Origin of the sequence: Pseudarthrobacter sp. NIBRBAC000502771 (genome assembly GCF_006517215.1) — a bacterium.
In the GTDB taxonomy this organism is placed as follows: Bacteria; Actinomycetota; Actinomycetes; order Actinomycetales; family Micrococcaceae; genus Arthrobacter; species Arthrobacter niigatensis.
Genome location: NZ_CP041187.1, coordinates 563551 through 618228, shown reverse-complemented (window position 1 = coordinate 618228; position 54678 = coordinate 563551). Strand labels below are relative to the sequence as shown.

General features: G+C 67.2%; 57 protein-coding genes and 1 pseudogene (2 of these 58 cut by a window edge). 36 read left to right on the top strand and 22 right to left on the bottom strand.

Annotated elements, in window-relative coordinates; all coding sequences use genetic code 11:
- A pseudogene (locus tag NIBR502771_RS02970) lies at positions 1–227 on the bottom strand (HNH endonuclease); it reaches 1316 nt to the left of the window's first position.
- 190 nt (positions 228–417) lie between these two features.
- Complete coding sequence (locus NIBR502771_RS02965; protein WP_371706649.1) at positions 418–1695, bottom strand: DUF445 domain-containing protein; 1278 nt, start codon at positions 1693–1695, stop codon at positions 418–420.
- A 133-nt stretch (positions 1696–1828) separates the two neighbouring features.
- Here NIBR502771_RS02965 and NIBR502771_RS02960 point away from each other — a divergent pair, with 133 nt between their 5' ends.
- From NIBR502771_RS02960 to NIBR502771_RS20910, 7 genes are all read left to right on the top strand, one after another.
- A complete protein-coding gene (locus NIBR502771_RS02960; RefSeq protein ID WP_141158401.1) occupies positions 1829–2728 on the top strand; it encodes a glycerophosphodiester phosphodiesterase family protein in 900 nt (299 codons plus the stop codon).
- A gap of 22 nt (positions 2729–2750) precedes the next feature.
- On the top strand, positions 2751–4127 hold the full coding sequence (locus NIBR502771_RS02955) for a CoA transferase (RefSeq protein ID WP_210411314.1): 1377 nt from the start codon (positions 2751–2753) through the stop codon (positions 4125–4127).
- 161 nt (positions 4128–4288) lie between these two features.
- Entirely contained in the window at positions 4289–4723 is a 435-nt protein-coding gene (locus NIBR502771_RS02950; RefSeq protein WP_141161387.1) for a hypothetical protein, read from the top strand.
- On the top strand, positions 4720–5520 hold the full coding sequence (locus NIBR502771_RS02945) for an AzlC family ABC transporter permease (protein WP_141158399.1): 801 nt from the start codon (positions 4720–4722) through the stop codon (positions 5518–5520). Before NIBR502771_RS02950 ends, NIBR502771_RS02945 begins: the two co-directional genes overlap by 4 nt.
- Positions 5517–5828 carry an AzlD domain-containing protein gene (locus NIBR502771_RS02940; protein WP_141158398.1) on the top strand — a complete coding sequence of 104 codons (312 nt, stop codon included), beginning with the start codon at positions 5517–5519 and terminating at the stop codon, positions 5826–5828. The genes NIBR502771_RS02945 and NIBR502771_RS02940 overlap by 4 nt, the downstream gene beginning before the upstream one ends.
- A 236-nt stretch (positions 5829–6064) precedes the next feature.
- Positions 6065–6202 (top strand): hypothetical protein, encoded by a 138-nt coding sequence (locus tag NIBR502771_RS20915; RefSeq protein WP_246839793.1) that lies wholly within the window; start codon positions 6065–6067, stop codon positions 6200–6202.
- An 83-nt stretch (positions 6203–6285) separates the two neighbouring features.
- Positions 6286–6753, top strand: coding sequence for a hypothetical protein (locus tag NIBR502771_RS20910; protein ID WP_246839792.1), 468 nt, complete (start codon positions 6286–6288; stop codon positions 6751–6753).
- 31 nt (positions 6754–6784) lie between these two features.
- Here NIBR502771_RS20910 and NIBR502771_RS02925 read toward each other — a convergent pair whose 3' ends face one another.
- The gene (locus NIBR502771_RS02925; protein ID WP_141158396.1) at positions 6785–7009 is read right to left on the bottom strand and encodes a hypothetical protein; all 225 of its coding nucleotides are present in this window, start codon (positions 7007–7009) and stop codon (positions 6785–6787) included.
- Positions 7010–7254: 245 nt separating this feature from the next.
- Positions 7255–7902, bottom strand: coding sequence for a TetR/AcrR family transcriptional regulator (locus tag NIBR502771_RS02920; RefSeq protein ID WP_141158395.1), 648 nt, complete (start codon positions 7900–7902; stop codon positions 7255–7257).
- Positions 7903–8026: 124 nt separating this feature from the next.
- Here NIBR502771_RS02920 and NIBR502771_RS02915 point away from each other — a divergent pair, with 124 nt between their 5' ends.
- Genes NIBR502771_RS02915 through NIBR502771_RS02895 form a run of 5 tightly spaced genes read left to right on the top strand, consistent with a single transcriptional unit; the run spans position 8027 to position 12400 of the window.
- Entirely contained in the window at positions 8027–8350 is a 324-nt protein-coding gene (locus NIBR502771_RS02915) for a thiamine-binding protein (protein WP_141158394.1), read from the top strand.
- Between the two features lie 60 nt (positions 8351–8410).
- Positions 8411–9103, top strand: coding sequence for an O-methyltransferase (locus tag NIBR502771_RS02910; protein ID WP_141158393.1), 693 nt, complete (start codon positions 8411–8413; stop codon positions 9101–9103).
- Positions 9104–9153: 50 nt separating this feature from the next.
- Positions 9154–10242 (top strand): acyl-CoA dehydrogenase family protein, encoded by a 1089-nt coding sequence (locus NIBR502771_RS02905; RefSeq protein ID WP_371416480.1) that lies wholly within the window; start codon positions 9154–9156, stop codon positions 10240–10242.
- Positions 10236–11612, top strand: a complete 1377-nt coding sequence (locus tag NIBR502771_RS02900; RefSeq protein WP_141158392.1) for a bifunctional PIG-L family deacetylase/class I SAM-dependent methyltransferase — start codon at positions 10236–10238, stop codon at positions 11610–11612. Before NIBR502771_RS02905 ends, NIBR502771_RS02900 begins: the two co-directional genes overlap by 7 nt.
- Positions 11609–12400 (top strand): glycosyltransferase family 2 protein, encoded by a 792-nt coding sequence (locus tag NIBR502771_RS02895; RefSeq protein ID WP_246839791.1) that lies wholly within the window; start codon positions 11609–11611, stop codon positions 12398–12400. Before NIBR502771_RS02900 ends, NIBR502771_RS02895 begins: the two co-directional genes overlap by 4 nt.
- Positions 12401–12434: 34 nt before the next feature.
- Here the strand turns inward: NIBR502771_RS02895 and NIBR502771_RS02890 are convergent, their stop codons facing one another.
- The 5 genes from NIBR502771_RS02890 to NIBR502771_RS02870 all read right to left on the bottom strand — a co-directional run bounded on the left by NIBR502771_RS02890 (position 12435) and on the right by NIBR502771_RS02870 (position 16467).
- Positions 12435–12692: a hypothetical protein gene (locus NIBR502771_RS02890; protein WP_141158391.1), complete on the bottom strand. Its 258-nt coding sequence runs from the start codon at positions 12690–12692 to the stop codon at positions 12435–12437.
- 384 nt (positions 12693–13076) lie between these two features.
- A complete protein-coding gene (locus tag NIBR502771_RS02885; protein WP_141158390.1) occupies positions 13077–14306 on the bottom strand; it encodes a YihY/virulence factor BrkB family protein in 1230 nt (409 codons plus the stop codon).
- A 102-nt stretch (positions 14307–14408) separates the two neighbouring features.
- A complete protein-coding gene (locus NIBR502771_RS02880; protein WP_141158389.1) occupies positions 14409–15071 on the bottom strand; it encodes a DUF3618 domain-containing protein in 663 nt (220 codons plus the stop codon).
- Entirely contained in the window at positions 15068–15499 is a 432-nt protein-coding gene (locus tag NIBR502771_RS02875; protein WP_141158388.1) for a phage holin family protein, read from the bottom strand. Before NIBR502771_RS02875 ends, NIBR502771_RS02880 begins: the two co-directional genes overlap by 4 nt.
- Entirely contained in the window at positions 15499–16467 is a 969-nt protein-coding gene (locus NIBR502771_RS02870) for a hypothetical protein (RefSeq protein WP_141158387.1), read from the bottom strand. The genes NIBR502771_RS02875 and NIBR502771_RS02870 overlap by 1 nt, the downstream gene beginning before the upstream one ends.
- Positions 16468–16651: 184 nt before the next feature.
- On the opposite strand from NIBR502771_RS02870, the gene ccmD reads away from it, so the two are divergent.
- Positions 16652–17512: a heme exporter protein CcmD gene (ccmD, locus tag NIBR502771_RS02865; protein ID WP_141158386.1), complete on the top strand. Its 861-nt coding sequence runs from the start codon at positions 16652–16654 to the stop codon at positions 17510–17512.
- A gap of 12 nt (positions 17513–17524) precedes the next feature.
- Here the strand turns inward: ccmD and NIBR502771_RS02860 are convergent, their stop codons facing one another.
- Positions 17525–18574 carry an NAD-dependent epimerase/dehydratase family protein gene (locus tag NIBR502771_RS02860; RefSeq protein ID WP_141158385.1) on the bottom strand — a complete coding sequence of 350 codons (1050 nt, stop codon included), beginning with the start codon at positions 18572–18574 and terminating at the stop codon, positions 17525–17527.
- A gap of 148 nt (positions 18575–18722) precedes the next feature.
- On the opposite strand from NIBR502771_RS02860, the gene NIBR502771_RS02855 reads away from it, so the two are divergent.
- From NIBR502771_RS02855 to rfaE2, 10 genes are all read left to right on the top strand, one after another.
- The gene (locus NIBR502771_RS02855) at positions 18723–19679 is read left to right on the top strand and encodes a sigma-70 family RNA polymerase sigma factor (protein WP_141158384.1); all 957 of its coding nucleotides are present in this window, start codon (positions 18723–18725) and stop codon (positions 19677–19679) included.
- A gap of 223 nt (positions 19680–19902) precedes the next feature.
- The gene (locus tag NIBR502771_RS02850; protein ID WP_141158383.1) at positions 19903–20439 is read left to right on the top strand and encodes an HAD-IIIA family hydrolase; all 537 of its coding nucleotides are present in this window, start codon (positions 19903–19905) and stop codon (positions 20437–20439) included.
- Positions 20439–21527 (top strand): glycosyltransferase family 9 protein, encoded by a 1089-nt coding sequence (locus NIBR502771_RS02845; protein WP_141158382.1) that lies wholly within the window; start codon positions 20439–20441, stop codon positions 21525–21527. The genes NIBR502771_RS02850 and NIBR502771_RS02845 overlap by 1 nt, the downstream gene beginning before the upstream one ends.
- Complete coding sequence (locus NIBR502771_RS02840) at positions 21524–22558, top strand: glycosyltransferase (RefSeq protein WP_141158381.1); 1035 nt, start codon at positions 21524–21526, stop codon at positions 22556–22558. The genes NIBR502771_RS02845 and NIBR502771_RS02840 overlap by 4 nt, the downstream gene beginning before the upstream one ends.
- Positions 22555–23820 (top strand): glycosyltransferase, encoded by a 1266-nt coding sequence (locus NIBR502771_RS02835; protein ID WP_141158380.1) that lies wholly within the window; start codon positions 22555–22557, stop codon positions 23818–23820. The genes NIBR502771_RS02840 and NIBR502771_RS02835 overlap by 4 nt, the downstream gene beginning before the upstream one ends.
- Entirely contained in the window at positions 23817–24527 is a 711-nt protein-coding gene (locus NIBR502771_RS02830; RefSeq protein ID WP_141158379.1) for an SIS domain-containing protein, read from the top strand. Before NIBR502771_RS02835 ends, NIBR502771_RS02830 begins: the two co-directional genes overlap by 4 nt.
- Complete coding sequence (locus NIBR502771_RS02825) at positions 24524–25915, top strand: PfkB family carbohydrate kinase (protein ID WP_141158378.1); 1392 nt, start codon at positions 24524–24526, stop codon at positions 25913–25915. Before NIBR502771_RS02830 ends, NIBR502771_RS02825 begins: the two co-directional genes overlap by 4 nt.
- A gap of 44 nt (positions 25916–25959) precedes the next feature.
- Positions 25960–26676: an SDR family oxidoreductase gene (locus tag NIBR502771_RS02820; protein WP_141158377.1), complete on the top strand. Its 717-nt coding sequence runs from the start codon at positions 25960–25962 to the stop codon at positions 26674–26676.
- Positions 26677–26761: 85 nt separating this feature from the next.
- A complete protein-coding gene (locus NIBR502771_RS02815; RefSeq protein WP_141158376.1) occupies positions 26762–28201 on the top strand; it encodes an aldehyde dehydrogenase in 1440 nt (479 codons plus the stop codon).
- Complete coding sequence (gene rfaE2, locus NIBR502771_RS02810; protein ID WP_141158375.1) at positions 28198–29727, top strand: D-glycero-beta-D-manno-heptose 1-phosphate adenylyltransferase; 1530 nt, start codon at positions 28198–28200, stop codon at positions 29725–29727. Before NIBR502771_RS02815 ends, rfaE2 begins: the two co-directional genes overlap by 4 nt.
- 111 nt (positions 29728–29838) lie before the next feature.
- Here rfaE2 and NIBR502771_RS02805 read toward each other — a convergent pair whose 3' ends face one another.
- Positions 29839–30252, bottom strand: a complete 414-nt coding sequence (locus NIBR502771_RS02805) for a VOC family protein (protein WP_141158374.1) — start codon at positions 30250–30252, stop codon at positions 29839–29841.
- A gap of 151 nt (positions 30253–30403) precedes the next feature.
- On the opposite strand from NIBR502771_RS02805, the gene NIBR502771_RS02800 reads away from it, so the two are divergent.
- The gene (locus NIBR502771_RS02800; RefSeq protein WP_141158373.1) at positions 30404–31303 is read left to right on the top strand and encodes a spermidine synthase; all 900 of its coding nucleotides are present in this window, start codon (positions 30404–30406) and stop codon (positions 31301–31303) included.
- Between the two features lie 55 nt (positions 31304–31358).
- Here NIBR502771_RS02800 and NIBR502771_RS02795 read toward each other — a convergent pair whose 3' ends face one another.
- Positions 31359–32252 (bottom strand): LysR family transcriptional regulator, encoded by an 894-nt coding sequence (locus tag NIBR502771_RS02795; protein ID WP_141158372.1) that lies wholly within the window; start codon positions 32250–32252, stop codon positions 31359–31361.
- Positions 32253–32379: 127 nt separating this feature from the next.
- Here NIBR502771_RS02795 and NIBR502771_RS02790 point away from each other — a divergent pair, with 127 nt between their 5' ends.
- Together NIBR502771_RS02790 and NIBR502771_RS02785 are read left to right on the top strand one after the other, a co-directional pair.
- Entirely contained in the window at positions 32380–33759 is a 1380-nt protein-coding gene (locus NIBR502771_RS02790) for an MFS transporter (RefSeq protein WP_141158371.1), read from the top strand.
- A gap of 75 nt (positions 33760–33834) precedes the next feature.
- Positions 33835–34584: a 3-hydroxybutyrate dehydrogenase gene (locus NIBR502771_RS02785; RefSeq protein WP_141158370.1), complete on the top strand. Its 750-nt coding sequence runs from the start codon at positions 33835–33837 to the stop codon at positions 34582–34584.
- A gap of 4 nt (positions 34585–34588) precedes the next feature.
- Here the strand turns inward: NIBR502771_RS02785 and NIBR502771_RS02780 are convergent, their stop codons facing one another.
- Both NIBR502771_RS02780 and NIBR502771_RS02775 read right to left on the bottom strand, forming a co-directional pair.
- Positions 34589–34852 (bottom strand): hypothetical protein, encoded by a 264-nt coding sequence (locus tag NIBR502771_RS02780; protein ID WP_141158369.1) that lies wholly within the window; start codon positions 34850–34852, stop codon positions 34589–34591.
- A gap of 167 nt (positions 34853–35019) precedes the next feature.
- Positions 35020–35394: a helix-turn-helix domain-containing protein gene (locus NIBR502771_RS02775; protein WP_141158368.1), complete on the bottom strand. Its 375-nt coding sequence runs from the start codon at positions 35392–35394 to the stop codon at positions 35020–35022.
- Between the two features lie 119 nt (positions 35395–35513).
- Here NIBR502771_RS02775 and NIBR502771_RS02770 point away from each other — a divergent pair, with 119 nt between their 5' ends.
- Positions 35514–36377, top strand: coding sequence for an SDR family oxidoreductase (locus NIBR502771_RS02770; RefSeq protein ID WP_141158367.1), 864 nt, complete (start codon positions 35514–35516; stop codon positions 36375–36377).
- 112 nt (positions 36378–36489) lie between these two features.
- Here NIBR502771_RS02770 and NIBR502771_RS02765 read toward each other — a convergent pair whose 3' ends face one another.
- The 3 genes from NIBR502771_RS02765 to NIBR502771_RS02755 form a co-directional block, all read right to left on the bottom strand.
- Positions 36490–37569 (bottom strand): ABC transporter substrate-binding protein, encoded by a 1080-nt coding sequence (locus NIBR502771_RS02765; RefSeq protein ID WP_141158366.1) that lies wholly within the window; start codon positions 37567–37569, stop codon positions 36490–36492.
- Positions 37570–37642: 73 nt separating this feature from the next.
- Positions 37643–38509, bottom strand: a complete 867-nt coding sequence (locus tag NIBR502771_RS02760; RefSeq protein ID WP_210411313.1) for an ABC transporter permease — start codon at positions 38507–38509, stop codon at positions 37643–37645.
- Positions 38510–38652: 143 nt separating this feature from the next.
- Positions 38653–39345 carry an ABC transporter ATP-binding protein gene (locus NIBR502771_RS02755; RefSeq protein ID WP_210411311.1) on the bottom strand — a complete coding sequence of 231 codons (693 nt, stop codon included), beginning with the start codon at positions 39343–39345 and terminating at the stop codon, positions 38653–38655.
- Positions 39346–39576: 231 nt separating this feature from the next.
- Between NIBR502771_RS02755 and NIBR502771_RS02750 the strand changes: the two genes are divergently transcribed.
- The 3 genes from NIBR502771_RS02750 to NIBR502771_RS02740 all read left to right on the top strand — a co-directional run bounded on the left by NIBR502771_RS02750 (position 39577) and on the right by NIBR502771_RS02740 (position 42749).
- Positions 39577–40350 carry an IclR family transcriptional regulator gene (locus tag NIBR502771_RS02750; protein WP_141158365.1) on the top strand — a complete coding sequence of 258 codons (774 nt, stop codon included), beginning with the start codon at positions 39577–39579 and terminating at the stop codon, positions 40348–40350.
- 141 nt (positions 40351–40491) lie between these two features.
- Complete coding sequence (locus tag NIBR502771_RS02745; protein WP_246839790.1) at positions 40492–41820, top strand: CaiB/BaiF CoA-transferase family protein; 1329 nt, start codon at positions 40492–40494, stop codon at positions 41818–41820.
- On the top strand, positions 41820–42749 hold the full coding sequence (locus NIBR502771_RS02740) for a hydroxymethylglutaryl-CoA lyase (RefSeq protein ID WP_141158364.1): 930 nt from the start codon (positions 41820–41822) through the stop codon (positions 42747–42749). The genes NIBR502771_RS02745 and NIBR502771_RS02740 overlap by 1 nt, the downstream gene beginning before the upstream one ends.
- Positions 42750–42808: 59 nt before the next feature.
- Here NIBR502771_RS02740 and NIBR502771_RS02735 read toward each other — a convergent pair whose 3' ends face one another.
- Positions 42809–44314, bottom strand: a complete 1506-nt coding sequence (locus tag NIBR502771_RS02735) for an amino acid permease (RefSeq protein ID WP_210411309.1) — start codon at positions 44312–44314, stop codon at positions 42809–42811.
- A gap of 314 nt (positions 44315–44628) precedes the next feature.
- Between NIBR502771_RS02735 and NIBR502771_RS02730 the strand changes: the two genes are divergently transcribed.
- Positions 44629–46245, top strand: coding sequence for an HNH endonuclease signature motif containing protein (locus NIBR502771_RS02730; RefSeq protein WP_246839789.1), 1617 nt, complete (start codon positions 44629–44631; stop codon positions 46243–46245).
- Between the two features lie 14 nt (positions 46246–46259).
- On the opposite strand, the gene NIBR502771_RS02725 is transcribed toward NIBR502771_RS02730, so the two are convergent.
- Positions 46260–47237, bottom strand: coding sequence for an IS481 family transposase (locus tag NIBR502771_RS02725; protein ID WP_141158363.1), 978 nt, complete (start codon positions 47235–47237; stop codon positions 46260–46262).
- Positions 47238–47513: 276 nt separating this feature from the next.
- Between NIBR502771_RS02725 and NIBR502771_RS02720 the strand changes: the two genes are divergently transcribed.
- From NIBR502771_RS02720 to NIBR502771_RS02705, 4 genes are all read left to right on the top strand, one after another.
- On the top strand, positions 47514–48341 hold the full coding sequence (locus tag NIBR502771_RS02720) for an IclR family transcriptional regulator (protein ID WP_141158362.1): 828 nt from the start codon (positions 47514–47516) through the stop codon (positions 48339–48341).
- Between the two features lie 151 nt (positions 48342–48492).
- Positions 48493–50190, top strand: coding sequence for a urocanate hydratase (locus NIBR502771_RS02715; protein WP_141158361.1), 1698 nt, complete (start codon positions 48493–48495; stop codon positions 50188–50190).
- A gap of 2 nt (positions 50191–50192) precedes the next feature.
- Positions 50193–51785 carry a histidine ammonia-lyase gene (hutH, locus tag NIBR502771_RS02710; protein ID WP_141158360.1) on the top strand — a complete coding sequence of 531 codons (1593 nt, stop codon included), beginning with the start codon at positions 50193–50195 and terminating at the stop codon, positions 51783–51785.
- A 162-nt stretch (positions 51786–51947) separates the two neighbouring features.
- On the top strand, positions 51948–52193 hold the full coding sequence (locus NIBR502771_RS02705) for a hypothetical protein (protein WP_141158359.1): 246 nt from the start codon (positions 51948–51950) through the stop codon (positions 52191–52193).
- 78 nt (positions 52194–52271) lie between these two features.
- Here NIBR502771_RS02705 and NIBR502771_RS02700 read toward each other — a convergent pair whose 3' ends face one another.
- Positions 52272–52529, bottom strand: a complete 258-nt coding sequence (locus NIBR502771_RS02700; RefSeq protein WP_141158358.1) for a hypothetical protein — start codon at positions 52527–52529, stop codon at positions 52272–52274.
- A 204-nt stretch (positions 52530–52733) separates the two neighbouring features.
- On the opposite strand from NIBR502771_RS02700, the gene NIBR502771_RS02695 reads away from it, so the two are divergent.
- Positions 52734–53615, top strand: a complete 882-nt coding sequence (locus NIBR502771_RS02695; RefSeq protein WP_141158357.1) for a fumarylacetoacetate hydrolase family protein — start codon at positions 52734–52736, stop codon at positions 53613–53615.
- Here NIBR502771_RS02695 and NIBR502771_RS02690 read toward each other — a convergent pair.
- Both NIBR502771_RS02690 and NIBR502771_RS02685 read right to left on the bottom strand, forming a co-directional pair.
- Positions 53612–54004, bottom strand: coding sequence for a universal stress protein (locus NIBR502771_RS02690; RefSeq protein WP_141158356.1), 393 nt, complete (start codon positions 54002–54004; stop codon positions 53612–53614). The genes NIBR502771_RS02695 and NIBR502771_RS02690 overlap by 4 nt on opposite strands.
- A 51-nt stretch (positions 54005–54055) precedes the next feature.
- On the bottom strand, positions 54056–54678 hold the 3' end of the coding sequence (locus NIBR502771_RS02685) for a tripartite tricarboxylate transporter permease (RefSeq protein WP_141158355.1). 916 nt of this gene lie beyond the right edge of the window; only the last 623 of its 1539 coding nucleotides appear in the window; its start codon lies beyond the right edge, outside the window; it ends in the stop codon at positions 54056–54058.

Here is a 54678-nt window from a genome sequence, read left to right as displayed (position 1 = left end):
GCACGGGCAGCCCGCCGCGACTTTACCGCGGCCAGCTGCGCTTCGAGCCGGGCCATCACCTCCAAGCCTTCAAGACACAGCTCATACCGCCGCTGCAGCACATCAACCTCAACACGAACAGCGGCACCGGCAGCCAGGGACGCGTCCTCCCGCTCCAGCGCATCCAGGGCAGTAACAGAGGCACGAACACCCTCCAACACCACCCCAACACCACCGCTGAATTCCATATGGACATCATCCAACGACCCACTGACATTGAAACGAAGCCTTTGGCCGCCAAAGCCACCTTGCGCCAACGGTGCCCCACCCTAAAAACCGGGCGCCGTCGTCGTACGCATTCCCGCTGCGCAGGCTCCTCCCCGCACCCCGAATATGCGGCGCGAAAAGGAATCTGCGCAGCGAAAGATCCCGAAGGGGCTACCCAAAAATCAGTTGCGCCACCGTGAAGATCGCCAGCCCGGCCAGGGACCCCACCACGGTGCCGTTAATCCGGATGAACTGCAGGTCCTTGCCTACCTGGAGCTCGATCTTCTGCGAGGTCTCCTCGGCATCCCACCGCGCCACGGTGTCCGTAATAACGCCGGCGATGTCCGAACGGTAGGTGCGCACCAAGTACCCGGCGGCGTCACCGATCCATGCGTTGACCTTCCCGGCAAGTTCGGGATCGTCCACGAGCCGTGACCCAAAGTCGCGCACTGCGGCCTTGAACTTGATGGTGAGTTCGCTGTCCGGATCATCCACGGCACCCAGCAGAGCGTTCTTGACCGTGCCCCAGGTCCGGGAAGCGAGCTCGCGCACCTCGGGATCACCCAACACCTGCGCCTTGATGTCCTCCGCGCGGGCAATCATCGCCGGATCGTGCTGCAGGTCCTGGGCGAGGTCGTTCAGGTATTTGTCGATCGACTGGCGCACCTGGTGGCGGGGATCGGCCTGTACCGCGCGCACGAACTTGAGGATCTCGAGGTAGACCTTGTCGCCCACCAGGCCGTCCACGAACTGCGGAACCCAGGTGGGGGAGCGGTCGGACACCAGGCGGGTGACGGTCTCGTGGTTGTCATCCACCCAGTCCGCGGCGCGGTCCACCAGCAGGTCCACCAGCGTGTGGTGGTGCCCGTCGTGGAAGACCCGCTCCGCCAGCCTGCCCACCGGCGGCCCCCACGGCGGAGCGAGGAGATGCTTGCGGACCATGCCCTCAATGACGGCCTGGACGTCGTCGTCATTCAAAACCTTGAACGCGCCACGGATCACCGCGGCACCTTCCTTGGCCACCCGGTCGGCGCCACCGGGCGCTGCCAGCCAAACACCTGCCCGGCGGGCAATGTTGACGCTGGCCAGCTTGTCCTGGACCACCTGCTCGGAGAGGAAGTTGGTCTCCACGAACTCGCCCAGGGAGGCGCCGATCTGGTCCTTGCGGCGAGGAATGATGGCGGTGTGCGGAATCTTGATGCCCATGGGGTACTTGAACAGGGCCGTCACAGCGAACCAGTCGGCCAGTGCGCCCACCATGCCGCCCTCAGCCGCCGCGCGCACGTACTGCAGCCACGGATACTCCTTCTGCAGGGCGAACGCGAAGACAAAGATCACGGCCATGGCGATCAGCAGGCTCAGCGCCAGCAGCTTCATCTTCCGCAGCGCTGCCGCCTTTTCGGCGTCACCGGCGCCAAGCTGGCGGCTTACGACGGCGCCTGCCGCCATAGTGCCCGGCCGCGGCTCCCGCGCTGGTTCGGCGGGTGCTTCCTGCGTGGTTGGCCCAGTAGTTGCCTCAGAGTTCACCTGCATGTGCCAAGCCTAGCCCTGAAGGCGGGGGCCAGTCGGCTACCGTGTGTCCATGACAATTGACGAGTCAGTGCCGCAGCGGCCGCTGGTCTTTGCCCACCGCGGTTCCAGCGGCACGTATGCCGAACACACCCGCGCCGCCTACCTCCAGGCCCTGGCCGACGGCGCGGACGGAGTGGAGTGCGACGTCCACCTGACGCGCGACCAGCACGTGGTCCTGCTCCATGACGCCAACCTGGACCGCACGTCGGACGGCACGGGTCCGGTGGCCGAGCGGACGCTGGAGGAGTTGCGCCAGCTGGACTTCTCGTCCTGGAAAGGCGTCCGGATCCCCGAAACGTTCGGGGCACGCTCCGAACAGCTCCTGACCCTTCCGGAACTGCTGGACATCCTTCGCGGCGCGGGCCGGCCCATGAAACTCGCCATCGAGCTCAAGCATCCCAGCCCGTACCAGCTCAAACTGGAGGACCGGGTCCTGGAGGTGCTCCGCAGCGAGGGCTGGGAACCGCAAAGCTCAACCGTGGACAACGTGGCCGTGACCTTCATGAGCTTCAGCCCGGATTCAGTCCGCCACCTGCTCCTCTCCGTACCGCCGCAATATATTTGCCAGCTGGTGGACGACCTCACCATCCATGAAATCCGTGGCGGCCTGGGGGTTGGGCCGATTACCGGCGGGGCCATCGCGAACCTGATGAAGGCCACCCAGTTGGAGGGCGAACGGATCCTGGACGACTGCGAGGTGGGCATGGCCGGCCCCGGCATTGAATACGTCAGGGAACGCCCTGAGACAGTCCGCCGCTGGCTGGACTCCGGCCGCCGCTTCAGGGTGTGGACCGTGGACTCCCCTGAGGACGTGTCGCTCTGCCGGGAATTGGGCATCCAGGAGATCACCTCAAACGTGCCGGCGCGTGTCTTGGAACAGCTCCACGCGGCCGCACCGCAGGGAAAGTAGCGCGGACATGGGCGCCCGCGGCATGCCCCCCGCGCCCCGGTGGTGGGCGGGGAAGCTCGACGTCGAAGGCTTGGCGCTGCAGTCGGTGGAAGCCGCGGCCCAGGCGCTGAACCTGTACTCAGGGATGCCGGGCCGTTTCAGCACCACACCCGAACTGACAGCGCCCGCCTTCGATTCCTTCGGGCACCTCCGGATTGCGGGGCGCAAGCCGCAGGGCTTCGCGCCCCTGTCCGGCTTCCGGAAGACCGCTGACGGCTGGATCCGGCTTCACGCCAACTACCCCCACCATGAGCAGCGGCTCCTGCACGCGCTGGCTGCCACTGGCGCGGAGGATGTGGACAGGAAACTCCGCTCCATGGCCGCGCTGGACGCCGAGGCCGCAATCCAGGAACAGGGAGGGATAGCCGCGGCCGTCCGGACCCGCAGTGAATGGCTCGCAACCGACATGGGTCGGGCGGCCGGCTCGGGACCATGGATTGCGGTGGAGCATGCGGACGGCACCACCGGTGGCTTGGGACTGCGGGAAGCTGCAGAAGGAGCAGGCGCCGCTTCCGGCACGGGACGCGGCGCCAGGGACCTGCCGCTGGCCGGGCTGCGGGTGCTGGACCTGACGCGGGTCATCGCCGGCCCAGTCGCTACCCGGCTGCTGGCCGCGCTCGGGGCAGACGTCCTGCGGATCGACCCGCCCGCCTTTCCCGAGATCCAGGACCAGTTCGTGGACACGGCGTTTGGCAAGCGCAGTGCCGTACTCGACCTGGGGCAGGCGGCAAGCCAGGGAAACCTCCAGCAACTCCTGGCCGGCGCGGATGCCGTGGTCACCGGCTACCGGCACGGTGCCCTGGACCGCTTTGGCCTCAACGGGCGGGAGTTGCTGGCAGCCCGTCCGGACCTGGTGGTGGTCACCTTGGACAGTTGGGGAAGCGCGGGGCCCTGGAGCGGCCTGCGCGGCTTCGACAGTATTGTCCAGGCCGCCTGCGGAATCGCCAGCACCTACGGCATGGAGGACGACGGCGGGTGGCGCCCGGGTGCGCTGCCGGTCCAGGCGCTGGACCACGCCACCGGCTATGGGGTGGCCGCGGCCGCAGTCCGCCTCCTGGCCGCCCGCCGCCGGACCGGGTTGGGCGGTAACGCGCACCTGTCGCTGGCGCGTACCGCGGAGGAGCTGTTTTCCCTGACCGGTGGGCAAGACCCCGACAGCATGAGTGGCCCAACCAGCACGGAAAGCCCTGCTGGACTGCGCACCCCAGAATACCGGTCCGTGGCCAGCAGCTATGGGGAGCTGCGCTACGTTGGGCCGCCCCTGCTTGACGCGGGACACCCCCTGGATTTTCAGTCACCGCCGCCACCATATGGCAGCTCGCAGCCTGCCTGGCTGGAAGGCCGGGCAGCGCAGCCGTGAGGCCGTCGCCGCTGTGCCCTAGCGCCGGTTTCCGGGCCGCGCTGTGGCTGTGGTTGAGTGGTTCCATGTCTTTTCCCAGGTCCGGCACCGCTGCTAAGGGCTTGTCCGCTCCGTCCCAATCCATCCACGGCCCGGCCCTGCGGCATCTGTCCGCAGCGGCCATGGGAGCCCTTCTCCTGGCCAGTGCAGGCAAGCATTTCCGGGACCCAGGTTTTTACCGGGACGTCGTTCCCGGGTACCTGTGCCGGCGGGACCCGGTGCCGGGCGAACCCCGCAGCAGCACAGCCCAGCATCCTTGGGCCGTCCTGTCCCGGGATGAATGGATCGCCCTGAGCGGTCTGCTGGAGCTCGCCGCCGCCGTCGGAATCCTGCTCCCACCCACCCGAAAGCCCACGGCCACTGCCCTCACCGCCATGTTCACGGCATTCCTGGCCGGGCATGTTGATGCCCTCCTGGGGGCGTACGGGCCGCAGGGCACACCCCGCCGACGGAAGATCCATGCCGTGCGGCTTCCCCTCCAGGCACCGCTGATCATGTGGGCCTGGAGCCTGCGAAAAGCCGCCGTGCCCGCGGTCAACCCGGGAAGCCGGGGGTGAAGCTGCTGGCTTCGCCGGCGGTGAAGGTGGGCATCTCCATCAGTATTGCCACCGGTCTTTACGGCGTATCGTTCGGCGCGCTGGCGGTCACGTCCGGGCTCAACTTCTGGCAGACCATGGCGCTAAGCCTGCTCCTCTTCAGTGGCGGCTCCCAGTTCGCGTTCATCGGGGTGGTGGCAGGGGGCGGTTCAGGCGTTGCGGCGATGAGCGCGGCCACCCTCCTGGGCATGCGCAACGGCATCTACGGCATGCAGTTGAACGCGCTGCTCCGGCCCACCGGCTGGCGCAAGTACATCGGAGCGCAGCTGACCATCGACGAATCCACGGCCACCAGCACGGGCCAGACGGACCCGGACGAACAGCGCCGCGGCTTCTGGACCGCAGGCGTAGGGGTCTACCTGCTGTGGAACCTCTTCACGGCCGTGGGCGCGCTGGCCGGCAGCGGGTTGGGCGACCCCAAGCAGTGGGGCCTTGACGGGGCCGCCGTCGCCGCCTTCCTGGCACTGCTCTGGCCCCGGCTCAAAGGACGCGAGCCGATCGCCATCGCGGTGGTTTGTGCAGTGGCCACGGTGGTTGCCGTCCCCTTTGTCCCGGCGGGCGTGCCCATCCTGGTGGCCGCGATCGTTGCTGCGGTGGTGGGCTGGTTCAGCCACGGCCGCCGCGACGAAGGCCTTGAGCCGGACGTCGAACCCTACGGCGACCACGGCCATCACCCGGGCGGCGCCCGTCTCCGGGGCAGGGGCGTCCGCAGGGAAGCCGGCCGCAGGGGAGCTGCGGACCCGGAGGAGGGCAGGTGACTTTGTGGATCTGGCTGCTCATCGCCTGCGTGCTCGCCTACGCCTGGAAACTGGTGGGCTACTTCGTCCCCGCCAAATTCCTTGAGGATCCGCGCACCTCACGTGTCGCGGGAACAATGACTATCGGCCTGCTGGCCTCGCTGACGGTGGTGAACGCGGTGGTGTCGGGGCAGGGACTCGCCGCGGATGCCAGGCTGGGAGCGCTGACCGCGGCCGCGATCGCCCTGGTACTGCGGGCTCCATTCCTGGTGGTGGTGATCGCCGGTGCCGGCACGGCGGCGCTGCTGAGGATGCTGGGGTGGAACTGATCTGTTGAATCCACTCCGGGGCATGGTGACGTGGGTCACTTCCCCGGTTGGGTGCCAGTTGTACTATGGGATCGGCTTATGCAGTTGGCCATGGAATTCCTTATTGAACGGCACCCATGGAAAATCAGCTGCACCCTGCGGGCGGCTTGGCGGGCAGAATCCGCCAAAAGAACGCCCGACGGCGGGCGGGCCTTCCCGCCAAACGGTTCTTCAGGCGCTTTTCCGGACTTTCGGACGTGCCGGAAGAGGAACTGGAAATTCTCTCCCAACGGCTCCGGGCGGCACTCGACCTGGATCCGTCGTCGTCCGTTCCGGCCCTTCAGGCCTTGCTGCGGGAGGAAATGCGCAGGCGGGCAGATGCAGCCAAGGCCTAGTGGCCCAACATTCCGGCAGCCATCTGTGATGCACTGGATGAGAGGCAGCCCACACCCAGGCGGCCACCGAAGGAGGATTCGAGATGGACGAACAGTCACGGCCTGTTGAGCCGCATGGCGGCCAGGGCACCGAGGATACCGGCAGGAACGCCAAGGACGAACAAGGCGCGGGGGTACCGGCAGAACAGTCTGCGAAGTCGCGGGCCACCTATTTGGACCCCCGCGGCTCGGAATCAACGCGCGAGCTGCGAGACACCGCCAGGCGGCGGCGGGACGCGGAGGAGAAGCTCCAGCAGCACCTGATGGAAGCGAAGGACCACGTTCCCAACGAGTTCCATGAACACCCCGGCCACGGCTACCAAGGACACGGGCACGCCGAACACGGGCACCTGGGCGCTGGGCACGCGGACGGGCCATCCGCGCAGGAGCAGCCCGGCCACGCGGACCCAGGGTCGCAGCACCAGGAAACCCCGCCGGCTGGACAACGGCCCGGCGGAGACCCCCACGCCGGGGACAGCGCCGCCGGTGAACCCGGTGCGGAGAAGCGCTGACCCAGCTAGGGGAATCGGGACGAACGGGTAACTAGGCTACCCCGTGCGCCGCGCCGTCAGGGGAGACGGACCGGCGGCCGCATTCCTCCACGCCCATCTCGTACCAGACCTGTGCGCCAAACTCGGGTTCGGGGGTATCGAGGTTCTGGTACAGCGCGTCGAGCAACTCGACCAGCTCGCCGGCGGTCAGCTCGGGAAGGACTTCCTCCGGCCCGCGCGGATCCGTCAGGTAGTGGAGAAGCTTTGAGTGGTTCATGGCAGTGCGGCCGTTGTCTGGGGGGCAGGCGCAAAGTGCATGGGGTTGCTCCAACGTGGAAGTGCCGAGGCTGGCTGCCTAACCCCACCTCCGAGTTTATTGCACGTACCTGCAGGTAACAATGGGGCCCGACTGGTGACCTTACTCCCTCGGCGGAACAGCCTGGCACCGGGATTCCGGCACCGGAGCTGCGCCCGCCGGCCTCGCCCGGGGTGGACTGGCGCGGGCGGGCTTACTGCATCTATTCAGCCCGGCTGGCCCGGCGTGGTGGCGGTGAACCCAGGGGCGGCGGGGACGGGGACGAACACCGGAAGCGGTCGGGATGGCCGGACTGTGCGGATGGCGTCCTCCACCAGCGCAAGCGGCCTGCGCCAGGCATCGGACCCCGGTTCCATGGTGTCCACCACACCGATCAGCATGGCCAGCAGCCGAAACATGTCCGTCATGGAAATGTCAGGGCGCAGGCTTCCCTGGCCCTGCCCGCGGACCAGAAGCACTCCCATGGATTCCATTAGCGATCCGGTGATCCCGGTGAGGAGCTCGCGCCGGCCCGCCACCGCACACAGCAGGTTGGCGTCGTCGCTCGCTGCGGCCATCAGGGCTTCGAGGACACGCAACATGCCTGCGGCAGCATCGATATCGGCGAGGGCGCCGTCCATGACGGGGTCCACGGTGAGCCGGAGCTGCCGGTTGAGCGCCGCCAGTACCAGTTCTTCCTTGTCAGCGAAGTTTCGGAATAGGGTTGCCGGGCCAACGCCGGCCGTGGTTGCGATGGTCTGGAGCGGTACCTCCGGGCCGAACTCGCGGAAGCACTGGCGCGCCGCAGTAATGATCTTGTCCACGTTCCGCGCTGCGTCTGCGCGGAGGGGCTTTCGGGCGACTGCGAGGCTCATGCCAAAAAGGGTAACAACGGAGACTGCCGCCACCATGGTTACTTCGGGGTAGCCGCTTATGTGACGCAGCCGGCCGGCGCCCCGGCCCTGCGGCTGCCCGCGGGCACGTGGGAGACTGGGGAGCATGTTGCTTGCATTTTCTGTTGCTCCGTCAGGCGTTCCCACCGAGGGCTCCAGGCCCAACGACGCGTCAGTGCACGACGCCGTTGCTGCCGCAGTGAAGATCGTCCGCGAGTCCGGGCTGCCCAATCAGACGGATTCCATGTTCACCACCATCGAAGGCGAGTGGGACGAAGTGTTCGACGTGGTCAAGCGCGCCACCGAAGCCGTGGGCCGGTACGGCAGCCGCGTTTCACTGGTGATCAAGGCGGACATCAGGCCCGGGTACAGCGGCGAACTGACAGCGAAGGTTGACCGCCTGGAGACCGCACTGGCGCAGGAGCCCTAAGCGTCCTTTGAGGGGCCGGATTGTCTGGACCGCCGGGGCGCCGCGTGCCAAACTGTGGCAATGTTCGAGCACAAACCACGGCCGGAATGGGTTGCCACCGAGGAGTTCCTGTCCGACACCGTGGTGCATCCGGACGGTGCCGTCCAGCAGGCCATCCGCGCCGCCGCGGAGGCCGGGATGCCCCCCATCGAGGTGGCGCCGAACGCAGGAAAGCTCCTCAAGCTCCTGGTCCAGCTCTCGGGTGCGCGGCGCATCCTGGAGATTGGGACCCTCGCGGGCTACAGCACCATCTGGATGGGCAGGGGACTTCCACACAACGGCACACTGGTTACCTGCGAATACCTGCCCCAGCATGCGGAGGTGGCCTGGGCCAATATTGATGCGGCCGGCCTGGGGGAGCGGGTGGAAATCCGGCTGGGCCCTGCGCTGGAAACCCTGGCTGCCCTCGAGGAAGAGGAGCGGGAGCCGTTCGATTTCATCTTCATCGACGCGGACAAGGAAAACAACAGCCGCTACCTGGACTGGGCTGTCCGGCTTGGCAGGCCCGGAGCGGCAGTGGTCCTGGACAACACCATCTGGGAGGGCGCCGTCCTGGACCCGGAGCTCGCCCCCGTCAACGCGCCTGGAATCATCGACGCCCTCAAGCTGCTGGGCGACCACCCGCGGCTGGACGCCACGGTAATCCAGACGGTGGGCTCCAAGGGCTGGGACGGATTCGCCCTGGCGCGCATCCTGCCGAAAAATAGTAAGTAAGCTGTTGAGATGCGTCCGGTGCCACCGGACACCTTTCATGGAGGACGTACTTGCCAGCGACAACTACTCCTGTGCTCCTGGGCTCCACTCCCGCCGGGCTCTCCCCGTGGTTTCCAATCCTTGACTCAGCCGGCGGTACTGCCGGTGACGTGCCCGCCCTGCTGGACCTTGCCGTGGACGCCGGGCACACCTGGCCACGGCCTGGTGAGGGGCGCACCATGGTGTTGTGGGAGCTCCTCGCCTCCGTGGCCGCCGTCGATGTGGCGGCCGCAAGGGTGTTCGAGCCGCACCTCGACGCCGTCGCCATCCTCGCCCAGGCCGCCAATTCTTCCCCGGTGGACCAGCCCATGCCTGCAGGTGCCGCCGACGCATCCTGGGGCGTCTTCGCCGCAGAGGCGCCCAATGCCAGGCTCGAGGCGCGCTCCGAAGGCACCGGGGTGGTCCTCAACGGGACCAAGCCCTGGTGTTCACTTGCAGGCAGGCTGGACTGCGCCATCGTCACTGCCCATACGGACGACGGCGGCAGGGCGGCTTTCGCTGTCAGCCTTCGCCACCCAGGGGTGCAATGCGAGGAACCGGCCTGGATCGCACGCGGGCTCCGGGAGATACCCAGCGGAAGCGTGCACTTCGACCAGGTCCCGGCAACACCTGTGGGAGGTACCGGCTGGTACCACAGCCGGCCCGGTTTCGCCTGGGGCGGGATGGGCGTCGCCGCCTGCTGGCTGGGCGGCGCCGTGGGGGTTGCGCGGGACTTCCGGGACGGGCTGCTCGCCGGTGCCGGAGCCGGACGGGAACCGGACCAGCTGGCGCTCGCGGCTTTGGGTGAGGTGGACCGGACCATCGCAGCCGCCCTCCAGTACCTTGCCCGCACCGCAGCCCGCATTGATGACGGATCGCTCGGTGCTGACGGGAACCAAAGCACCTGGAGCGAGGCCCAGCGTGTCCGGGGGACTGTTGCCGCCGCCGTCGAACGTGTCCTTCACCTGGTGGGCTCCAACCGCGGGCCCGGGCCGCTCGCCTTTGACGAAAAGTACGCCAAGAGGATGGCGGACCTGGCCCTCTACGTCCGGCAGCATCACGGTGCGCGGGATGATGCCCAGCTGGGCCGGCTCGCGCTCAAGGGGGACTGCCCGTGGTGACCTTTTCGCACACGGACGATGGCACCAGTGAAGCAGCCTGGACCCGGAGCGGCCTGGCTGTGGCCCCTGAGCTGCCGCTCAATCCGGCCGAATTGTCGGGCATGCGGTTCGTTGTCCTGGCGGCGCATCCGGATGACGAAACTCTTGGTGCCGGTGGGCTGATGGCCACGTTGGCGGCCCTGGGAGCCGGGGTGGAAGTCGTGCTCTGCACTGCGGGGGAGGGGTCACATCCGGACTCACCCAGCACCACCCCCGAGCAGCTGGCTGCCGTCCGGCTTGCCGAATTTTCCGCGGCCCTGGACGCCCTTGGCCTGGCGGACCGCTGGACGTTCATCGGTCTGCCGGACCGGGGACTGGCCGGCCATGCGGAAGCGGTTGCCGGCGCCATCCGGGACGCCGTTCGGCGGCTCCCCGGCCGCCCGGACCAGCTGGCCATCGTTGCTCCGTACCGGGCCGACGGCCACGGTGACCACGACGCGCTGGGGGCGGCAGCGGCAGAGGTTGCCCGCCGCGACGGCCACGCCCTCCTGGAATATCCAATCTGGTTTTGGCACTGGGCCACGCCGGGCGACCTGGACCGGCAGCAGTGGGTCCGCTTCCATCTCGATGAACGCGCCCGGCGGGCCAAAAAGCGCGCCATGGAGGAGCACGCAACCCAGGTGCAGCCGCTTTCGCCCCTCCCCGGGGACGAAACCCTGCTCAGCGCCGCTTTCCTGGAGCACTTCGGGCGAGGCTATGAAGTCTTCGCCTGGACCCCGGCGCCCGGTTCACCCGGCCCGTTGCATTCCAGCGCGGACGCAGAGGCGGTATTCGACGGCGTCCACGACCATTCCAAGGATCCCTGGAACTACGGCAGGAGTTGGTACGAGCGCCGCAAACGGGCCCTCACCCTGGCCGCCCTCCCGGAGGAAGGCTATGAGCGCGGGCTGGAAGTGGGCTGCTCCATCGGAACACTGACGGCCGAGCTGGCTGCCCGCTGCCACAACCTGTTGGCGGTGGACGCCAGCGGAACCGCCGTGCGCCGCGCCGAAGACCTGCTGGCGGGCACGCCGGGGGTCCGGGTCGAACAACGCGTGCTGCCTGGATCCTGGCCCGGAGGAACGTACGACCTGGTGGTGGTCTCGGAAGTGGGCTACTACCTGGCCCCTGCCGAGCTGGCCCGGCTGTGGGACAGGGTGGAGGCATCCCTGGAACCTGGCGGAACCCTGCTCTTGTGCCACTGGCGGCATCCCATCGAAGGGTGGGAGCTCGACGGGGACACCGTCCACACCCTGGCCCGGCAGCGGCTTGGTTGGCGGACTTCCGGGCTGTACCAGGAGCGCGACTTTGTGCTGGAAGTCCTGGTGGCTCCGGACCGGGAGCCGGGATGACCAGGACTGCCCAGGGCAACGGTGATCAAATGACGCCGGGTGGCCAGGCAAACCACGGCATCCGGCACGTGGCAGTGGTCATTCCGGCCCACAACGAGGAGCAGCACCTGGAACGGGCTCTCACCGCCGTCAGGCACGCGGCCGACCGGGTCGAGTCGGAAGTGCCGGATGTTGCCGTGCAGGTGGTCGTCGTCCTGGATGGTTGCACGGACCGGTCCCCGGCGGTGGCCGCCGACGCAGCTGCGGGCGATCCGCGGTGCGTGCTGCTTCCTGCGAACTTCGGGAGCGTGGGTAAGAGCCGGCAGGCCGGTGTGCGGGCGGCGTTGGAGAACGCCGGCGGTCCTGCGCAGTCCGGTGCGCCGGCAGATCCAATGCGGGGAATCTGGCTGGCCAACACAGATGCGGATTCCTGTGTTCCCGGGCACTGGCTGCTGCGGCAATTGGAACTGGCCGCCGGAGGCACCGATGTTGTCCTGGGCACTGTTCAGCCGGACCCCCACGGCATGCACCACGAGCTCCTGGCCCGCTGGCACGCCCGGCACGCCAGCACCGAGAACCACCCCCATGTCTACGGTGCCAACCTGGGGGTCCGGGCGTCGTCCTACCTTGCGGCCGGAGGCTTTCCCGGCGTCGATTTCGATGAAGACCAGGCCCTGGTGGCCCGGCTTCGGCGCAGCGGCGCACGCATCATCGCCACGGACACCACCCGGGTCCTCACATCAGGACGGACTGCGGGACGGGCACCGCAGGGGTTCGCCGCTTATCTCCTGGCACTCGCCCGGCCTTAGCGGCAACGCGCTGACGGCGGGGGTGGTATCCCTGTCAGACCAGGTCCGGGGCGCTGGCAACGATGTAGTCAGCGGCGGCCGGTCCTGTCATGGAAAGGTTGTTGCTGTCCGGGTTGATGCCGGCGTTGTGCAGGGCGTCCCAAAGGGCTGCCGGCGGCTGGAGTTCCGCTTTATGCAGGAGGCACCAGCTTGTGTAGAGACCGTATAGCTCGTCGCGTCGGAGACCCAGTCCGGGCTCCCTGTCCGCAACGACTGCTTCGGCAAGAAACTGTTCAAAATGGATAGCAGGCATGTCCGCTCACAAATGGTTGACAGTAATCCCGCCGACTGCTTCAGCGGCCTTGCCGGTCTTCCGGGGAATCCCGGCGAGGTATTCACGAAAGTATTGCAGTTCCGCGTGCTTGTCCAGTTGGTTCCGGACCGGTTGGGCCTGTGGGGAGGGGCCCGTGTACAGTGGCGCGGCGTCGCCGAGAACGGGGTGCACGGGCGGGCCTGAGGGGGCCGACGGCGACTGGGGGGACTGGCCTCGGTCTCAGAAGAGGCCATCTCACCGCCGACCCCGTATTGCCCCGGGGGTGCTGCCGCCCGGGAAAACCAAACAGGACCTCTAGGATGAATTTTCCTCCATCCCGAAGGTCCTGCCTAGTCCCTCTGCGCCGCGGTTGCGCCTGCCTGCTTAAGCGCTCCCGCCCCGCCGGATTCCGTCGTCGGACTCCCCGCTTTCGGCACGGTGCTGCACCTTGTCGCGGACCCTGTCGCGGTGCCGCTCACCTGGCCGGACCGCGTCCGGGCCGTTGCCGGCAGGCTGCCCGTCCCGGTCCTCGCCGGAGCCCTCCCGGCCACTCTCCGCGGCGTACTTTTCCCGGAGGTCACGGCCATGCTTGATATCTTCTTCGACCTGCTTCTGCAGCTTCTCGCTCTTCTTCGTGTCCCGCGGCGGCAGCTGGATGGTTTCCTCGGCCTTGATCCCGGCCTGCAGTTCGCGGCCGCGTTCCACTTCCGCGTCAAACTCGGCGCCGAAAAGAAGCGACATGTTCAGGATCCAGAGCCACAGCAGCATGATGATGACACTGCCCAACGCCCCGTACGTCTTGTTGTAGTTGCCGAAGTTCCCCACGTAGAAACCGAATCCCAGTGAGGCGATCAGGAAGACCACCAGGGCAATCCCGGACCCCATGCTCATCCACCGGAATTTCGGCTGCTTGACGTTGGGAGTGGCGTAATACAGCACGGCAATGATGGCGATGATCAGGGCGATCATCACCGGCCACTTGGCGATGTTCCAGACCATGAGGAACGGCCCGCTGAGGCCGATCAGGCCGCCCACGGCCTCGGAAACCGGGCCGCTGAGGACCAGCATGCCGGCCAGCATGGCCACGATGACCACAGCCAGGAGCGTGACGCCGAGCATGGTTCCACGGAGCTTCACGAAAGCCCGGCCCTCATCCACCTCGTAGACCCTGTTCATGGCCCGGCCAAAGGCTCCGACATAACCGGAGGCGGACCACAGCGCGGTTACGAGGCCAATAACAAGGGTGAATCCGGCCGCCGGGGCGCTGGTCAGTTCCGAAACCGGCCCGCTGATGGTATTCACGGTTTCCGCCGGAGCGAAGCCGCGCACGATTTCCAGCAGTGCATTGGTGGTCTTCTGCGGGTCCCCAAACAGGCCAAGGAGCGATACCAGTGCCAGCAGGGCCGGGAACAGCGAGAGAACCGCGTAATACGTCAGGGCCGCTGCGAGGTCGGGGCACTGGTCCTTGCTCAATTCCCGGAGCGTCTTCCTGGCGATGTATTTCCAGGACGGTTTATCCAGGTCCCTGGGGCTGGCAGGTTTCCTCGAGTCATCGGGGGCCGGAGCCTGGCCCGCCTTGGCGGTACTGGTCTCGGATGTGTCGTGAGTGGCCATGGGGTGTCCTCTCAATCAGGGGGCCAAGCGGACAGGCCGGCCCGCGGATCGCGGTGCCGGCCTGCCGATCAAACTGTTGCCTTACAGTGCCGCGGGGGGTGGCTAGGTGTTTTGGATGTTGTCTTTGGCGTCTGTGGCGCGGTCTTTGACGTCGGTGGCGGCGTTTTGGCCTTCGGTTTTGACGTTGTAGGCGGCGTCGGTGGCGGTGGCTTTGACGTTGTCCATGGCTTCCTGGGCGGGTTCCTTGAGGTCCTGGGCCATGGTTTTGGCGGCGTCGGGGACCTGGGTTGCCAGGGGCTGGGCTGCGGTTTTGAGCTGGTCCGCGGCTTCGCGTTCCTTCTCGCTGGCGGGGATCAGGGAGGAGATGAGCATGCCGGCGCCGAACGCGATGAGCCCGGCGGCCAGGGGGTTCCCGGCGGTTTTGGCTTTGACCTGGTCCGGGGCGTTGGAGACGGCCTGGCCGGCGTCGGAGAGTTTCGCGGAGACCGCGTCTCCTGCCTGGTGGAGGTTGTCCCCGGCGGTGTGCATGGCGTTGGTGGTGTGTCCGGTCCCGGTGGCGGTGGTGTCGTGGACCTTGGTGGTGGCGTGGTCTGCTGCGCCCATGATTTTCTCCTTCACCCCGGTCACGGCGTCGCGGACCTTGTCGGTTTGGCGGTGGACGATGTTGGACGGGGTGACTTTGTCGGCCACGGCGTCGACGTTGGTGCCCAGGCGGGCCCGGGTGGCTTCTATGTCTGCGCGGATGGCATCGGGGTTTTCGCTCATCGGTTTACCTCACCTGGTTTTAGGGTTGGGGGTATTTCTGCGAGGGTTTCCCCGGTTTGGGGCAGGCCCTTGATCTGTTTGAGTTCCTTCCGGCCGATGGAGGCCAGGACGGCGGCGATGATGGCCCAGAGCACGGCGACGATCAGCGCCGCCCAGCCCAGTGCCATGACGGCGCCGAGGGCGAACATCAGGGCCAGGGAGAGGAAGACCAGGACGAAGTGGCCGCCCACGCCGGCGCCGGCGAGCATGCCGGCGCCTTTGCCCGCGCGGGAGGTGGATTGTTTGAGTTCGGCCTTGGCCAGTTCCACTTCCTGGCGCATCAGGGTGGACAGGTCACGGGTCACGTCCCCGAGGAGTTCACCGATCGAGGCGTTATCCGCTTTCACATGCGCCGCACTGGGCGGCGGCTCCGGTATCTGGCTGCTCATCACAAACCACCCGCCTGGCCGCCCCGGGTGCGGTCCTGGGTGAGGGGATCGTTGGCCATGGGATCGTCGGCGAGGGCGCGGTCACGGAGCGGATCGTCCGAGAGTTGGTTACCGGACCAAGGCTCTTCCACGAGTTGCGGACTGTCCAGCCCGCTGGCCGCCCCCGCTGACTCAGGGTAGCTGCTGCCGGGAGCGCCGCCGTCGTATCCTGCCGTGGTGGTGGCCGGGCCGGGAAGCTGGACCGGCGGAGGAGGAACTGCCCCGCCCGCTACCGGGTACGACTGGTTGTACTGGTCGCCGTAGGTGCTGCCCGCGTATTGGCCGCCAACACCGGTGCCGGCAGCAGTGGACGCCGATGCTTCGGGCGGGCCTGCGGTGAGGCCGCGGGTGAGGCGGCCGGCCAGGACGCCGGCGCCGGCGGCCAGGAGCAGGAAGGTCCCGGGCTTGTTCCGGGCGAAGCGCTGGACCTCGTTCAGGAGGTCACCCGGTTCCCGGTTTTCCAGCCAGGTGGCCATCGAGGAGGTGCGCTCCGCTGCCTGTCGGACCAGGTCACTGGCCATGCCCTGCTGGTCCGGGGCGATGGCCATGCTGTGCAGCTGGGTAGAGATGTTGCGGATGCCCTCGGCAGCCTTCTGCTGCTGCGTGCCTGCCTGGCTGGTCAGGCCTGACTTCGCCTGTCCCAGCAGGTCCTGCGCATTGGCCTTCGCCTCATGCGCAACGTTCGCAGCCTCGTCCTTCGCCGTCTGGGCCACATTCTGCGCGGACCCTGCTGCGGTACGGGCTACGTCGGCCGCTTCGTCCTTAGCTGCGTCCTTGCGGGAGGAGCCGTAGGTGTCATCAGCCTGGCTGTCGCCCTCAAGGGGAGCGGCGGTGGAGGGGAAGGTGGCGGGCGGCCGCTCGCCGGGAATTCCTGTATTGGCCGGCGGAGCCGTGTAGGCGGGGTCCTGGGGCCATTGGTTCTCTGTCATCTTCGCTCTCTTTCCAAGAAGGCCGGTTGTTGATCAAGAACCAGCAATACTGGCCGTAAAATGATAAGCATGATTACTAATGAAAGGTAAGTACCCTTGCTAAACGAGTTATAACCGTTCCAAAAATGTCAGCCGGAAGGCGAGGGCCTGCCCGGTCACAACGAAGTGGAAAGTGGTGGGAAACGTGGACACAGCTCCATGGGTATGGGTTGTAGTTGCCGTTGTTGTGGTGGCGCTGATCGTGCTGCTGCTCCTGGCCGGAGGCAGGCGCCGGAAGGCAATGCAGGAAAAGCGGGACCAGGAACACCGGGAGAAGGCGGCCGAGATCCGGCGCGAAGCCGAGAACATGGAAATCGATGCCCGCGAGCGTGAAGCGAAGGCCATCCGGGCCCGTGCGGATGCGGAGCAGGCCAAGGTAGATGCAGCGCGGCTGCAAAAAGAGGCTGAACAGCGCAGCCAGGAAGCCCAGTCCCTGCGGGGCGACGTTGCCAGCCGCGCCCGGAAGGCAGACGAGCTTGATCCCGACGTCGGCCCGGACGGCAGCCGGCAGGACCGCCGCGCGGTGCAGGACGCCCGGGAGGAACGAGGCGGAGTGGATGCCGGGCACGATCGTCACGATGTCCACGACGCCGGGCAGGATCGAGCCCAGGGGTATGGCGCCGGTTCGGACCGACCGCAAACGCACGACGCCGGGACGGATCGGCGCGTCATACACGACGCCCGCCAGGACCGCACCGAAGCCTACGGCGCCAGGCATGATGCAAACGAAGAGCTGGGCCACGCCGGACGCAGTGCCGCCCAGTCAGGATCCGCCGCAGATGTTGGGGCTGGTTCGCAGGGGGAGCCGGGCTATGTTGACGATGGGCGCGAAGACGCTGGACGCGGCCTTGGCGGGGACCGCGAATTTCCCGGTGCCGGTGCCGGTGCAGGCGACAGGACGCCGGAGGCCGAGCCGGGACGGAGGCGCCATGCAGAGACCAGGGATGCCGCCTCGGGCGAAGACGTGCGAAGCGACCGGGGCGGCGACCAGGGCGCCGGCATCTAATCGACGCTTCAATCAACGGCGCCGGCGGGCGCGGGGTTTGAGGGCGGGGGAAGGACTGACTCCTTCCCCCGTTCCCATGCCCACAAGCAGCTCCTTGACGGCATCGATCGATGCCACTTTCGGCTCCCAGGCCAGGATGCGTTCCGCGCGGCTGGTGTCCATGATCGGGGCGCCGGCAGCCATCTCCACCCATCCGGCGTCTGTGGGCTGCAGCCGGGCCCGCCACGTCAGGTCCACCAGTGCGTGGAGCAGCCGCATGGGGACGGGTAGGATCCTCTTCGCGCCGAAGATGCGGCCCAGTTCCTGGGGCGTGAGGACCGGCTCGGCGGCAATATTGAAGGCTCCGCTGGCGCGCTGGTCGACTGCCCGCCAATAGGCCTCTGCAACGTCGTCCGCATGGACTGCCTGGAAAACCAGGTTGTCAGGGACCGGCAGGATGGGCAGCCATGGCCTGTGTGGTACCAGCCGGGACAAGACGCGGCCAAGGAAGTACCTGCCAATTTCAGCCCCGGCCTGTCCTTGGAAGATCAGCGCAGGCCGCAGCCGCGCGACGGCGATGTCCGGGTGTGCGGCCATGAATCCGTCCAGAAGCTTCTCCTGCTCTGCCTTGTGCCGGCTGTAATGCGAGCCTGCCATGCCATCTGCCGGCCATGACTCGTCCCGCCGCTGGTCCTTGCCGGACGCCTTGTACGCGCCCACCGAGGAAGCGCAGACAACCTGCTTGACTCCCGCGCGTGCAGCCGCCTCCAGGACATTTCCGGTCCCCGTGACATTGGTCCGGTGCAGAAGGTCCAGATCGCGGTTCGGCTGGATCTGCCATGCCAAATGGACCACTGCATCGACCCCGGCCAGCGCTTTTTCCAGCAGGGGCATGTCCCGCTCCAGGCCCACATCCAGCGTGTGCCACTCCACGCCGCTGTAGGGTTCCCCGGACGTATCGGGAAGCCTGCGGCTGATTCCCACCAGTTGCAGGCTGCCGGGCTTCCTGGCCAGCTGGCGCTGCAGGTTGCGCAGCAGTGCTGTCCCCGCGTTTCCGCTGGCTCCCGTAATGGCGATGCGCATACCTAAGACTCCTTGGCGGCTCGATCCAGTTTCCCCCTACTTTCAGAGCTTATAGCGGAGGAGCATTGTTTTATAAGCAAGCTTATGATTTCCTACTTCTAAGTCTTGCCGCAGGCTTTCGGAACCAGACCGAGGGAAACCAACAATCATGCCCGAATCCTTTGCCGCATTTGCCGTCGACGCTGCGCCCGTCCACCGCCGGCAGCCGGTACCAGCACAAAACCACACTCCGCCCGCCACCTCCGGGCGGCTTCGCGAGACGTTCGAAAACGATTTGGTCCTCAAATACCTGGACCTTGCAGAAGCCCTGGCTGCGCGCTTCGAAGCCCGCGGCAGGGAGCGGGCAGACCTGAACCAGGTTGCCTATCTTGGCCTGGTCAAGGCAGCCCGTGGCTTCGACCAGGCCAAGGGGGAAAGTTTCCCCGCCTACGCTGCGCCCACCATCACCGGCGAACTCAAGCGGTACCTCCGCGACCGGACCTGGGTGGTCCGCCCGCCGCGCCACATCCAGGACCTGAGGACCCGGCTGTTCCGGGCAGAGCCGGAGTTGACCCAGTCGCTGGGCAGGAATCCCAGCGTGACGGAGCTGGCCAGCGAACTGGGGAGCGATCCGGCCGAGGTGCAGGAGGCCATGTCGGCGTCCAGCAGCATGCACCCCGATTCCCTGGACGCGGTCAACCCCAACTCGGATGCACCATCCATCGGCGAGGTGCTGGCGTGCCCCGAGACACCGCTGGAGCGCCTTGAAGAACTGTCCTGCCTGCGCGACGCCATGCAGGACCTGAACGACTCGGACCGCGAGCTCCTGTACCGCCGCTACTTCTGCGAGGAAACCCAGGTGCAGCTGGGGAAGCGGTTGGGCATGTCCCAGATGCAGGTTTCCCGCCGCCTGGCCAAGGTGCTGGTGGAACTGCATCGCAGGCTGGAGGAAGGCGCCCGTGCCGGAGCAGTGGACGGGGCACTCGGCGATGCAACGCCGGGCGGCGCAGTCCGGCGGGGCCACCCTGCCAACACGGTTGCGCCCTTCCACCGGCCGCTGAGGGCCGGACACTCCACCGCAGCGAAGCGGGCGGACCGGCGCCACGGCGGCACGGGGGCCAGGTAGCGGCCGCACTGCACGCTCCGGCGGCACGGCTGCGGGTACCGGTACCCAGCAGAAGTGGCTGTTGCTGCGCAGAGCTGCATCGCCGGCACGGCGTAGCAGTCCCAACGCCTGCGCGGCGCACTCCTTATCTTGCCTGTTCAAGGTGGGTACCGGTACGCCGCGGATGCGGCCAAAAGGCACGGGGCCTTGTTTAGGAGCAACAGCAGAAGGGAACTGGTTGGCTATGGGAAGCTCTGAAATGTCCACGCTCCGGGCTGTCCTGTTCGACAGGGACGGAACCCTGGTTGTCGATGTGCCCTACAACGGGGATCCCGGCAAGGTACGGCCGATGGCCGGCGCGAAAGAGGTGCTGGATGGCCTGCGGGCGGCAGGAATTGCCACTGGGGTTGTCAGTAACCAGTCGGGCATCGCCCGCGGCCTGATCACGGCCGACGACGTGGCAAAAGTCAATGCCCGGGTGGAAGAACTCCTGGGGCCGTTCGATGTGTGGGAGGTCTGCCCCCACGAGGAACAGGACAGCTGTTCCTGCCGCAAGCCGGCTCCCGGCATGGTGCACAGCGCCTGCCGCAAACTTGGGATCCACGAATCGGAAGCCGCCCTTATCGGGGACATTGGCGCCGACGTGGGGGCCGCCGAAGCTGCCGGCGCCACCGGGGTCCTGGTCCCCACGCCCGTGACCCGCGCCGAGGAGGTGGCCGCGGCGCGGCTGGTCGCCTCCGACCTGTCCTCAGCCGTGGGCCTGCTGCAGGAGCTGCCCTGATGGGGCGCGTCCTGGTGGCCCGGCTGGACAGCATGGGCGATGTCCTCCTCTCCGGCCCGGCCGTCCGCGCGGTGGCCAACGGCCGCGCCCAGCACGGCGGCAGCACCAACCACGTGGTGATGCTGTGCGGCCGGCAGGGTGAAGCCGCCGCTGCCATGCTCCCGGGCGTCGATGACGTCTACAGCTGGGACAGCCCGTGGATCATGAACCCGGCGCCGCGGATGACGGGCCCGCATGCGGACCGCCTGATCGAATACGTGCGCAATTCCCGCATCACCGAAGCCGTCATCCTCACTTCCTTCCACCAATCGCCCCTGCCGCTGGCTCTCCTGCTGCGCCTGGCAGGCGTGGAGCGCATCACCGGTGCCTCCACGGATTACGCTGGCTCGCTGCTCGATGTCCGCCTGAAACCGGGGGAGGACTTCCCCGAGGACCAGCCCGAAGCGGAACGGGCGCTGGGCATCGCGGAAGCCGCCGGCTTCCGGCTCCCGGCGGGCGACGACGGAAAGCTGCGCCTCAACTCCGTGGCCGAAGTGGCTGCCCTCGTAGGTACCGGACCCTACGTCGTGGTCCACCCCGGCGCGGCCGTCCCGGCAAGGGCGTGGCCTCCGCTGCACCATGCTGCCGCCGTCGAACTCCTCCAGGGGGCCGGGTACCGCGTGGTGGTGACCGGCGGTCCCGGCGAGACGTCGCTCACGGCCACGGTGGCAGGCCCCTCCGCCCTGGACCTGGGCGGCCGCACCGACCTTGCCACTATGGCGGGCGTCATGGCCGGGGCCGATGCGGTCATCAGCGGCAACACCGGCCCGGCCCACCTGGCGGCCGCGGTGGGCACGCCTGTCGCTTGCCTGTTTTCCCCCGTGGTCCCTGCGATCCGCTGGGCACCCTACGGCGTGCCGCTGGAACTCCTCGGAGACCAAAATGCGCCGTGCCGCATGACCCGGGCCCGGATTTGCCCGGTACCGGGCCACCCGTGCCTCGATTCGGTGTCGCCGGAGGAAGTGGTGGCAGCGGTGGAGCGCCTGGTAAGTGGAGTGAGCTCCTTCAGCACGCACGTCAGCACCCGTAGAAAGGCCCGCAACAGATGAGGATCCTGCTCTGGCATGTCCACGGTTCCTGGACGGATGCCTTTGTCCGCGGTCGCCACGAGTACCTGCTTCCCGTCCTGCCCGGAGGCGGCGCGTGGGGACTGGGCCGCGCCGGCAGGGACTGGCCGGAATCAGTGCGGGAGGTGGACCTGGCCACGCTCGACGCTGACGCCGTGGACGCCGTCGTCCTCCAACGCCCGGAAGAGATCGATGAAGTGGTACGAAACCTGGGACGGAAGCCCGGCGTCGACCTGCCGGCCGTGTTCGTGGAGCACAACACCCCCAAGGGAAATTTCCCGAACACCAGCCACCCGCTCGCCGGCCAGGACCGCATCCCGGTGGTCCACGTAACCCATTTCAACCGCCTGGCCTGGGACAACGGCTCCGCTCCCATCACCGTGATCGAGCACGGAATCCCGGACCCCGGACAGCTATACACCGGTGAGCTGCCGGAACTGGGGGTAGTGGTCAACGAACCTGTGCGGCGGGGCCGGGTCACAGGAACGGACTTGCTGCCGGCCTTCGCTTCGGTGGCTCCGCTGCAAGTGTTCGGCATGAAGACGGAAGGCCTGGCGGCAGCCACCGGAATCGAGGCTTCACGCGTGACGGCCCGGGGCGACCTGAAGACACGGGACCTGCACCGGGAACTTGCCCGCTGCCGCGTCTACGTCCATCCCATGCGCTGGACCTCGCTGGGGCTGTCCCTCCTGGAAGCCATGCACCTGGGCATGCCGGTGGTGGTGCTTGCCACCACTGAGGCCCCACGTGCCGTGCCGCAGGAAGCCGGCGTGGTCTCTGCCGACGTCGACGAGCTGCTCCGCTGTGCGGCGCGGCTGGTGGCCAATCCGGATGAAGCCCGACGGCGGGGACTCGCCGCCCGGGAGGCGGCGCTGGAGCGTTACGGCCTGGGCAAGTTCCAGGACCGCTGGGATGGGCTCCTGGCGGACCTGCGGAACCGGCCCCGGCACCCCGTTAACGAGCGGCCGGACGAGCGGATCCTCGTTCCGGCACGGGAGAGGAAGACACCATGAAGATCGCCATGATTTCCGAGCACGCCAGTCCGCTGGCGGCACTGGGCGGCGTGGACGCAGGCGGGCAGAACGTCCATGTTGCCGCGCTGTCCGAGGCCCTTGCCAAGCGCGGCCACCACGTCACCGTCTACACCCGCAGGGACGCAACGGAGCTTCCCGCACGGGTCCGGGTGGGGCGCCGGTTCGACGTGGTCCACGTGGACGCCGGGCCCGCCCGCCACGTGCCCAAGGACCAGCTGCTGCCCTACATGGGCGACCTCGCGGACGGCGTGGCCAGGGACTGGGGGCAGCGGCCGCCGGACGTGGTGCACGGCCACTTCTGGATGTCCGGCCTGGCAGCCTTGGAGGCGGCCAGGCGGCCCGACGCCGGGTACCGCGTGCCCATGCTGCAGACGTTCCATGCGCTGGGTACCGTCAAGCGGAGGCACCAGGGCGCGGAGGACACCAGCCCGGAGGCACGCCGCTGGCTGGAACCCGGCGTGGGACGCGCTGCCGACCGGATCATCGCTACCTGCTCAGACGAGGTCTTCGAGCTCAAGGCCATGGGCATCGCCACCGGCAAGATCTCCATTGCGCCCTGTGGGGTGGACCTGGGCTTCTTCTCGGCAAATGGGCCGGTGGCCGAAAGAAAGCGCCGCTACCGGATCCTGTCGGTGGGGCGGCTGGTGCCACGCAAGGGCGTTGACCTGGTGATCCGATCACTCCCGTACCTCAAGGCGGCGGGATTCGACGACGTCGAACTCCTGATCGTGGGCGGCGGGGGGGACACCAACGTCATGCACTCCGACCCCGAGATCCGGCGCCTGCTGGACCTTGCCGCCGGGCTGGGCGTGTCTGAACACGTGACCCTGCAGGGGCAGGTGGCCCGGACGGAGATGCCCGGCATCTTCCGCAGTGCCGATGCCGTGGTCTGCGCACCCTGGTACGAACCGTTCGGCATCGTCCCGCTCGAGGCGATGGCCTGCGGCGTCCCGGTAGTAGCAGCAGCCGTGGGCGGCCTCCGGGACACGGTGGTTGACCATGCCACGGGCCTGCACGTCCCGCCACGGGACCCCGAGGCCATCGCCTCGGCACTGTCACTGTTGCTGGAAGACCCCGCCCTCAGGACAAAACTCGGCCAGGCCGGGGAGCGGCGCGCACGCACCCGTTACTCCTGGGACCGGGTGGCAGCGGAAACCGAAAAGGCCTACCAGCTGGCCATGGCCGGTGCCCCGGCCAGCGTTCCGGCCGGGAACGTACCGATGGAAGGAGCCGCCCTGTGACTGCCGAATCGTCCCTGCGCGAAGCAGACCTCCGTACCCTCACCGGAGCACCGCCGCTGCCCGCGGTGCTCCCAGGCGCCACATTCGTGGACCCCGCCAGCGCCGAGGCCGTCCGCACCCACCTGGACAATGTCATTCCGGCCCTTGATTCGCTCCGCAGCCAGTCCGGCCGGCTGGCCGCCTGGGGCGTGGAGCTTGCCCAGCGCCTGCTGCGCGGGCAGCGGATCCTGGCCGCGGGCAATGGCGGCTCAGCTGCGGAGGCGCAGCACCTCACCGCCGAACTGGTGGGCCGGTTCGACAGCGAACGGGTCCCGTTCTCCGCCATCTCCCTGCACGCGGAGTCGTCGGCGGTCACCGCCATCGCCAACGACTACGGGTACGACGAGGTCTTTTCCCGGCAGGTCCGCGCCCACGGCCGTTCCGGTGACGTGCTGATGCTGCTGTCCACCAGCGGCAAGAGCCCCAACCTGCTGCGCGCCGCAGAAGCGGCGGCCCGGCTCAACGTGACCACCTGGGCGCTCACCGGCTCCGGCCCCAATCCGCTGGCGGACGTCTGCGACCAGGCCGTCATGATCGACGCCCTTAACGCCAACGCCCAGGAAGGGCACCTGATCGCCCTGCATGCCATCTGCCGGGCCTTCGACCTTGAGGTTGCCCGGCACACCCCGTCCGTAGTGTCCGGGTTCCCGAGAGGGGGCCGGGCATGAGGGTCGTCGTCGTGGGAGACGTGATGCTCGACGTCGACCTTTCAGGTGAGGCCACCAGGCTCAGCCCGGATGCCCCCGTTCCCGTGGTGGACATTTCGGGTGTCCGACGCCGCGCAGGCGGCGCAGGCCTGGTGGCGCGCATGCTGGCCCAGGACGGCTGGCCCGTCACTCTGGTGACGGTCCTTGGCAATGACGACGCCGGCAGCCAGTTGCGTGCACACCTGGCCGGGGTGCAGCTCGTCGCGGGCACCAGTGGCTATCCCTCGCCCGTCAAAACCCGGGTCCGGGCGGGTTCGCATCCGGTGGTCCGCTTCGACCAGGGTTGTGAAAAGACGCCGGTTCCGGACGTGAGCCCGGCGATGCTCCGCGCCGTGGAACAGGCCGGCGTGGTCATCGTTGCCGACTACGGCAGGGGGCTGGCGGCCAACCCCCGGCTCCGCGCGCTGCTGGGCCGGCTGGCGGGTGAGGTCCCCATTGTGTGGGACCCGCACCCTTCAGGGCCGGAACCGGTGCCCGGGGTTGCCGTGGTGACACCGAACATTTCTGAAGCAACCAAAGCCGTCCAAGCTGGTTCCGGAAGCGCTGCAGGCTCGGCAGACACCGTGGCGGAAATTCTGCTCCAGCGGTGGCGCAGCCGGGCCGTGCTGGTGACCAGGGGCGAGGAAGGGGCGGTCCTGCTCCGGCAGGGTGATACCTCTGCCCGGGCCGTCCCCGCGCCAAGGGTGGAAGCCGGCGACCCCTGCGGGGCCGGCGACCGCCTGGCAGCCAGCCTCGCCGTGCACCTCCTGGCCGGCAGCGACCTTCCGGAAGCTGCCGCGCTGGCAGTCCACGATGCCGCCGACTTCCTGGCGGCCGGGGGCGTCTCGGCCCTGCCGGACACTGCAGGGGCCGACGCTGCCGCCGGACATCCGGCGCCGGCTGCCGGCCGGCGCACCACCGAACCCTTGCTCCTGGCCCGTTCCGTGCGCGAGCGCGGCGGGACGGTGGTGGCCACCGGCGGCTGCTTCGACCTGATCCACGCCGGCCACGTCCGGTCACTCACCGCAGCCCGCGGGTTGGGGGACTGCCTCATCGTTTGCCTGAACTCGGATGACTCGGTGCGGCGGCTCAAAGGCCCGCAGCGTCCCATTATCGGCCATCACGACAGGGCCGAACTGCTCCTTGCGATGGAATGCGTGGACGCGGTGATGGTCTTCGATGAGGACACCCCGGAAGCCGCCCTGGACCGGCTCCGCCCCGACATCTGGGTCAAGGGCGGCGACTACAAGGGAGCCCGCCTGCCCGAGGCCGACCTGGTGGAAAGGTGGGGCGGCCGCTGCCTCACCGTTCCCTTCCACCCGGCCCGCTCCACCACCGGCCTGGCTGACGCGCTCGCCAAGGTCAGCTGAACCACTTCCCTTTTCTGTCTTGTTTTCCCACTGAAAGGAACACCATGACCGCAGAATCAACCGCAACTGCTGCCACCACGCCCGGACGCGTCCTGGTCACCGGAGGTGCCTCCGGACTGGGGGCCGCCGTCGTCGAAGCAGTCCTCCGCTCCGGTGGCACTCCGGTGGTCCTGGACCGCGACATCAGTACCGTCTCCGGCGTCAAGGCGTTCGAAGTGGACGTCGCTGACCGTGCTGCCGTGGAGCACGCAGTCCGGGAAGCCGCGGAAACCCTCGGCGGCCTCGACGCGGTGGTTACCGCGGCAGGGATCGACCGCTGCGGCAAGCTCGCCGACGTCGAAGCCACCGAGTGGGAGAAGGTCATCGGGGTCAATCTGATGGGCACCGTTTCCACCGTGCGCGCCGCCCTGCCGTACCTGAAGGAAAGCCACGGGCGCGTGGTCACCGTAGCTTCCACCCTGGGCAAACGCGCCGTGGCTGATGCCACCGCGTACTGCGCCTCCAAGTTCGGCGTGGTGGGATTCAGCCACGCGCTGGCTGCGGAAACCGGAGGGGAAATCGGCGTGACCACCATGATTCCGGGCGGCATGAAGACCCGGTTCTTCGATGACCGGACCGAGCAGTACAAACCGCAGGACGATTCCCGGCTCAACGATCCCGCCAACACCGCACAGGCCATCCTGTTCGCCTTGAACCAGCCCACAGGCTGCGAGGTCAGGGAAATGCTGATCTGCCACGAGGAAGAGGGCTCCTGGCCCTAAACCGGGCACAGGCCGCCACACCCTGGCGGCACAGCAGGACCACCAGCACCGACATACCAGCACCGAAAGGCGGGAGGAACACACCATGCCCACCACAGCCACTGAAACAACCGCAGGCAAGGAAACAGTCGAGGGCGCCGGCATCACCATCCAGGACCCGCGGACCGGTGAAGTGCTCTGGACGGTGCCCCAGGCGGGCCCGGACGCAGTGAATGATGCTGTGGACGTGGCCCGCAGAGCTGCGCCCGGCTGGGCGGCGACAGCTCCGGCCGAGCGCGGCGCGGCCCTTCGCGCCGCCGCCAAGGCGCTGGATGCTGCCGGCCGGGAGCTCGCCGGGCTGAATGCCAGCGAAACCGGGCGGCCCGAAGAAGAAGCGCTTGCCGGAATCGCCGCCGCCGTATCCACCCTTGAGCAGTATGCCGAACTGGGCCCGGTGCACCGCGGCCACAGCCTCCGCGGGAGCCGGCTCGCCTCCGACTACACCATCGCCGAGCCGCGCGGCGTGGCCGTCCTGCTGACCCCCTGGAATGACCCGGTGGCAGTAGCCTGCGGCCTGATCGGGGCCGCGTTGGTGACGGGCAACGCGGTCATCCACAAGCCCAGCGAGCGCTGCCCCCGGCTGGGGGAGGCGCTGGGCGAAGTCCTGGCACCGGCCTTTCCCGCCGGCGTCTTCCTGACCCTCTCCGGCGGCGCAGGGGTGGGGGCAACCCTGTCCCGGGCGGACGTGGACGTGCTCGCCCACGTCGGTTCCAGCGCCTCAGGTGCCCGGATCGCGGAGGCAGGAGCCCGTACCGGTGCCCACGTCATCCGCGAAAACGGCGGCAACGATCCCTTGGTGGTGGACCGCGACGTGGACCCGGCGTGGGCTGCGGAACAGGCCGCCATCGGCGCCTTCAGCAACAGCGGCCAGATCTGCACCGCCGTGGAACGCATCTACGTCCATCAAGACATCGCCGAGGCGTTCTGCAGCGCACTCGAAGCCGAGGCTGCCCTCCGGAACAGCAACGGATCCGTGGCGCCGCTGGTTGACCTACGGATGCGCGACGCCGTCCACGGGCATGTTGCGGAGGCCCTGGACCGCGGCGCCCGCGCCGTGGAAGGCGGTGCACTGCCGGACGGGCCCGGATCCTTCTACCCCGCCACCGTCCTGGTCGGCTGCACCGAAGGAATGCAGGTCATGGCGGAGGAAACGTTCGGCCCGGTGGCCCCGGTCCAGGTGGTGGACACGTTCGACGACGGCCTGCGCCTGGCGTGCAGCGGCAGGTACGGCCTGGCCGCCACCGTCCTGAGCAGCAACCTTGCGCACATCCAGCAGGCCGTGGCCGCGCTGCCGGTGGGAACGGTTAAGGTCAACGCGGTCTTTGGCGGCGCTCCGGGCGGGGCAGCCCAGCCCCGCGGGGAGAGCGGCGCCGGGTTCGGCTACGGGCCCGAGCTGCTGGACGAATTCACGCAGGTCAAGGTGGTGCACATCGAAGCTCCGCCGGCCTATGCACGGGCCGGCCGTGCCGAAGTGGACCAGCCATGAACGCGTCCCCGGACTCCATCGACCTCTCAACCCAGCGGGCGCTGTCTGACTGGCTGCCGGGAAGGCTGGCCGCCGAAAACCCCTCCATCCTGGTGATCGGCGACGTGATGCTCGATGGCTGGTGGAGCGGCAGCATCGAACGGCTCTGCCGGGAAGCTCCCGCCCCCGTCGTGGACATCCAAACCCGCGAATCGGTTCCCGGTGGGGCGGCCAACACCGCCATGAACCTTGCGGCCCTGGGAGCGAAGGTGGCAGTGGCCGGCATCATCGGCACTGACGACGCCGGCGAGGACCTGCGCGGGCAGCTTGCCGCCGCCGGCATCGACGTCCGGCACCTCCACACCCACCCGGATATGGTCACCACCACCAAGATCCGGATCAGCAGCGGCGGCCAGGTGATGCTGCGCCTCGACGACTCGGCCGGCACTGTCCCGGCTGACGCCCTGGCCGCGCTCGCCGCCTCGGTGCGGGCCGCCGTCGAACGCCAGGACGCCGTGCTGGTCTGCGACTACGGGACCGGGGTGGTGGCAGGCCCCGTCCGCGCCGCACTGGCGGGAACCCTGGGGAACTGGACCGGGGAAAGCCGGCCACTGGTGGTGGTTGACGCCCACGACCCGCGGCCGTGGGCGGCCCTGCGGCCGGACCTGGTGACGCCGAATGCCCAGGAAACCGCGCGGCTGCTCGACCGCAGGCTGCCGGAGGGGCAGGGCAGGGTGGACGCCGTAGGCGGCGCCGCTGCAGACCTGCTGGCCAGTACCGGCGCGCGTGCGGTGGTGGTCACCCTGGACCGGGACGGAACCGTCCTGCTGACGCCCGACGGCGTGCGGCACCGGACGTGGGCGCGGCCGGCCGCCGAAAAGCAGGCGTCCGGGGCAGGCGATACGTTCGTGGCGGCCCTGACGCTGGCCCGTGCCGCAGGCCTCCCGCTGACGGCCAGCCTGGACCTGGCACAGTCGGCCGCCGACGTGGTGGTCCACCAGCCCGGCACTTCGGTGTGCAGCACCGCCCAGCTCAGCCGGTACCTGGAGGCGTTCGCCGATACGGCCCTGAGCGAGGAGGAACTGGAGCGCCAACTGGAGCTGCACCGCGCCCAGGGGCAGCGGATCGTGCTGACCAACGGCTGCTTCGACGTCCTGCACAGTGGCCACACCCGGTACCTCAACCAGGCCAAGCAGCTGGGCGACATCCTGGTGGTGGCGCTGAACAGCGACGATTCCGTCCGCCGGCTCAAGGGATCCGGCCGGCCCATCAACACCATGGCGGACCGGGCAGCGGTGGTGGCGGCGCTGAGCTGCGTGGACTATGTGACAGTGTTCGACACCCCCACGGCCGCCCCGCTGATCCGCCTGCTCCGGCCCGAGGTGTACGCCAAGGGCGGGGACTACACGCCCGAAATGCTGGCCGAGACGCCCGCGGTGGAAGAATACGGCGGCCGCGTGGCCATCCTGGACTACGTGGCTGAACGGTCCACCACTGCCGTGGTGAAACGGATCCGCGACGGCCAGGGGGCTGCCACGGCACCGTAGCAGGGAGCCCGTCCCGGCCAGGCAGCCGAGGGACGAAGCCGAGGCGCGGCCCGACGTCGTCGCGCCCCCCGCTTTCGGCAACTGACCCTCCAGCGCCCTCGGGCACTCGCCTCAGCTGTACAGGTGGCTGTCCAGGACCGAACGGGGTTTTTCTGCCGGATCCGGGTGGGTGACGATGACGCGGATACCGTCGGGATCCCGGCCTTCGACGACGGTGACGCCGCCCTTTGCGCGGGTTTCCGTATAGCGCCCCAGGTCTTTTAGCGCCCGCTCGAAGTACGCCAGGCCCTCAGCGGTGTCTGTCGCCCACATCAACAGGTGCTGCCCCAGGCCACCCGAATAGTGCTCTTCACGGGGGCCGCGTTCAATGAGGTAGAGCTCGAAGCCTCCGGGCGCCAGGAGGAGGGCCGCGTCGGCCGAGCGTATGGTTTCCACGCAGTTGAACAGGTCCCGGTAGAAGGTCACGGACCTGTCCAGCTCCGAGACGAACTGGACGGATGAAGCCACCCTCGCTGTGTATTCCATCCTGTCATTGTTGACCCCGCCGCCGCAGACCACCAGCCTTCCATCAGGCAGTGCGGGCTTCGGGACCGTTGCCCCGCTTCAGCTCCAATGGCGGGCAGCAACTAGGGTTGACCCTGTACAACTCACACGGACTGAAGCGGGGCAACGGGCAATGGCGAAACGCGGACGGTCGGCGAACCGGGCCGGACGCCCGGCAGCCGGTGTGGTTGAGGTTCCCAAGGGGGCTGTGGTGAACGGCCCGGCAGAGGGCGTCTACTACATCGATACGGGCGACTGTGAACTCATCGCCGACCAGGACAACTCCACCGGCTGGCTCCTGAAGATCAACGGCGTCATGAGCTCGCACATTGACCTGGCCGACCCGCTGTTCCTGGACTTTGAGTACATGCGGTGGATGGCGGCGCTCATTGAGTCGCGGTGGCCGCCGTCGGACGTTTCCTCGGCCAAGCTGCGCGGGCTGCACCTGGGCGGCGGTGCCTGCTCCCTGGCCCGCTACTTCTCCGCCGCCTACCCCGATGCGCGGCAGGTGGTGGTGGAGCTGGACGGGAAGCTCGCCGAGTACGTGCGCGGCTGGTTCGACCTTCCCAAGGCGCCCCTGCTGCGGATCCGCGTGGGTGAGGCCCGCGCCGTGACCGAAACCCTCACGGAGCACACCCGGGACTTCATTATCCGCGACGTCTTCGCGGGGGCATTCACCCCCCGGCCCCTCACCACCGCCGAATTCAACCAGCACGCCAAGCGGGTCCTGGCGCCGGGCGGCCTGTATGTTGCCAATTCCGGTGACGCCCCGGACCTGAAGAACGCCCGGGAGGACGCGGCCACCATTGCGGCCGCCTTCAAGCACACGGTGATCATTGCCGATCCCGCCATGCTGAAGGGCCGGCGGTACGGAAACATGGTGATGGCCGGCAGCGACGTGCCCTTCGGGGACGATCCGCAGCTTCGCCGCCGGCTCCTCGGCGGGGCCGTCCCGGCGCACCTGTGGGATGACGACCAGGTGCGGGCATTCGCGGCGGGGGCTCCGGTCCGCCACGACGCACCCGCACCCTGACCCCGCAAGCACGGCCAGGGAACCCGGGGGGCGTGGGCCCACGCAGTTATCGTCTTCAGCGGCCCAGGAGTGCATCGCGGTGCTCGGACATCCGTTCCCTGAGGGCCTGCACGACGGCGGCCACCGCGGGGCGGCGGAGTGAGTCCGGACGCAGGACCATCCAGTAGGGGAGCAGTTCGCCGATCTTTTCGGGCAGCAGGCGGACCAGGTCGTCGTGGAGGTCGGCCATGAAGCACGGCAGGAAGCCGACGCCGGCGCCGGCACGGGTGGCCTCGACATGGACGAACACGTTGGTGGAGGTCAGGCCGTCCTTCATGGCGGGAACGAGCCGCCGCGGCGCATCGAGGTCGTCCACCTGGAGCATCGAGTCCACGAAGTAGACCAGCGGATGCCCGTTGAGTTCGGCCACGGTGGCGGGTGTCCCATACTCTGCAAGGTAGGCGCGGGAGGCATACATGCCCAGCCGGTAATCGCCCAGGCGGATGGCCTCCGCGCGGTGCACCTGCGGCTCGCCCACCACCACTTCGATGTCCAGCCCTGACCGCTGCTGCAGCGCCCGGCGGGTCATGGTGACCACCTCCACGCTCAGGCCCGGATGGTCCCGGCGCAGCCGTGCCACGGCAGGGGCGGCAATGTAGGCGCTGAAGCCATCCGTCGCGGTCATGCGCACGACGCCGGCAATCGGGTCGGGTGCCTGGCCGCCCGGTCCCAGCGTGCCCAGCACCGCCTCCACCTGTTCGGCCGCCCGCACGGCGCGTTCGCCAAGCTCCGTGAGTTCCCAGCCGCCCGCGGCACGGGACAGGACCCGGCCGCCCAGGGACTTCTCGAGCGCGGCGATCCTGCGCGAGACGGTGGTGTGGTTCAGGCCCAAGGCTTGGGCCGCCGTCGTGAACCTGGCGGAGCGGGACACCGCCAGGAGCACCAGCAGGTCATCGGGGTTCGCGTTCATATCTGCAATTGTGCACACGTTGACTGCCTCTTTGGCCATTGAAGAGCCGGACCTGTGCAGCAATACTCATCTGAGTCACTTGTGCTGGAGATCACAGCACGTGTCAATGTGGACACTGAGGAGAACCATGAGCATTGAGCAAGGCCTGGCGAACGACGCCGGGCATGCACCCAAGGGAACGGGCCTGAAGAAGATTGTCGCCGCCTCCATGGTGGGCACGGTGGTGGAATGGTACGAATTCTTCCTGTACGCCACCGCGGCCACCCTGGTCTTCGGCAAGTACTTCTTCCCCGCCACAGGCAACGACCTGGACGGGATCATCCAGGCGTTCCTGACCTATGCCGTGGGCTTCCTCGCCCGCCCGCTGGGCGGCATCGTCTTTGGCCAGATCGGCGACAAGCTGGGCCGGAAGCCCACGCTGCAGCTCACCATCATCATCATCGGCGTTTCCACGTTCCTGATGGGCTGCCTGCCGGGCTTCGCCGACATCGGGTACCTGGCCCCCGCGCTGCTAGTGGCCCTGCGCTTCATCCAGGGCTTCGCGCTGGGCGGCGAATGGGGCGGTGCCGTGCTCCTGGTGGCCGAACACAGCCCCAACAAGACCCGCGCCTTCTGGTCCAGCTGGCCCCAGGCGGCCGTCCCGGTCGGCAACCTCCTGGCCACCCTGGTGCTGTACATCATGTCCACCACCCTGAGCAGCGAGGCCTTCCTCGGTTGGGGTTGGCGCGTGGCGTTCTGGCTCTCCGCAGTGATCGTCTTCGTGGGCTACTACATCCGCACCAACGTCAGCGAATCGCCCATCTTCCTCGAAGCCAAGGAACTGGTGGAGAAGGAACAGGCCGTCAGCTACGGCGTCTTCGAGGTCCTGCGCAAGTACCCCAAGGGCATCTTCCAGGCCATGGGCCTGCGGTTCGCGGAAAACATCATGTACTACCTGGTGGTCAGCTTCGCGATCGTGTACCTCAAGAGCGTGCACAAGTACGACACTTCCTCGCTCCTGCTGGCGCTGCTGATCGCGCACCTCATCCACTTCGCCATCATTCCGCAGTACGGCCGCCTCGCGGACCGGATTGGCCGCAAGCCCGTTTACCTGGCCGGCGCCATCCTGGGTGCCACCTGGCCGTTCTTCGCCTTCCCGATGTTCGATACCAGGAACGCCGTCGTCATCGTCCTGGCCGTGACCATCGGCCTGTGCCTGCACGGCCTGATGTATGCGGGCCAGCCCGCCATCATGGCCGAGATGTTCCCCACCCGCATGCGGTACTCCGGCGCATCCCTCGGCTCGCAGGTGACGTCCATCTTCGCCGGTTCGCTGGCGCCGCTGCTGGCCACCCAGTGGCTGAAGGACACGGGTTCGTGGCTGCCCACCGCCATCTACCTGGTGGTGGCCTGTGCCATCACCACGGTGGCCGTGCTAAGCCTGAAGGAGACCAAGGGCATTGCCCTGGAGGACGTGGACCAGGAAGACGCGGCCCGCGAGGGGCTGCTGACCGCTGGACGCCGCTGACCTGGCTGTTGGGTTGACCCGGCCGCTGGACCGTCCGGGCGCGCAAGTCGTTGGCTGTACACAAGGAGAACTGGAATGGACAACACGTTGAATGGACGCAAGGCGCTGGTCACCGGCGGTGCCAGCGGAATCGGGGCCGCCTGCGTGCGCGCACTGGCGGCGCGCGGAGCGAAAGTGGTGGTGGCCGACGTCGATGCCGCCGCCGCAACGTCCCTCGCCGATGAGGTGGGCGGCAGCGCCTGGGAAGTGGACCTGTTGGACGTCGACGCCCTGGCCGGGCTGAGCCTTGACTGCGACATCCTGGTCAACAACGCCGGCATCCAGCGCATCAACCCCATCGAGGAGTTCGATCCCGCAGACTTTCGCAGGCTTATCAGCCTGATGCTGGAGGCCCCGTTCCTGCTCATCCGGGCTGCCCTGCCGCACATGTACGCCAACAAGTTCGGCCGCGTCATCAACGTGTCCTCGGTTCATGGACTGCGCGCCTCTCCGTTCAAAAGCGCGTATGTCTCGGCCAAGCACGGCCTGGAAGGGCTCAGCAAGGTGACCGCGCTTGAAGGGGGACCGCACGGTGTTACGTCGAACTGCGTCAACCCCGGATACGTGCGCACGCCTTTGGTGGAGAAGCAGCTCGCGGACCAGGCCAAGATGCACGGCATCCCGGAGTCCGAGGTCCTGGCGAAGGTGATGCTCACCGAAGCCGCCATCAAGCGCCTGGTGGAGCCGGACGAGGTGGCGTCCCTGGTGGCCTGGCTGGCGTCCCCGGACGCCGGCATGGTCACCGGCGCCAGCTACACCATGGACGGTGGCTGGTCGGCCCGTTAGTACTTCAGTCCAGGGGTTTGACCAGCCGGTGGTCAAAGAAGAAGACGCCGTACGGGGTCTTTACTCCCACTGACCGGCGGTCCTGCCACACGACGACCCCTTCGCGCCTGCCGCTGAAGGGGTCGTCGCCCATGACGGTGTCCCCTACCCGGTAAGGGCAGCGGGGGCCGAAAACCGTCAACGTGCGGCCCCATGCCCCGGAAAGGGCGGACCCCAGGCTGACGGGCCGGCCCATGCCGGAAAGATCCTGTGCGTAGTCCCTGGCCATGTGACCAACTCCTTCAAGCGGCAGCCTGCCGCCTGCTAACGGTGCTGGTTGGCGGAATGCTCCCAGCGGAGGATGGTCCTCCCATTCCGGCCGCCACCGTACGGCTACGCTAAGCGCTATTCACACCAGTCACACCAGTAACAGGTACTCATTTTCCGGTGCTGCGACTACTTGGCCGGGACGGCCCCGCTGATGATCTCTTCGGCGTGGTCAAAAGCCCAGGCTGCCAGAGGCACGAGCAGCGCACTCAGTTCGTAGCCCCGGTCGGTGAGGCTGTAGTCCACCCGGGGCGGAATGACAGGCTGGGCTTTCCTGCTGACCAGGCCGTCGCGCTCCAGGGTCTTCAGCGTCTGTGCCAGCATCTTCTCGCTGATGCCCTCGGCCCGCCGCCGCAGGTCGCTCCACCGCTGTTCGCCCTCCGACAGGGCAATGAGGAGCAGGACGCCCCATTTGCTGGTGACGTGGTCGAGCAGTGTCCGGCTGGGGCACCCGGCCGGGAACACGCCGTCGTCAAAGGCCATGGGCAGGGGAGCGGCTCGCATGCCGCCAGCTTACTCCAGGGCCAGTACCTTACTTCAGAGTGCGTACTCCCTTTTGGGAAGTTATCCGCCGACGAGCCGGTTGTGCCCTTCGACAGAGCAAAATCCCGAAAGGAATCATCGTGAGCATTGTTGTTACAGGCGCCACTGGCCAGTTGGGCCGCCACGTTCTTGAAGCACTCCTGGAGCGTGGGGTGGCGGCCGGGAATATTGTCGCGGCCGGCCGGTCCGTGGAGAAGCTGGCGGACTTCGTGGAGCGCGGGGTACGCGTACAGCCGATGGACTACGCCGACGCCGGATCGGTTGCCGCTGCCCTGAAGGGCGCCACGCGGGTGCTCCTGATCTCCGGCAGCGAAGTGGGACAGCGGGTTGACCAGCACCGCACCGTTATCGAAGCGGCCAAGGCCGAGGGCGTGGAGCTGCTGGCCTACACCAGCATCGCCAACGCGGACACCACGTCCATGTTGCTGGCCGACGAGCACAAAGCCACCGAGGCGCTGCTGCGTGAGTCCGGGGTTCCGTTCGTGCTGCTGCGCAACGGCTGGTACCTGGAAAACTACACGGAGCAGCTGCCCGGAACGCTTGCGCAGGGCGCTGTTGCGGGAAGCGCCGGTGACGGCAAGGTCAGCGCCGCTGCCCGGGCCGACTATGCCCACGCGGCTGCCGCGGTTTTGGTGGCCGACGGCCAGGCCGGCAAGGTTTACGAGCTTGGCGGCGACGAGGCCTTCAGCATGGCGGACCTCGCTGCGGAGATCAGCGCGGCCACCGGGAAGGCCGTCAGCTACAACGACCTGCCCGCGGGGGACTATGCGGAACTGCTCGCGTCCGTGGGTGTGCCGGAAGCCTTTGCGGAGATCCTGGCGGATTCCGACCTGGGCATTGCGCGCGGCGACCTAATGGTCAGCACCGGCGACCTCCGGCGGCTGATCGGCCGCCCGACGACGTCCCTTGGCCAGGCGGTGCGGGCCGCCGCTGCTGCCGCGTAGGACAGCCGAACTGAAAGGTGCCCGTCCCCATATAGGGGCCGGGCACCTTTCGCTCTGGTTGCCGGACGGCGGCGTTATTCGCTTCGCCGCCGGCGGGTGTGCTACGTGGGCACTACTTAACGAGGTCGTTGGTGTAGGTCTCGGAAAGCTTGATCTCCTTGTTTCCCACATCCGGGTTGGCTACCTGCTGGGTCTTCAGGACTGCCTGGACCCCGTCGTCGGTAAAAGTGCCGTCCTTGCTCAAAGTTTTCTTGAGGTCATCGATGACTTTGGCGTAGAGATCCTTGTCGCCGCCGGCAAAGCTTTCCGGCATTTTGGCTGCGATTTCTGCCCCCGAATGCCCGTTGATGTACTCCAGGGTCCGCTTGATGGCCTTGGCCAGCTTGGCGGCGGTGTCCTTGTTCTGGTTGAGCCAGTCAGTCTTGGCGTACAGGCAGGCGGAAGGCCAGGAATCGGTGGCGAACACTTCCTTCAGGCCCTCGGAGCTGCGGACATCCTCCAGGACCACTGGGTTGTGGCCGATGCGCTTGGTAAGCACTGAGACGTCCGGTTCGAGCATCACTGCGGCGTCAACCTGGCCCTGCTCAACAGCGGCAACGGCAGATGAGCCGGCGCCGATGGCGGAAACAGCTGCATCAGACTGCTGCATGTTGTTCTTGGCCAGCAGGAACTTCACGAACATGTCGGTGGAAGAACCCGGAGCTGTGACGCCCACATTCTTGCCCTTCAGGTCCGCGATGGACTTGATCTGGCCTTCGTTCTTCGGGGACACCAGCAGGGCCAGGCCGGATGACTGGCCCATGTCCACGAACGCTTTGATCTGCTGGTTCTTGGCCTGCATCTGGATGGTGTGCTCGTAGTACCCGCTGGTCACGTTGGTGCTGCCGCCGATCATGGCGGTCAGGGCCTTGGAGCCGCCCTGGAGGTCCTGGAGCTCAACATCCACGCCCTCATCCTTGTAGTACCCAAGTTGCTGGGCCAACGTGGTCGGGAGGTAGGTCAGGAGGGTCTGTCCGCCGACGCCAATCACCACCTTGCCACCGCCCCCGCCGCCGGCAGTGGCCGATCCGCTTTGGCCGGGAGGGGCCGCCGCGGGTGCGCCGCAGGCTGAGAGCGCCAGGGCAACTGACGCAATGAGGGTCAGTGGCCGGAGGAGGACCCGGCCACGGCGCCGGGTTGCTTTCTGTGTCATGAGTGTCCCTTTCAGGCGGGTTGTTGAGTTTCTGCGCAGGTAAAGCAGCTCTTGGGCCGGGCGGGGTCAGGGGTCAGGAAGACCGTACCGGGCGCCACCTGAGCAGGTGCCGCTCCAGGCGGTTGACGAGGAGGTCGATGATCAGGACGACGATCATGAGGATGAACATCCCGGCAAACACGCCCTTGGTGTCGAACACGCCCTGGGCCTGGGCGATGGCATATCCAACTCCGCCCGAAGCACCCAGGTACTCACCCACCACTGCGCCGGTGATGGCGAAGCCGACGCTGATATGCAGGCTGGAGAAGATCCAGGTCAGGGCGCTGGGGATGAAGACGTGGCGCAGGAGCTGCTTTTCGCTGGCCCCCAGCATCCTGGCGTTGTCCACCAGGACCCGGTCCACGCTCTTGACCCCTTCCAGGGTGTTAAAGAAGACAATGAAGAACACCAGGGTGAAGCCGAAGGCGACCTTGGACCAGATGCCAAGGCCGAACCACAGCAGGAAAATCGGAGCCAGGACCACGCGCGGGAGCGCATTGAACATCTGGAGGAAGGGGTCCAGCAGCCGCTCAAGGAAGCGGACGCGGGCGAGGATAAAGCCCAGGAGAAGTCCGACGGCGGCTCCCACCAGGAAGGCGAGGATGGCTTCCTGCATGGTCACCCAAAGGTGGGGGAATACGAACCCTGAGGACACCCAGAGCCATACGGTCTGGAAGATGTCCGAAGGGAGGGGGAAGAAGAATTCGTCGATCACCCCGGCCCGTCCGAGGACCTCCCACGCTCCCAGGACGAGAACCGTGAGGAGGAGCTGGATGCTCCGCATGGCCAAGGGTGACATTTCTCCCCGGCGGGCCGGCCGGCTGGCGGGCCTGCGGTCCTGGGTGCTGCCGGGAGAGCCGTTCCCGCGGGACCCGGGCCTCCGTGAACCGAGTATGGTCACGCCGCTTCACCTTCCTCCGCCATAGCGTTTTCGTAGGTCTTTGAAACTTCGACTTTCAGGCGGCCCCAGATCTCGCGGTGCAGCGCCACAAACCGGGGGTCGTCACGGATATCCAGCAGGTCGCGCGGGCGGGGGATGTCGATTTAGTAGCTTCCCACCACCGTGCTCCCGGGGCCGGCTCCCAGAATGACCACTTCATCGGACAATGCGATCGCTTCGTCGAGGTCGTGGGTAATGAAGACCACTGCCTTGCCGGATTCCTGCCAAAGCTGCAGGAGTTCGTTTTCCATGATCTGGCGGGTCTGGACGTCGAGGGCTGAAAATGGCTCGTCCATGAGGAGGATGTCCGGGTTCACTATCCAGGCCTGTGCGATGGCCGTGCGCTTGCGCATGCCGCCGCTGAGCTGGTGCGGATAGCGGTCCGCGAAGTTCTTGAGGCCCACCTTTTCGAGCCAGCGCCGCGATTCAGAGTGGGCCTCCGCCTTGGAGACGCCGGCCATGGTCAGGCCCAGGCTGACGTTGTCGATGACCGTTTTCCACGGCAGCAGGGCGTCCTGCTGGAACATGTAGGACGCCCGGCGGTTCACTCCCGCCACCGGCTCTCCGAAGCTCTTGACCTCTCCGAAGCTGGGAGTCAGAAGCCCTGCTGCCATGTTCAGGATGGTGGACTTGCCTGATCCCGTCGGGCCGACGATCGAGACGAAGCGGCCGGGTTCCACCTTCAGGTCAATGTCGCGGACTGCGAAGTAGGTCTCGCCCCCGGATGTTGGAAATTGTTTGGTGCACCCGGTGAGCTCCACGGCATATCCGGACGTGGCTGGCTGTGCAGCTGGCATCTTTGCCTCTTCCCGGCCAACTCCGGCCGTTTGTTTCCCCCTGTTGGTCCACGCTGTCGGAACGAAAGTGGTGCATCGGTCCGCGTCCGGAGACCTGCGTGCGGCCTCTGGTGGTGTTACTCGTCGGCAGGTCTTTCCTGCCACATCGTGGGTTCTCCATCATGATGTGGACCTGATGGTAACAGTTACTTCGGTCACACTCAACGACCCCTCGGCTCATACACTTTCCCCATGAGCTCCAGCGAAACGTCGGCCACGCCCCTGTTGGTCCTGCGGAAGATCACTGCCATCCTCGATGCTTTCTCCCTCGCGCAGCCCGAGCTGTCGCTGGCCGAGATCCGTTCCAGCACCGGGATACCGCACTCCACCGTCCAGCGCCTTGTGGCGAACATGGTGCAGGAAGGGATTCTGGACAGGCACGGAGACCGGTACCGGGTGGGGGTGCGGATGGCCCACTGGGCGGCACCGGCAACCCAGGGGCTGGATTTCCTGGAGCTGCTGACGCCCGTGCTGCGAAGGCTTCGTGACGAGTTGGGCGAGACCGCCTGCATCTTTCGCGAATCCCAAGGGAAACGGGTTTGCATCGCCCTGGCCGAGACCCGCCGCATGCTCCGGCGGGCGGTAAGTGTCGGTGAAATCATGCCGCTGCACGTGGGTGCGGCGGGGCGGGTCCTGCTGGCCTGGAATCCGGAAGTTGCCGAGCGGGTGTACCGGTCGGGCCTGGCATCACTGACCGACCAGACCATCACCGATGCCGCGAGCCTGGAAGAATCGGTCGCCAAAGCCCGCGCGGACGGCTTCGCCATCACCACCGGTGAGCGCGTGTCCGGCGCCAGCGGCATCTCGGCGCCGATTTTCGGCCCCCAGGGCGAACTCTTCGGCGCTCTTACGGTGATGGGGCCCGCCCTGAGGATGCCCTTCGACGTCTGCGCGTCCTGGGTGGAACAGGTGCTGGCGGCCGCAGAGGAGGGTACCAGGGTCATCGGCGGCACCATCCCGCAGTAGCGACGATTTCACCTCCCTCTATCCACATTGTGAATTTAGGTCCACAATATGAGTTGTCGTGCCAACGATGCTTCGCGATCCCACGGCAGGCCGGGCAACGCGGCCCGGGCACCGGTTGCCGTCAGAACAGGAGTCCCAAAGATGGTGGAAACTTCCCAGACCGCACCCCCTGACGGCATGCGCGCCGGGCAGAACGCAGACGCTGGACCTGGCGGACGGTCGTGGACAGGGCCCGGCGCTGCACCTGCCCCTGGCGCTGCCATGGAAAAGGCCGGCGGCCCGTTGACCGGCGTGCGTGTCCTGGAGCTCGGATCACTTATCGCAGGCCCGTTTGCAGGACGGCAGCTTGCAGACTTTGGCGCGGAAGTCATCAAGATCGAGTCTCCCGACCGTCCCGACCCCATGCGGGAATGGGGGCGGGCCCGGGTGCATGGCCACACGCTCTGGTGGGCGGTCCAGTCCAGGGGGAAGAAATGCGTGACGCTGGACCTCAAGTCACCCCGCGGACGTGAACTGTTCCTGGAACTCTGCAGGGAAGCCGACGTCATCCTCGAGAATTTCCGCCCTGGAACACTCGAGAAACTGGGGCTCGCCCCCGATGTGCTTTGGCAAAGCAACCCAGGCCTGGTCATCGCCAGGGTTTCCGGCTACGGCCAGACCGGACCTGATGCCAACAAGCCGGGTTACGCGTCCGTGGCAGAGGCCCGCGGCGGCCTGCGCCACCTCAACGGCTACCCGGACCAGGCTCCGCCACGGACGGGCATTTCGCTGGGGGACAGCCTGGCGTCGCTCTATGCGCTGCAGGGAATACTGCTGGCCTTGTATTGGCGGGATGCCAGGGGAGGGACGGGGCAGGTCGTGGACGTGTCCCTTGTTGAGGCATGCTTTTCCCTCCTGGAAAGTGCCGTTCCCGATTATGCGGCTCAAGGTATTGTGCCCGGCCCCAGCGGTTCCGGGCTGAAGGGCATAGCGCCGTCGAATATCTTCCGCTCCAGCGACGGAAAGTGGGTGGTGATCGCTGCCAACCAGGACTCTGTGTTCGTGCGGCTGGCTGCTGCAATGGGCACCCCGGAGCTGGCTTCCGACCCCCTCTACAGCAACCATGCTTCCCGGGGAGTCAACCAGGAGGCGTTGGAACAACTGATCGCCGAATGGGCGGCAGGCTTCAACCACTCGGAACTGGTGGCGTGCCTTGACCGGCACGCTGTTCCCAACAGCACTGTGAGTACCATCGAGGACATCTTCGAAGACCCCCAGCTCCGGGCGCGCGGGATGCTGGTTGAAGTTCCCGATGAACAGTTGGGGGCGGTGGTCCAGCCGGGCGTCATCCCCAAGCTGTCCCGGACCAGCGGCGGCATCGCGTGGAACGGGCCGCTGTCACCTGGCTCCCACAACAGCGACGTCTACGGGGGCCTGCTCAAACTGAACGACGAAGAACTGCAGCATGCCAAGGACGAAGGTGCCATCTGATGAACGGAATTGCGGGAACCGGTACTCGCGGAGATTCAGTCTCCATCGTTGACGTCAGTCCCCGGGATGGGCTGCAGAATGAAAAGATTCCGGTCAGCACCCACGACAAGCTGCGCCTAATCAACGATCTGATTGCCCTGGGCGCCAGGCGGATTGAAGCCGTGAGCTTCGTCAACCCCAAAAAAGTTCCGCAAATGGCGGATGCCGATGCCGTCATGGCCGGGGTGCCGCGGGATGCCGGCGCCAGCTACATCGGCCTGGTTCTGAACACCCGCGGTGCGCACAGGGCCGTGGACGCGGGTGTGGACGAGATCAACTACGTCCTGCCCGTGACCGATGCCTTCGCCGCAGCCAACCAGAACACGACTGTCGCCGCCGCCCTGGACGCGCTGGAAGAAGTATCCGGAATCGCCGCCGCTGCCGCCATTCCCGTCACGGTTACGGCCGCCGTAGCTTTCGGTTGTCCGTATCAGGGTGACGTGCCTGGAGAGCAGGCTCTTTCGGTGGTCCGCAGGGCACTGCAACGAGGTCAGCTGGCCGAGGTTGCCTTGGCGGACACCATCGGCTGCGCCGTCCCATGGCAGGTCAACGAGGTCTTTGCTGCCCTGGCATCCGAAACAGGTGTGCCGCTGAGGGCCCACCTGCACGAAACGCGACACACTGCACTGGCAAACACCTATGCGGCCATGGCAGCCGGCGTCAGGGTCTTTGACAGTGCCGTGGGAGGCCTGGGCGGATGCCCGTTCGCCCCCGGCGCGGCCGGCAATATCTCCACGGAAGACTTGGCGTGGATGTTGGAACGGGCAGGGTTTGCCACGTCGATCGATCCGCTGGCAGCCACCGAACTGGGGCGCTGGATCTGCGCCAAAGTGGAGACGGCCCCGCGCTCAGGGCTCGCCGACGCAGGAGTGTTCCCCAAGGCTGCCTAGGCCCGGGGGGAACACTCTGCGCCAAACGCCGCAACGGCGGAGTTGCAGTGACGCTTTCCTCAGCCCCGCCTGCTTCCGGCCGAAGCCTTTGTCCCTGCGGTCCCGACCACCTGCAGCGGCGGGGTCTCGTCCTCAAGGTGGGGCCGCCGTCGTCCGTCACCCTTGATCCACAGGCGGTAGGCCAGGACCTGTAGCCCCAGCCACACGGCGCCCACGTACAGCGCGATCCGGGTGTCCTCGAAGGCGCCCAGGACGGCGATCACCAGCGCCATGAACGCGATGGTCAGGACTGACGCGGCCGGCCACCACGGCGAGGGGAATTCCGACGCCGGCAGTCCCTTCGTTGCGATTTCCCGCTTCATGGCCACATGAGACGCCAGGATCATTGCCCACACCCAGACGGTGGCGAAGGTGGCGATGGAGGCAATAACGAGGAACACGTCTTCGGGGATGACGGCGTTGAGGACCACGCCCACCAGCAGGATCCCGGCCATCATGACCACGGTCATCCAGGGGACACCGTGCCGCGAGACTTTCCCGAAGGCGGCGGGCGCGTGGCCCTGGTTGGAGAGTCCGAAGAGGATGCGGCCCGCGCCGAAGATGTCGCTGTTGATCGCCGACAGCGCGGCCGTGATGACCACGGCGTTGAGGATGTGCGGTGCTGCGGGAATGCCCAGGCTGCTGAAGATCTGCACGAAGGGGCTGCCGCTGGTGCCTACCTGGTCCCACGGGAAGAGGCTCATCAGGACGCCCAGGGTGAGGACGTAGAACAGCAGCACGCGCACCGGGACGGTATTGACGGCCTTTGGGATGACCTTCTTGGGGTCGGCTGCCTCGCCGGCCGTGATGCCCAGGGTCTCGATCCCGCCGAAGGCGAACATCACCACGGCGAAGGATGCCAGCAGCCCGTCGAAGCCGTTGGGGAACAGCCCGCCGTGCCCAGCCAGGTTGCCAAGGCCGGGCGCCACTGTGGAGTCCGCGGCCTGGAAACCGAACACGATGATGGCCGCGCCGCCGGCGATCATGGCGACGATGGCCGCTACCTTGACCAGCGAGAACCAGAACTCCAGCTCGCCGAAGACCTTGACGCTGAGCAGGTTTAGCGCGGCCAGGAAGCAGATGACGGCCAGGATCCAGATCCAGCGGTCAACCTGCGGGAACCAGAATCCCATATAGATGCTGAACGCGGTGACGTCGGCAATGGCGACAATGGCCATCTCGAACACGTACGTCCAGCCGGTTACGAACCCGGCGAGGGGCCCAAGGTAGCGGCCTGCGTACTGGCTGAAGGAGCCCGACACCGGGTGCCGCACCGCCATCTCGCCCAGGGCCCGCATCACCATGAACACCGCGGCGCCGCCGATAATGTAGGCCAGCAGGACGGCCGGTCCTGCTTTCTGGATGGCGGAGGCGGAGCCGTAGAAGAGGCCCGTGCCGATGGCCGAGCCCAAGGCCATAAAGCGGATGTGCCGGACATTGAGCCCCCTGTTGAGGACTTGTCCGACGACGGCTGCCGGCTTTTGCGTTTCCACCGGACTTTGCGTCCGGGTTGGGGTGGGTTGCATAGAGTTACCTTCTCGTCTTTGGGAGGGAGCCGCTAACCAGCAGACCATTTCCAGGCCCTTCGTGATGAGGCTCACGGAGGCTTGGTGTCTTCGGTTCCAGACTGTCCGCAGTGCAATTACGCGTCGGATAGGTTCTTGCGCTGCGCAGGTCCCTTTTCGCGCGGGGTATTAGGGGTGCGAAAAGTAGGTTGCGCAGCGGATACGCGTACGACGGCGGCACGCGGGCTTTTAAGGGTGGGCCACCGTGGCGCCGGGTGGCTTTGGCGGCTAATGGCTCCGGTTTTAATGTCAGTGGGTCGCGCGATGATGTCGGTATGGGAAACAGCGCAGACCGGGCAACGACGTCGGAAGGTATTGGCGTCTTTGTTGCTGCCCTGGATTCGCTGGACCGTGAGGACGCCTTCCTGGCCGTCGGGGTCGGCGTTGGTGCTGATGTTGACGTGTTGCAGCGGCGGTATGAGCTCCGGCTGGAACGGCTGGAGCTCGTTGCCCGGTTGGAGGCGCAGCTCGCTGCGGTGAAAGCACGAGATGCTGCCCACGCGGTTGGGTTCCAGGAAGCGATGACCCCGCCGGACGCGTCCGTGGATGACCGCACCTACGCGGAAATGTCCGTGGTGGAGGAGATCGCCGGGGTCCTCACCATCAGTTCCGCGGCCGCGGGCGCCCTGGTGGAGCAGTCCCGCCGGATCTGCTCCCTGCCGCCGGTGTTCGAGGCCCTCTCCGCCGGAACCATGTCGTGGCAGCATGCCCGGATCGTCGCCGACGAAACCGAGAGCCTCACCGCTGAGGATGCGGCGTCTTTGGTGGCGCATTTCTTCGACCCTGCCGCGCCCAATGCTGCCCGCGGCGCGGCCCCCGGCGAGCTGGTCCCGTCCCGGTTCCGGGCCAAGGTCCGTGGGTGGCGGGAACGCCATCATCCGGAATCGATCGAGAAGCGCCATGTAAAGGGTGTGGCGGATCGGCGGATGGAATACACCCCGGACAAGGATGGCATGGCCTGGGTCTCCCTCTACCTTCCCGGGGACACCGCGTGCGCGATCTGGAACCGGACCACCGCGACCGCCCGCGGCCTCCAGTGCCCCGGCGAAGAGCGCACGCTCACCCAGCTCCGCCCCGACATCGCCGCATCCCTGCTGCTCGGCGCCGGCAATGCTCTTGGCGGGGAGAGTGGCGCGGGACCCGCAGGAGTCACCGCCATCGGGAAAGTCCCCACGTCGAGGGCCGATGTCCTGGTCACCGTGCCGGTGTTCGCCCTCCTCGGGCTCACCGACGAACCCGCAACCCTGGACGGTCTCGGGCCGATTCCGACGTCCATGGCCCGCAAACTCGTCGCCGGTGGGGCGGAGTCGTTCTACCGGGTCCTGGTCGACCCGCGGGACGGTGCGCCGCTGGAGATCGGCAGGAAGAACTACCGGCTCACCCCGGCCATCAAACGCTGGATCAGGCTGTGCGATGCCCAATGCACGTTCCCCGGGTGCACCAACCGCACTCCCGACAACGAAACAGACCACCTCCAAGCGTGGGAACACGGCGGCACCACCAACGTCAGCAACCTGGCACAGCTCTGCCGTAAGCACCACCGGCTCAAACATCACAGCCAATGGATCCCCGACCCGGCCACCAAGGATGAGCCGCCAGGCTGGACCTCACCCACAGGGCGCCACTACAACCCCGAACAGCAGGACTCAGAACCAGCCCGCTGGCCGCAATGGCTCCCGGCTTCGTTCCGCGGCGCCTCGGAACGCGAAACCTCAATAGGAGCAACCGAGGCGGCGGACGTGTGCGCGCTTGAAGACATCGGCTTTGTTGAGGAGCTTGGTGTCCCCGACGACCCCGGCCCACTGGAAGGTCAGCTTCCTGCCGACCCTTTTCCGGAGTGGAACCTGTTTTTGGACTTCGTAGAGCTGGAAGCGCCCGTTCTCTCGTGCTGAAGCGCGGAGGCGGGCTAGGTGTAATTCCCACTGAGGTTGTGAACGCGGCTGATGGGGGTTTTGCCTCCGATGCCGGTATGGGTTCTGTGGTGATTGTAAGCGTGCAGCCAGCCTGGGTAGGAAGCGGCGCGTTCGGCCTCTGATACGTAGGGCCTGGCGTATGCCCATTCGGTGGCAAGGGTCCGGTTGAAGCGTTCTACCTTGCCGTTGGTCTGTGGCCGGTAAGGGCGGGTCCGCCGGTGCTTGACCTGCGGGCCCAGGGCAGCTGCGAAGGCTTTGGAGCGGTAGCAGGCTCCGTTGTCGGTAAGGACGGCTTTGATGGTGATGCCGTGGGCGGCGAAGAACGCTGCGGCGCGGAGCCAGAAGGCGGCAGCGGTTTCCTTTTTCTCGTTGTCGAGAATCTCTGAATAGGCCAGTCGTGAGTGATCATCAACCGCGTGGTGCAGGTAGGCGTACCCGACGCCGGCGTGGCGGTTTCGCTTCCCTCTGGCCCGTCCAAGGGTGCGGTGCCCGCCGCCGGTCGGTATGCGTCCGAGCTTTTTGATGTCAACGTGGATCAGATCCCCGGGTCTGTCGTGTTCATAACGCTGCGGGGCGGCCTTTCGGACGGGCAGGCCGGTTCCCTGGTCCAGGCAGCCCAGCCGCGGCATCCGGTACCTGCACAGGACCTTGCCAACGGTTGAGCGGGCCATGTGAAGGTGGGCCGCGATCCGATGTGGACCCCATCGCCGATTAAACCGCAGCGCCAGAATCCTCCGCTCGGTGCGCGCTGGAGTCCGGCGGGGACTGCGCCGCGGCCGGGACGATACGTCAGCCATTCCGTCCTCACCCAGGGCCCGGTACCGGTCCACCCATTTCTTGGCCGTCGCCGGCGAGCACTGGAAACGCTCCGCGGCGCGGCGCAACGTCCAGCCCTGCTCGATGACCAAACAGGCGAGTTTTCCCCTGGCCTTGGGTGTGAGGTCGGCGTTGGCATGGGTAACGTAGGACACGAGGGCCTCCTGGGCATCGAGATGAGTGTGGTAACCCAAATCGATACCGGCGGCCCTCGCCCTTTACATCACGCCACGCTGTTCACAACGTCCGTGGGAATTACAGCTAGGGGACGACGCCTGGTGCCGGTGTTCAACATTGCCGGCTCGCTGGGACGCGCCATGTCTGGTATCCGAGACACAACGAAGGGCAATGGATAGCAAACGGCGCCACCCAGGGCGCAAGCTTAAGTACGGGATACCGGACACAGCTATCGAGAAGGACCGTTCCTGCTTATGAGCACTGCACTAAGCACCGATTCGTCGGGACCCCGCGCCGCGGCCAAGGTGCCTTCAAAGGTTCCTGCAGCGGAAAACACCCTGCGCATCCTCAAGTTGCTGGCTTCCAGGCGCGGACCGATGGCGGCGTCGCAGATTGCCTCCAGCCTGGACCTGCCCCGCTCCAGTGTGTACCACCTGCTGGGGGTCATGGAGGCGAATGGCTTTGTCCTTCACCTCCACGAGGAGCAGCGCTACGGCTTGGGCATCAGCGCCTTCGAACTCAGTTCCGCCTACTCCCGCCAGGAACCGCTGTCCCGGCTGGGCCGACCCCTGCTCGCGAGCCTGGTGGACGCCATCGGCGAAAGCGCGCACCTTGCCGTGCTCCATGGAAGGGACGTGTTGTACATCGTGGAGGAGCGGGCCAAGAACCGCCCCTCCCTGGTGACCGACGTCGGCGTCCGGCTTCCCAGCCATCTCACGGCCAGCGGCAGGGCCATCCTTGCAGCGCTGCCCAAGTCGCAGGTCCGTGCGCTCTACCCGAACACCGCCGCCTTCAGTGCCCGGCATGAGGTGGAGGGCGCCATCATGAAGTACTCGTCGCTCTCCTCGCACCTGGACCGGGTGCGGCAGCGCGGATACGCCACCGAACACGGTGAGGTCACCCCCGGCTTCGGATCCATCGCCGCCGCCGTCACCGACCACACGGGCTGGCCCACCGCCGCTGTCGCGGTCACCTTCCTGGAAGACAAACTGGCCCCGGAGGGATGGCCGGCGCTGGCAGCCCGGGTCCAGAAGGCGGCGGATGAACTTTCGGTCCGGATCCACGGACGCCCCACCAAGTAACGCCGTGAACCGCGATCCGGGCAACAGGCCCGGATCGCGTCTGGCATCCCGGACAGCTCCCCGCCAAAAGCCCTGTGAAGGGCGTTTCCAAAGGGCTTTAGTGGATACAGAACTTCTTTCCTCCAACAGACAACACAAGAAGGAGCCCACCATGGCACCCGCCGATTTCACCACCGGTGCCCGCCCGGTCAAAGCAGCCCGCGGCACCGAGCTCACCGCCAAGTCCTGGCAGACCGAAGCGCCCCTGCGCATGCTGATGAACAACCTGGACCCCGAGGTCGCCGAGCGTCCGGATGACCTGGTGGTCTACGGCGGCACGGGCCGGGCCGTCCGCTCCTGGGCCGCGTTCGACGCCATCACCCGCACGCTGGAATCCATGGACAAGGACGAAACCCTGCTGGTCCAGTCCGGCAAGCCCGTGGGTGTTTTCCGGACCAACGAGTGGGCGCCCCGCGTGCTGCTGGCGAACTCCAACCTGGTGGGCGACTGGGCCACCTGGCCGGAATTCCGCCGGCTCGAGGCCGAGGGCTTGATGATGTACGGCCAGATGACCGCCGGTTCCTGGATCTACATCGGCACCCAGGGCATCCTGCAGGGCACGTTCGAAACCTTCGCCGCGATAGCTCGCAAACTCACCGGCGACGAGAACGGCACCCTCGCCGGCACCCTGACCCTGACCGGCGGCTGTGGCGGCATGGGCGGCGCGCAGCCGCTCGCCGTCACCCTCAACGACGGCGCCTGCCTGATCGTCGACGTCGACGAGACCCGCCTGCGCCGCCGCGCCGGCAAGCGCTACCTGGACGAGGTGGAAACCGACCTCGACGCCGCCATCGCCAAGGTGCTCAAGGCCAAGGAGGAGCGCCGCGGCTGGTCCGTGGGCTACGTGGGCAACGCGGCTGAGGTCTTCCCTGAGATCCTGCGCCGCCACAACGCAGGCGAGCTCACCGTGGACATCGTCACCGACCAGACCTCGGCACATGATCCACTGTCCTACCTTCCCGAGGGCATCACGGTCGAGGAATGGCACCGCGAGGCAGCCGCGGACCCGGAAGGCTTTACCAAGAAGGCCCAGGCCTCCATGGCCCGCCACGTCCAGGCCATGGTCGAATTCCAGGACGCCGGCGCCGAGGTCTTCGACTACGGAAACTCCATCCGCGACGAGGCACGCAAGGGCGGCTACGCCCGGGCCTTCGAGTTCCCCGGCTTCGTCCCCGCCTACATCCGGCCCCTGTTCTGCGAAGGGCTTGGCCCGTTCCGCTGGGTTGCCCTGTCCGGTGACCCGGAAGACATCCGGGTGACGGATGAAGCCATCAAGGAGCTCTTCCCGGAGAACAAGCACCTGCACCGCTGGATTGACGCCGCCCAGGAACGGGTCGAGTTCGAGGGCCTGCCGGCGCGCATCTGCTGGCTCGGCTACGGTGAACGGGCCAAGGCCGGCCTGCTGTTCAACCAGCTGGTCAAGGAGGGCAAGGTCAAGGCGCCCATCGTGATCGGCCGTGACCACCTGGACTCCGGCTCCGTCGCCTCCCCGTACCGCGAGACCGAGGCCATGGCTGACGGCTCGGACGCGATCGCCGACTGGCCGCTGCTGAACGCGCTGCTCAACACCGCGTCCGGCGCCACCTGGGTCTCCCTCCACCACGGCGGCGGCGTCGGCATCGGCCGCTCCATCCACGCCGGCCAGGTCTCGGTCGCCGACGGCACAGACCTCGCAGCCGAAAAGCTCGAGCGCCTCCTCACCAACGACCCCGGCATGGGCGTCATCCGCCACGCCGACGCCGGCTACGACCGCGCCGTCGAAGTCGCCAAGGAACGCGGCGTCCGCATCCCCATGAACGAAGGCAACTAATCATGACCACGATTACCCACGAACCGCTCACTGTCACCCTCGGGTCGGCCGGCGTCACGCCCCAGGATGTTCTCGCCGTCGCGCGCCACGACGCAAAGGTCACCATCGCCCCGGATGCACTCGAAACCGTGGCCAACGTCCGTGCCCACATCGACAGCCTGGCCTCCAGCGACACGCCTGCCTACGGCATCTCCACCGGCTTCGGCGCTTTGGCCAACCGCCACATCCCGGGCGGGCTGCGCACCCAGCTGCAGAAATCGCTGATCCGCAGCCACGCGGCAGGCATGGGCCCGGCAGTTGAACGGGAAGTGGTCCGCGGCATCATGTTCCTGCGCGCCAAGACCCTCGCCTCCGGCCGCACCGGCGTCCGCCCCGTGGTCCTGCAGACCATGGTGGACGTCCTCAACGCCGGCATCACCCCGGTGGTCCGCGAGTTCGGTTCGCTGGGCTGCTCAGGTGACCTGGCGCCGCTGTCGCACTGCGCCCTGGTCCTGATGGGTGAGGGTGAAGCGGCAGGGCCCGACGGCGTCACGTACGGCGGGCGCGGCGAGCGGCCCGTCGCCGAGCTGCTTGCAGAGCACGGCATAGAGCCGGTCACCCTGGCTGAGAAGGAAGGGCTGGCGCTGGTGAACGGCACCGAGGGCATGCTGGGGATGCTCCTCATGGCCATCGCGGACCTGCGCCAGCTGCTGGCGACGGCGGACATCACCGCCGCGCTGAGCGTGGAGGCACTGCTGGGCACCGACCAGGTGTTCCTGCCCGAGCTGCACGCCGCGCTGCGGCCGCACCCGGGCCAGGCGGCCAGTGCGGACAACATGCTGCGTGTGCTCTCGGATTCGCCCATTGTGGCCTCCCACAAAGTGGGGGATTCAAGGGTCCAGGACGCCTACTCCCTGCGCTGCGCCCCCCAGGTGGCCGGCGCCGTCCGCGACACCGTGGACCATGCCGAGCTGGTGGCCACCCGGGAACTGGCGGCAGCCATCGACAACCCGGTGGTGCTCCCGGACGGCCGCGTCAGCTCCAACGGCAACTTCCACGGCGCACCCGTGGCATACGTCCTGGACTACCTGGCCATCGCCGTCGCGGACCTCAGCTCCATGGCCGAACGCCGCACCGACCGGATGCTGGATCCTGCCCGCTCGCACGGCTTGCCGGCGTTCCTGGCAGCGGATCCCGGCGTGGACTCGGGCCTGATGATCGCCCAGTACACCCAGGCCGGGCTGGTCTCGGACAACAAGCGGCTGGCCGTTCCGGCATCCGTGGACTCCATTCCGAGCTCGGCCATGCAGGAGGACCACGTGTCCATGGGCTGGCACGCGGCGCGGAAGCTGCGCAAGGCCGTGGAGAACCTCCGGCGCGTCCTGGCCATCGAACTGGTGACCTCGGCCCGGGCCCTGGACATCCGCACCCAGCTCTCGGGCGGCGTGCTGACCCCAGGGCCGGCCGGAACCGCCGTGGTGGCAGCGCTCCGCGAGGTGGTGGAGGGGCCGGGCACGGACCGTTTCCTGTCCCCGGAACTGGAGGCGGCTGACCGGCTGGTCGCCTCAGGTGACGTTCGTGCGGCGGCCGAATCCGCCGTCGGACCGCTTGCCTGAAACCGAAGGATCTTCAGGGCCTGCTGCGCCTGCGTCCGCAGTGCGGAATATCCGGCGCCACGGCACGCCTTGGCTCCGGGAGTGTAGTAGAACTGAAGATGTAGTGAAAGTCACATCAACGAGGCTGTGGCGGCAGAACGATACAAAGGGGTAGAAGTTCAAATGAAAGCACGTGGGGCAGTCCTGTCGAGGCGCAATGCCCATTCCGCCGCGGTTTCCAACTGGAGGGCCCTCCAGGCCGGGGACCGTGTCGAGATCATCAAGCATGCGCATGTGGTGGCTGCGGGGGAGGTGGAAGAGGTGTCGCAGAGCGGCAACGTCCTCTGGCTGGTGCCGGCGGGCCCGTCAGGTCCGGCGGAGAAGCAGCTTTTCCTGAAATCCGACGGCGTGCAGGTCCGCCGCGGCTGACGGTCCGGCCGGGAAGAACCCAAGCAACAAAAAATCCCCGCACTCCCAATGGGAGGGCGGGGATTTTTGTGGTCTTGGTCAGGCGGCGATGGACTCGTAGGTTTCGCCGAAGGGGACCGATTCGTCCAGGGCCACCGTGTAGCGTCCCGGGTGCAGCCTGGTGACCAGGATTCCGCAGGCAGCCTCCTTGGCTGCAACTTCGATCAGTTCTGCCACCGACTCTTCCAGTCCGGCGTGGACCTCGCCGGCAGTGGAAAACTCCAGGCTGATGGACCGGGGGGCAGGTCCTTCGGCGGTCTGGGCGGCGGGAACGCGCTCCAAGAGGGCTGTAGTCATGTACCGAACTTTCTGTGTTTCGTGCCGGTGTGGCTTCACCATTCTACCGACTGAGGACGCTATATGTCAGATGACTGCTCTTTGGCCGGCCGCTGAAACGGTCACAAAGGGTTCCGTTCCGGACGCGGGTCCTTATCGAGGACCATGGAAGTGGGTGTCCGGAGGGCCCGGAAATCCCATCGACACAGCTGAGGAGAAAACGGTATGAAGATCATGCGCCTGGGCGAAAGCGGCCACGAGCAGCCCGCCGTGCTGGTCACCTCCCCGGGAGGCCCTGACCGGTACTTCAGCCTGCTGCCCCTCACTGCCGACGTGGACGGCGCCTTCCTTGCTGACGGCGGCCTGGAAAAGGCCCGGAAGGCGCTCGAAGCAGGGGAGCTGCCCGTTCTGGACGGCGCTGCTGCGCTGCGGGTTGGTTCCCCCGTGGCCCGGCCCGGCTCAGTGGTTGGCATCGGGATGAACTACGCCGCCCACGCCGCGGAATCGGGAGCGGAGCCGCCCACCATTCCCGTGGTCTTCCTCAAGCCGAGCAACACCGTCACGGGCCCGTTCGACCCGGCCCCGCTTCCGCCCCGCTCCACGCAATACGACTGGGAGGTGGAGCTGGGGATCGTGATCGGCAAGGAGGCAAGCTACCTTGGCTCGCCGGACGAAGCTGCCGGCTGCGTAGCCGGCTACGTCACTGCCAATGACTTTTCCGAAAGGGAGTACCAGCTGCCCGGCGCTGCCGGCCAGTGGACCAAAGGCAAATCGCTGCCCGGATCCACGCCCCTGGGTCCGTGGCTGGTGCCGGCGGACCAGATCGACGGCGGCAACCTGAGGCTGCGCAGTTGGGTGAACGGTGAGCCGCGGCAGGACTCAACGTCGGCGGAGCTCATTTTCGATGTGCCCACCCTGATCCACCACTGCAGCCAGTACATGCGGCTCGAACCGGGCGACGTGATCCTCACCGGAACTCCGCAGGGGGTGGCCTTAAGCGGCCGTTTCCCCTATCTCCAGCCCGGCGACGTGGTGGAGGTAGAGGTGGAGGGCCTGGGCCGCCAGCGCCAGGAGCTGTTCCGGACGCGGGCGGCCTTCACGGCTTAGTCCGCCTTTACGGCCAGGACAGGGCAGTCCGCTTCCAGCAGGATGCGCTGGGACGTGCTGCCCATGATCAGCTTGCCTACCGGGGTGCGGCGGCGCAGGCCGATCACAATCAGGTCGGCGTTGTGTTCCTCGGCGGCATCCAGCACCTCAGCTGCGGCGTCGTGGCCGCGGACCGGACGTTTGACCAGGTACTGGATCCCCTGGCTGGCCAGCCGCTGCTCGATGTCCTGGATGTCCCGGTCCTGGGCGAAGCGGGTGTCCACCGTGGTCTCGCCCTTGGAGGAGTTGATCAGCACCAGGGTGCTGTTGCTCTTCCGGGCTTCGGTGATGGCCTGGATCAGGGCAGCTTCGCCCTCGGGGGTCGGGACGTATCCCACAACGACCGTCATGGTGTCTCCTTGCTTCTGCTCGATGTGCGTGGATGGCTTTGGTGCGGCTGCTTAGTCACTGTAATCCGCTGCACCCGAGTTGGCTGGGAGCAGCGGCCTGCGCTCCGGACGGTTGCGGCGGTACACCTTGTAGGCAAAGGGCCAGAGCAGGATGAGGCCAATAATGACATAGATGCCGACGGCGATCGGCTCACCCATGAGCCCTGCCGGGTCGCCTGCGCTCAGCTGCAGGGTCTTGCGGAGCTGCCCTTCGATCCGCGGGCCCAGGATCACGCCCAGGATCAGCGGCAGCACAGGAAGCCCGAAGCGCCGCATCATGAAGCCGAGTGCGCCCAGGACCAGCAGGATCACCAGGTCGAACGCCTGCAGGTTGACCGAGTAGGCGCCCAGCGTGGCGAAGAACAGGATGCCCGCGTACAGGTACGGGCGTGGCAGCTGCAGCAGCTTGGCCCACAGCGGTGCCAGCGGCAGGTTGATGATCAGGAGCAGCAGGTTGCCGATGAACAGGCTGGCGATCAAGGCCCACACCAGGGGCCCCTGGCTTTCGAAGAGCTGTGGACCCGGCTGGATCCCGTAGCTGGTGAAGGCGGCCAGCATCACGGCTGCGGTGGCATTGGTGGGCAGTCCCAGCGCCAGCATGGGGGTCAGCGTACCGGCGGCCGCAGCGTTGTTGG

Bases quoted from the DNA above. Each gene is read 5' to 3' on its own strand.
- NIBR502771_RS02920 (WP_141158395.1), bottom strand. From the start codon at position 7,902: ATGAGCCTCGCAGTCGCCCGAAAGCCCCTCCGCGCAGACGCAGCGCGG.
- NIBR502771_RS02885 (WP_141158390.1), bottom strand. From the start codon at position 14,306: ATGGCCACTCACGACACATCCGAGACCAGTACCGCCAAGGCGGGCCAG.
- NIBR502771_RS02845 (WP_141158382.1), top strand. From the start codon at position 20,439: ATGGGGCGCGTCCTGGTGGCCCGGCTGGACAGCATGGGCGATGTCCTC.
- NIBR502771_RS02720 (WP_141158362.1), top strand. From the start codon at position 47,514: ATGAGCACTGCACTAAGCACCGATTCGTCGGGACCCCGCGCCGCGGCC.
- rfaE2 (WP_141158375.1), top strand. From the start codon at position 28,198: ATGAACGCGTCCCCGGACTCCATCGACCTCTCAACCCAGCGGGCGCTG.
- NIBR502771_RS02925 (WP_141158396.1), bottom strand. From the start codon at position 7,009: ATGAACCACTCAAAGCTTCTCCACTACCTGACGGATCCGCGCGGGCCG.
- NIBR502771_RS20910 (WP_246839792.1), top strand. From the start codon at position 6,286: ATGGACGAACAGTCACGGCCTGTTGAGCCGCATGGCGGCCAGGGCACC.
- NIBR502771_RS02695 (WP_141158357.1), top strand. From the start codon at position 52,734: ATGAAGATCATGCGCCTGGGCGAAAGCGGCCACGAGCAGCCCGCCGTG.
- NIBR502771_RS02800 (WP_141158373.1), top strand. From the start codon at position 30,404: ATGGCGAAACGCGGACGGTCGGCGAACCGGGCCGGACGCCCGGCAGCC.
- NIBR502771_RS02870 (WP_141158387.1), bottom strand. From the start codon at position 16,467: ATGACAGAGAACCAATGGCCCCAGGACCCCGCCTACACGGCTCCGCCG.
- NIBR502771_RS02740 (WP_141158364.1), top strand. From the start codon at position 41,820: ATGAACGGAATTGCGGGAACCGGTACTCGCGGAGATTCAGTCTCCATC.
- NIBR502771_RS02705 (WP_141158359.1), top strand. From the start codon at position 51,948: ATGAAAGCACGTGGGGCAGTCCTGTCGAGGCGCAATGCCCATTCCGCC.
- NIBR502771_RS02825 (WP_141158378.1), top strand. From the start codon at position 24,524: ATGAGGGTCGTCGTCGTGGGAGACGTGATGCTCGACGTCGACCTTTCA.
- NIBR502771_RS02805 (WP_141158374.1), bottom strand. From the start codon at position 30,252: ATGGAATACACAGCGAGGGTGGCTTCATCCGTCCAGTTCGTCTCGGAG.
- NIBR502771_RS02855 (WP_141158384.1), top strand. From the start codon at position 18,723: ATGCCCGAATCCTTTGCCGCATTTGCCGTCGACGCTGCGCCCGTCCAC.
- NIBR502771_RS02895 (WP_246839791.1), top strand. From the start codon at position 11,609: ATGACCAGGACTGCCCAGGGCAACGGTGATCAAATGACGCCGGGTGGC.
- NIBR502771_RS02750 (WP_141158365.1), top strand. From the start codon at position 39,577: ATGAGCTCCAGCGAAACGTCGGCCACGCCCCTGTTGGTCCTGCGGAAG.
- NIBR502771_RS02915 (WP_141158394.1), top strand. From the start codon at position 8,027: ATGTTGCTTGCATTTTCTGTTGCTCCGTCAGGCGTTCCCACCGAGGGC.
- NIBR502771_RS02790 (WP_141158371.1), top strand. From the start codon at position 32,380: ATGAGCATTGAGCAAGGCCTGGCGAACGACGCCGGGCATGCACCCAAG.
- NIBR502771_RS02795 (WP_141158372.1), bottom strand. From the start codon at position 32,252: ATGAACGCGAACCCCGATGACCTGCTGGTGCTCCTGGCGGTGTCCCGC.
- NIBR502771_RS02745 (WP_246839790.1), top strand. From the start codon at position 40,492: ATGGTGGAAACTTCCCAGACCGCACCCCCTGACGGCATGCGCGCCGGG.
- NIBR502771_RS02715 (WP_141158361.1), top strand. From the start codon at position 48,493: ATGGCACCCGCCGATTTCACCACCGGTGCCCGCCCGGTCAAAGCAGCC.
- NIBR502771_RS02880 (WP_141158389.1), bottom strand. From the start codon at position 15,071: ATGAGCGAAAACCCCGATGCCATCCGCGCAGACATAGAAGCCACCCGG.
- hutH (WP_141158360.1), top strand. From the start codon at position 50,193: ATGACCACGATTACCCACGAACCGCTCACTGTCACCCTCGGGTCGGCC.
- NIBR502771_RS02730 (WP_246839789.1), top strand. From the start codon at position 44,629: ATGGGAAACAGCGCAGACCGGGCAACGACGTCGGAAGGTATTGGCGTC.
- NIBR502771_RS02815 (WP_141158376.1), top strand. From the start codon at position 26,762: ATGCCCACCACAGCCACTGAAACAACCGCAGGCAAGGAAACAGTCGAG.
- NIBR502771_RS02700 (WP_141158358.1), bottom strand. From the start codon at position 52,529: ATGACTACAGCCCTCTTGGAGCGCGTTCCCGCCGCCCAGACCGCCGAA.
- NIBR502771_RS02950 (WP_141161387.1), top strand. From the start codon at position 4,289: ATGGGAGCCCTTCTCCTGGCCAGTGCAGGCAAGCATTTCCGGGACCCA.
- NIBR502771_RS02690 (WP_141158356.1), bottom strand. From the start codon at position 54,004: ATGACGGTCGTTGTGGGATACGTCCCGACCCCCGAGGGCGAAGCTGCC.
- NIBR502771_RS02860 (WP_141158385.1), bottom strand. From the start codon at position 18,574: ATGCGCATCGCCATTACGGGAGCCAGCGGAAACGCGGGGACAGCACTG.
- NIBR502771_RS02850 (WP_141158383.1), top strand. From the start codon at position 19,903: ATGGGAAGCTCTGAAATGTCCACGCTCCGGGCTGTCCTGTTCGACAGG.
- NIBR502771_RS02960 (WP_141158401.1), top strand. From the start codon at position 1,829: ATGACAATTGACGAGTCAGTGCCGCAGCGGCCGCTGGTCTTTGCCCAC.
- NIBR502771_RS02780 (WP_141158369.1), bottom strand. From the start codon at position 34,852: ATGGCCAGGGACTACGCACAGGATCTTTCCGGCATGGGCCGGCCCGTC.
- NIBR502771_RS02890 (WP_141158391.1), bottom strand. From the start codon at position 12,692: ATGCCTGCTATCCATTTTGAACAGTTTCTTGCCGAAGCAGTCGTTGCG.
- NIBR502771_RS02775 (WP_141158368.1), bottom strand. From the start codon at position 35,394: ATGCGAGCCGCTCCCCTGCCCATGGCCTTTGACGACGGCGTGTTCCCG.
- NIBR502771_RS02955 (WP_210411314.1), top strand. From the start codon at position 2,751: ATGCCCCCCGCGCCCCGGTGGTGGGCGGGGAAGCTCGACGTCGAAGGC.
- NIBR502771_RS02965 (WP_371706649.1), bottom strand. From the start codon at position 1,695: ATGGCGGCAGGCGCCGTCGTAAGCCGCCAGCTTGGCGCCGGTGACGCC.
- NIBR502771_RS02835 (WP_141158380.1), top strand. From the start codon at position 22,555: ATGAAGATCGCCATGATTTCCGAGCACGCCAGTCCGCTGGCGGCACTG.
- NIBR502771_RS02820 (WP_141158377.1), top strand. From the start codon at position 25,960: ATGACCGCAGAATCAACCGCAACTGCTGCCACCACGCCCGGACGCGTC.
- NIBR502771_RS02910 (WP_141158393.1), top strand. From the start codon at position 8,411: ATGTTCGAGCACAAACCACGGCCGGAATGGGTTGCCACCGAGGAGTTC.
- NIBR502771_RS02755 (WP_210411311.1), bottom strand. From the start codon at position 39,345: ATGCCAGCTGCACAGCCAGCCACGTCCGGATATGCCGTGGAGCTCACC.
- NIBR502771_RS02735 (WP_210411309.1), bottom strand. From the start codon at position 44,314: ATGCAACCCACCCCAACCCGGACGCAAAGTCCGGTGGAAACGCAAAAG.
- NIBR502771_RS02875 (WP_141158388.1), bottom strand. From the start codon at position 15,499: ATGAGCAGCCAGATACCGGAGCCGCCGCCCAGTGCGGCGCATGTGAAA.
- NIBR502771_RS02765 (WP_141158366.1), bottom strand. From the start codon at position 37,569: ATGACACAGAAAGCAACCCGGCGCCGTGGCCGGGTCCTCCTCCGGCCA.
- NIBR502771_RS02840 (WP_141158381.1), top strand. From the start codon at position 21,524: ATGAGGATCCTGCTCTGGCATGTCCACGGTTCCTGGACGGATGCCTTT.
- NIBR502771_RS02785 (WP_141158370.1), top strand. From the start codon at position 33,835: ATGGACAACACGTTGAATGGACGCAAGGCGCTGGTCACCGGCGGTGCC.